The 57,671-nt window shown below is 48.6% G+C and carries 48 protein-coding genes (2 of these 48 only partly in view); 16 read left to right on the plus strand and 32 right to left on the minus strand.

What is annotated here, in order from left to right; all coding sequences use genetic code 11:
* On the plus strand, positions 1-1,159 hold the 3' portion of the coding sequence (gene metE / locus EYR25_RS10035) for a 5-methyltetrahydropteroyltriglutamate--homocysteine S-methyltransferase (RefSeq protein WP_133179801.1). The gene continues 1,112 nt to the left of window position 1, outside the view; 1,159 of the gene's 2,271 nt are visible here — the last part of the coding sequence; the start codon falls outside the window, past its left edge; the stop codon is at positions 1,157-1,159.
* A gap of 134 nt (positions 1,160-1,293) precedes the next feature.
* Here the strand turns inward: metE and EYR25_RS10040 are convergent, their stop codons facing one another.
* Together EYR25_RS10040 and EYR25_RS10045 are read right to left on the minus strand one after the other, a co-directional pair.
* Positions 1,294-1,956: a 3-oxoacid CoA-transferase subunit B gene (locus EYR25_RS10040; protein WP_011718260.1), complete on the minus strand. Its 663-nt coding sequence runs from the start codon at positions 1,954-1,956 to the stop codon at positions 1,294-1,296.
* Positions 1,957-1,965: 9 nt separating this feature from the next.
* Positions 1,966-2,673 carry a CoA transferase subunit A gene (locus EYR25_RS10045; RefSeq protein ID WP_133179804.1) on the minus strand — a complete coding sequence of 236 codons (708 nt, stop codon included), beginning with the start codon at positions 2,671-2,673 and terminating at the stop codon, positions 1,966-1,968.
* A gap of 140 nt (positions 2,674-2,813) precedes the next feature.
* Here EYR25_RS10045 and EYR25_RS10050 point away from each other — a divergent pair, with 140 nt between their 5' ends.
* The 8 genes from EYR25_RS10050 to EYR25_RS10085 all read left to right on the plus strand — a co-directional run bounded on the left by EYR25_RS10050 (position 2,814) and on the right by EYR25_RS10085 (position 14,743).
* Complete coding sequence (locus tag EYR25_RS10050) at positions 2,814-3,692, plus strand: 3-hydroxybutyrate dehydrogenase (RefSeq protein ID WP_133179806.1); 879 nt, start codon at positions 2,814-2,816, stop codon at positions 3,690-3,692.
* Between the two features lie 140 nt (positions 3,693-3,832).
* Positions 3,833-5,884 (plus strand): extracellular catalytic domain type 1 short-chain-length polyhydroxyalkanoate depolymerase, encoded by a 2,052-nt coding sequence (locus EYR25_RS10055; RefSeq protein WP_133179809.1) that lies wholly within the window; start codon positions 3,833-3,835, stop codon positions 5,882-5,884.
* A gap of 386 nt (positions 5,885-6,270) precedes the next feature.
* On the plus strand, positions 6,271-7,383 hold the full coding sequence (gene aguA, locus EYR25_RS10060; protein WP_133179811.1) for an agmatine deiminase: 1,113 nt from the start codon (positions 6,271-6,273) through the stop codon (positions 7,381-7,383).
* 77 nt (positions 7,384-7,460) lie between these two features.
* Positions 7,461-9,167 (plus strand): amidase, encoded by a 1,707-nt coding sequence (locus EYR25_RS10065; RefSeq protein ID WP_133179812.1) that lies wholly within the window; start codon positions 7,461-7,463, stop codon positions 9,165-9,167.
* A gap of 78 nt (positions 9,168-9,245) precedes the next feature.
* Positions 9,246-9,749, plus strand: coding sequence for a hypothetical protein (locus tag EYR25_RS10070; RefSeq protein ID WP_133179814.1), 504 nt, complete (start codon positions 9,246-9,248; stop codon positions 9,747-9,749).
* 371 nt (positions 9,750-10,120) lie between these two features.
* Positions 10,121-11,332 carry an efflux RND transporter periplasmic adaptor subunit gene (locus tag EYR25_RS10075; protein ID WP_133179816.1) on the plus strand — a complete coding sequence of 404 codons (1,212 nt, stop codon included), beginning with the start codon at positions 10,121-10,123 and terminating at the stop codon, positions 11,330-11,332.
* A 2-nt stretch (positions 11,333-11,334) separates the two neighbouring features.
* Positions 11,335-13,305, plus strand: coding sequence for a MacB family efflux pump subunit (locus EYR25_RS10080; RefSeq protein ID WP_133179818.1), 1,971 nt, complete (start codon positions 11,335-11,337; stop codon positions 13,303-13,305).
* Positions 13,306-13,309: 4 nt separating this feature from the next.
* Entirely contained in the window at positions 13,310-14,743 is a 1,434-nt protein-coding gene (locus EYR25_RS10085; protein ID WP_133179820.1) for an efflux transporter outer membrane subunit, read from the plus strand.
* An 83-nt stretch (positions 14,744-14,826) separates the two neighbouring features.
* On the opposite strand, the gene EYR25_RS10090 is transcribed toward EYR25_RS10085, so the two are convergent.
* The 7 genes from EYR25_RS10090 to EYR25_RS10120 form a co-directional block, all read right to left on the minus strand.
* The gene (locus EYR25_RS10090) at positions 14,827-15,951 is read right to left on the minus strand and encodes a site-2 protease family protein (RefSeq protein WP_133179822.1); all 1,125 of its coding nucleotides are present in this window, start codon (positions 15,949-15,951) and stop codon (positions 14,827-14,829) included.
* A 200-nt stretch (positions 15,952-16,151) separates the two neighbouring features.
* A complete protein-coding gene (locus tag EYR25_RS10095) occupies positions 16,152-16,529 on the minus strand; it encodes a DUF4144 domain-containing protein (protein WP_133179825.1) in 378 nt (125 codons plus the stop codon).
* Between the two features lie 224 nt (positions 16,530-16,753).
* Entirely contained in the window at positions 16,754-18,445 is a 1,692-nt protein-coding gene (locus EYR25_RS10100) for a DUF342 domain-containing protein (protein WP_133179827.1), read from the minus strand.
* 581 nt (positions 18,446-19,026) lie between these two features.
* On the minus strand, positions 19,027-19,425 hold the full coding sequence (locus tag EYR25_RS10105; protein ID WP_133179829.1) for a hypothetical protein: 399 nt from the start codon (positions 19,423-19,425) through the stop codon (positions 19,027-19,029).
* A gap of 94 nt (positions 19,426-19,519) precedes the next feature.
* The gene (locus tag EYR25_RS10110; RefSeq protein WP_133179831.1) at positions 19,520-20,002 is read right to left on the minus strand and encodes a hypothetical protein; all 483 of its coding nucleotides are present in this window, start codon (positions 20,000-20,002) and stop codon (positions 19,520-19,522) included.
* Between the two features lie 66 nt (positions 20,003-20,068).
* Positions 20,069-20,662 (minus strand): Shedu anti-phage system protein SduA domain-containing protein, encoded by a 594-nt coding sequence (locus EYR25_RS10115; RefSeq protein ID WP_133179833.1) that lies wholly within the window; start codon positions 20,660-20,662, stop codon positions 20,069-20,071.
* A 19-nt stretch (positions 20,663-20,681) separates the two neighbouring features.
* Complete coding sequence (locus EYR25_RS10120; protein WP_133179835.1) at positions 20,682-21,347, minus strand: hypothetical protein; 666 nt, start codon at positions 21,345-21,347, stop codon at positions 20,682-20,684.
* A 79-nt stretch (positions 21,348-21,426) separates the two neighbouring features.
* On the opposite strand from EYR25_RS10120, the gene EYR25_RS21560 reads away from it, so the two are divergent.
* Together EYR25_RS21560 and EYR25_RS10125 are read left to right on the plus strand one after the other, a co-directional pair.
* A complete protein-coding gene (locus tag EYR25_RS21560; protein WP_023267953.1) occupies positions 21,427-21,819 on the plus strand; it encodes a transposase in 393 nt (130 codons plus the stop codon).
* A 3-nt stretch (positions 21,820-21,822) separates the two neighbouring features.
* Positions 21,823-22,644: an IS3 family transposase gene (locus EYR25_RS10125; RefSeq protein ID WP_425057223.1), complete on the plus strand. Its 822-nt coding sequence runs from the start codon at positions 21,823-21,825 to the stop codon at positions 22,642-22,644.
* 206 nt (positions 22,645-22,850) lie between these two features.
* Here the strand turns inward: EYR25_RS10125 and EYR25_RS10130 are convergent, their stop codons facing one another.
* The 9 genes from EYR25_RS10130 to EYR25_RS10170 form a co-directional block, all read right to left on the minus strand.
* Complete coding sequence (locus EYR25_RS10130; RefSeq protein ID WP_095457998.1) at positions 22,851-23,294, minus strand: hypothetical protein; 444 nt, start codon at positions 23,292-23,294, stop codon at positions 22,851-22,853.
* Entirely contained in the window at positions 23,291-24,142 is an 852-nt protein-coding gene (locus tag EYR25_RS10135; RefSeq protein WP_133179838.1) for a hypothetical protein, read from the minus strand. Before EYR25_RS10135 ends, EYR25_RS10130 begins: the two co-directional genes overlap by 4 nt.
* 640 nt (positions 24,143-24,782) lie before the next feature.
* Positions 24,783-25,811, minus strand: a complete 1,029-nt coding sequence (locus EYR25_RS10140) for a methyltransferase (protein WP_133182815.1) — start codon at positions 25,809-25,811, stop codon at positions 24,783-24,785.
* A 232-nt stretch (positions 25,812-26,043) separates the two neighbouring features.
* Positions 26,044-27,432: an alkaline phosphatase gene (locus EYR25_RS10145; protein WP_133179840.1), complete on the minus strand. Its 1,389-nt coding sequence runs from the start codon at positions 27,430-27,432 to the stop codon at positions 26,044-26,046.
* 73 nt (positions 27,433-27,505) lie between these two features.
* Positions 27,506-28,453, minus strand: coding sequence for a glutathione synthase (gene gshB, locus EYR25_RS10150; RefSeq protein ID WP_023266854.1), 948 nt, complete (start codon positions 28,451-28,453; stop codon positions 27,506-27,508).
* 84 nt (positions 28,454-28,537) lie between these two features.
* Entirely contained in the window at positions 28,538-29,269 is a 732-nt protein-coding gene (rsmE, locus tag EYR25_RS10155; RefSeq protein WP_133179843.1) for a 16S rRNA (uracil(1498)-N(3))-methyltransferase, read from the minus strand.
* 8 nt (positions 29,270-29,277) lie between these two features.
* Positions 29,278-30,054: an endonuclease EndA gene (endA, locus tag EYR25_RS10160; RefSeq protein ID WP_133179845.1), complete on the minus strand. Its 777-nt coding sequence runs from the start codon at positions 30,052-30,054 to the stop codon at positions 29,278-29,280.
* Between the two features lie 126 nt (positions 30,055-30,180).
* A complete protein-coding gene (locus tag EYR25_RS10165; protein WP_133179847.1) occupies positions 30,181-30,792 on the minus strand; it encodes a SprT family zinc-dependent metalloprotease in 612 nt (203 codons plus the stop codon).
* A 166-nt stretch (positions 30,793-30,958) separates the two neighbouring features.
* Positions 30,959-32,116, minus strand: a complete 1,158-nt coding sequence (locus EYR25_RS10170) for a periplasmic peptidase c15 superfamily (RefSeq protein WP_023266850.1) — start codon at positions 32,114-32,116, stop codon at positions 30,959-30,961.
* Between the two features lie 370 nt (positions 32,117-32,486).
* Between EYR25_RS10170 and EYR25_RS10175 the strand changes: the two genes are divergently transcribed.
* Complete coding sequence (locus tag EYR25_RS10175; RefSeq protein WP_133179849.1) at positions 32,487-33,284, plus strand: OXA-48 family class D beta-lactamase OXA-1435; 798 nt, start codon at positions 32,487-32,489, stop codon at positions 33,282-33,284.
* Between the two features lie 299 nt (positions 33,285-33,583).
* On the opposite strand, the gene EYR25_RS10180 is transcribed toward EYR25_RS10175, so the two are convergent.
* Positions 33,584-34,495 (minus strand): LysR family transcriptional regulator, encoded by a 912-nt coding sequence (locus EYR25_RS10180; protein WP_133179851.1) that lies wholly within the window; start codon positions 34,493-34,495, stop codon positions 33,584-33,586.
* A 122-nt stretch (positions 34,496-34,617) separates the two neighbouring features.
* Here EYR25_RS10180 and EYR25_RS10185 point away from each other — a divergent pair, with 122 nt between their 5' ends.
* The 3 genes from EYR25_RS10185 to fusA all read left to right on the plus strand — a co-directional run bounded on the left by EYR25_RS10185 (position 34,618) and on the right by fusA (position 43,351).
* Positions 34,618-39,171 carry an ATP-binding protein gene (locus EYR25_RS10185; RefSeq protein WP_133179853.1) on the plus strand — a complete coding sequence of 1,518 codons (4,554 nt, stop codon included), beginning with the start codon at positions 34,618-34,620 and terminating at the stop codon, positions 39,169-39,171.
* A 187-nt stretch (positions 39,172-39,358) separates the two neighbouring features.
* Positions 39,359-40,807: a diguanylate cyclase gene (locus EYR25_RS10190; protein WP_133179856.1), complete on the plus strand. Its 1,449-nt coding sequence runs from the start codon at positions 39,359-39,361 to the stop codon at positions 40,805-40,807.
* Between the two features lie 450 nt (positions 40,808-41,257).
* Positions 41,258-43,351, plus strand: coding sequence for an elongation factor G (gene fusA, locus EYR25_RS10195; protein WP_133179858.1), 2,094 nt, complete (start codon positions 41,258-41,260; stop codon positions 43,349-43,351).
* Positions 43,352-43,564: 213 nt separating this feature from the next.
* Here fusA and EYR25_RS10205 read toward each other — a convergent pair whose 3' ends face one another.
* Positions 43,565-44,446, minus strand: a complete 882-nt coding sequence (locus EYR25_RS10205) for a LysR family transcriptional regulator (protein WP_133179860.1) — start codon at positions 44,444-44,446, stop codon at positions 43,565-43,567.
* 94 nt (positions 44,447-44,540) lie between these two features.
* Between EYR25_RS10205 and EYR25_RS10210 the strand changes: the two genes are divergently transcribed.
* Positions 44,541-44,693 carry a hypothetical protein gene (locus EYR25_RS10210; protein ID WP_011621497.1) on the plus strand — a complete coding sequence of 51 codons (153 nt, stop codon included), beginning with the start codon at positions 44,541-44,543 and terminating at the stop codon, positions 44,691-44,693.
* A 254-nt stretch (positions 44,694-44,947) separates the two neighbouring features.
* Here the strand turns inward: EYR25_RS10210 and napB are convergent, their stop codons facing one another.
* The 12 genes from napB to EYR25_RS10270 all read right to left on the minus strand — a co-directional run.
* On the minus strand, positions 44,948-45,379 hold the full coding sequence (napB, locus tag EYR25_RS10215) for a nitrate reductase cytochrome c-type subunit NapB (RefSeq protein WP_133179862.1): 432 nt from the start codon (positions 45,377-45,379) through the stop codon (positions 44,948-44,950).
* Complete coding sequence (gene napH, locus EYR25_RS10220; RefSeq protein ID WP_133179864.1) at positions 45,376-46,365, minus strand: quinol dehydrogenase ferredoxin subunit NapH; 990 nt, start codon at positions 46,363-46,365, stop codon at positions 45,376-45,378. The genes napB and napH overlap by 4 nt, the downstream gene beginning before the upstream one ends.
* On the minus strand, positions 46,362-47,096 hold the full coding sequence (napG, locus tag EYR25_RS10225) for a ferredoxin-type protein NapG (protein ID WP_088210212.1): 735 nt from the start codon (positions 47,094-47,096) through the stop codon (positions 46,362-46,364). Before napG ends, napH begins: the two co-directional genes overlap by 4 nt.
* 50 nt (positions 47,097-47,146) lie before the next feature.
* On the minus strand, positions 47,147-49,627 hold the full coding sequence (napA, locus tag EYR25_RS10230; RefSeq protein ID WP_133179866.1) for a nitrate reductase catalytic subunit NapA: 2,481 nt from the start codon (positions 49,625-49,627) through the stop codon (positions 47,147-47,149).
* On the minus strand, positions 49,624-49,908 hold the full coding sequence (locus tag EYR25_RS10235) for a chaperone NapD (protein ID WP_023266838.1): 285 nt from the start codon (positions 49,906-49,908) through the stop codon (positions 49,624-49,626). Before EYR25_RS10235 ends, napA begins: the two co-directional genes overlap by 4 nt.
* 242 nt (positions 49,909-50,150) lie before the next feature.
* Positions 50,151-51,776 (minus strand): DUF7305 domain-containing protein, encoded by a 1,626-nt coding sequence (locus EYR25_RS10240; RefSeq protein ID WP_133179868.1) that lies wholly within the window; start codon positions 51,774-51,776, stop codon positions 50,151-50,153.
* A gap of 15 nt (positions 51,777-51,791) precedes the next feature.
* Positions 51,792-52,334, minus strand: a complete 543-nt coding sequence (locus EYR25_RS10245; RefSeq protein ID WP_133179870.1) for a PilW family protein — start codon at positions 52,332-52,334, stop codon at positions 51,792-51,794.
* Positions 52,335-52,336: 2 nt separating this feature from the next.
* Positions 52,337-52,744 (minus strand): type IV pilus modification PilV family protein, encoded by a 408-nt coding sequence (locus EYR25_RS10250; protein ID WP_133179872.1) that lies wholly within the window; start codon positions 52,742-52,744, stop codon positions 52,337-52,339.
* Positions 52,735-53,166: a GspH/FimT family pseudopilin gene (locus EYR25_RS10255; protein ID WP_133179874.1), complete on the minus strand. Its 432-nt coding sequence runs from the start codon at positions 53,164-53,166 to the stop codon at positions 52,735-52,737. The genes EYR25_RS10250 and EYR25_RS10255 overlap by 10 nt, the downstream gene beginning before the upstream one ends.
* 1 nt (position 53,167) lies before the next feature.
* A complete protein-coding gene (locus EYR25_RS10260) occupies positions 53,168-53,539 on the minus strand; it encodes a type IV pilin protein (RefSeq protein WP_133179876.1) in 372 nt (123 codons plus the stop codon).
* Between the two features lie 221 nt (positions 53,540-53,760).
* Entirely contained in the window at positions 53,761-55,017 is a 1,257-nt protein-coding gene (locus EYR25_RS10265) for a lipocalin-like domain-containing protein (protein WP_133179878.1), read from the minus strand.
* Positions 55,014-57,671, minus strand: the 3' portion of a protein-coding gene (locus EYR25_RS10270; protein WP_243729967.1) for an ABC transporter permease. It continues 9 nt past the right edge of the window; 2,658 of the gene's 2,667 nt are visible here — the last part of the coding sequence; its start codon lies beyond the right edge, outside the window — the gene reads right to left on this strand; its stop codon occupies positions 55,014-55,016. The genes EYR25_RS10265 and EYR25_RS10270 overlap by 4 nt, the downstream gene beginning before the upstream one ends.

Raw genomic sequence — 57,671 nt, forward strand, 5'->3', positions numbered from 1 at the left:
CAAAGAGATCGTTAACACCTGTTTGGCACGCCGTGAGGCTAAAGCACAGGCGGCGGATGCTAAAGTGATCGCCCGTGTGGCTGCGCTGACCCAAGCCGACTATGAACGTGTGAGCGAATTTACTGAGCGACAAGCGGTGCAGCAGCGCAAGTATCGTTTGCCATTACTGCCCACGACCACAATTGGCTCATTCCCACAAACGCCTGCCATTCGAGGTTTACGTAGCCGCTGGCGCAAAGGGGAACTAAGCGATGCCCAATATACTGAGCAGTTGCAGCAAGTAATCCGCGATACCATAGACCGTCAACTTAAACTCGGTATCGATGTGCTAGTACATGGTGAGGCCGAGCGTAACGACATGGTGGAATACTTCGGCGAGCAGCTCGAAGGCGTGGGCTTTACCAAAAATGGTTGGGTACAGAGTTATGGTTCTCGCTGTGTTAAGCCGCCCTTGATTTATGGTGATGTGAGCCGCCCGAAAGCCATGACGGTTGATTGGGCTGTATTTGCCCAAAGCCTGACGGACAAACCGGTCAAAGGCATGTTAACGGGCCCGGTGACGATTCTACATTGGTCGTTTGCCCGTGAAGATATCAGCCGCGATACCATTGCTACCCAATTGGCGCTGGCTATCCGTGATGAAGTGGTGGATTTACAAAATGCAGGTATTGGCATTATTCAAATTGATGAGCCAGCCTTCCGCGAAGGTCTGCCATTAAAGCAAAGCGAGTGGCAAGCTTACTTAGATTGGGCGGTTAATGCCTTTAAACTGAGTGCCGCGGGTGTTGTGGATGAAACCCAAATCCACACCCATATGTGCTACAGCGAGTTTAACGACACGATTGCCGCCATTGCCGCCATGGATGCGGACGTCATCACCATCGAGACCTCGCGATCACGTATGGAACTGCTCAACGCCTTTGAAGATTTTGAATATCCAAATGAAATAGGCCCAGGCGTTTACGATATCCATTCGCCAAATACGCCAAGTGTTGAGGCCATGGTGCACCTTATCGAAAAAGCGGCGCAAAAAGTGCCAGTACGCCAACTCTGGGTTAACCCCGATTGCGGCCTGAAGACCCGCACTTGGGATGAGGTAGAACCTGCACTGAAGAACATGGTCGATGCGACCCGCGAACTGCGTCGCCGACTCGGCTAAGGGCTGTAATATCCGCAATAAATGCCTCTTTGGCATAGCGTCAAAAAATAGGGATACCTAAGGTATCCCTATTTTTATTGGTGATTTGCAAAGGCATATTGGAATGCCCGCTTGAACCTACTGTTTAATGGTGCTTATTCGTTAAACATCATCTCGGGGACATGCTCAGGTACCACCAATTCGCCTGCGGTGAGCTTAATAATCTCCTCTACACTCACACCGGGCGCACGTTCGAGTAGATGAAATTTGCCTTCTTTGATTTCTATAAAGGCCAAGTCGGTCAGTACTTTTTTGATGCAGCCCTTGCCCGTTAGCGGCAGGGTGCACTCGGTTAATAGCTTAGATTCACCGTGTTTTGAGGCGTGGGTCATGGTCACAATGATATTGTCGGCGCCGGCGACAAGATCCATGGCGCCGCCCATGCCCTTAATCAGTTTTCCAGGGATCATATAGGAGGCGATATTACCCTGAGTGTCGACCTCAAAGGCACCTAATACGGTGAGATCTACATGGCCGCCACGGATCATCGCAAAGGACTCGGCCGAGTCGAAGAGGGCGGCGCCCCTTGCCATAGTCACGGTTTGTTTGCCGGCATTGATTAAGTCGGCATCGACCTCTTCCATCGTCGGAAAAGGCCCCATCCCTAACAGGCCATTTTCGGATTGCAGCATCACTTCAATGCCTTCGGGAATATAGTTGGCCACCAGTGTGGGGATACCAATACCGAGATTCACGTAATAGCCATCTTTGAGTTCTTGGGCGACGCGCTGGGCTAGTTGTTCTCTTGAAAGTGCCATAACTAAATCCTATTTGCTGGAGGAGCGGGTAGTCAGTTGTTCGATACGTTTCTCGAAGCTGCCTTGGATAAGTCGGTCGACATAGATGCCGGGCGTATGGATTTCATCGGGATCTAATTGACCCGGCTCGACAATTTCCTCCACCTCCACCACGGTTATCTTGCCCGCTGTGGCGGCAAGGGGATTGAAGTTACGGGCGGTTCTGCGAAAGACTAAATTGCCGAAGGTGTCGGCCTTCCAGGCTTTGACTATGGCAAAGTCGCCTGTAATGGACTTTTCAAGAATATAATGGCGACCATTGAATTCTTTGACTTCTTTACCTATTGCCACGTCAGTGCCATAGCCTGTTGCGGTATAAAAAGCCGGAATGCCCGCGCCCGCCGCCCGCATTTTTTCCGCCAGCGTGCCCTGCGGTGTGAGTTCGACTTCCAGTTCGCCAGACATCATCTGCGCCTCGAAGTTGGCATTTTCACCCACATAGGAGGCGATCATTTTTTTGATCTGTTTATCGAGCAGTAAGATTCCAAGTCCGTATTCCGTGGTACCGCAGTTATTGGATACGACAGTCAGGTTTTTGGTGCCCTTGTGTTTGATTTCTTTGATGAGATTTTCAGGAATACCGCAAAGGCCAAAGCCGCCCGCAATCACCGTCATCCCATCTTCGAGTCCCGCTAACGCATCGGTGTAGCTGGTAACCACCTTATTCAATCCAGACATGGAGTGCTCTCTTACGCTTGCTGAAAGTGTGGCGCTTACTATTACCCAATTTTTCGGGCGCTCCTATGGTACTAAGGTGCCAAATAAAACCGCGGCCAATTGCCATATTCTAGTGACATTGAGTCTGGGGCATTGAGGATGTGCGCCCCGCCATGCCTGTGTTCAAGGCATGGGTACAGGACTGTGACTGGATTTTAAAGCATCGGGAGACAAGCAATATGGCGGTTGAACACTCAAGCTTAAAGGGCAAGGTAGGGCTGATCACCGGCTCCACCAGTGGTATTGGTTTAGCAACGGCCCATGTGCTGGCGGAGCAAGGTTGTCATCTGATCCTGCACGGATTAATGCCTGAGGCCGAGGGGCGGCGCCTCGCGGCGGAGTTTGCCGAGCAATATCATATTCACACTTTCTTCAGTAACGCCGATCTGCGGGATCCAGAGAGCATCCATGCCTTTATGGACGCAGGCGTTAAGGCGTTGGGCAGTATTGATATTTTGGTGAATAATGCCGGTATTCAACACACTGAAAATGTTGCTCATTTCCCGATTGATAAATGGAACGACATTATCGCCATTAACCTGTCCTCGGCCTTTCATACCATTCAACAAGCCGTGCCTGCGATGGCCGAAAAGCGTTGGGGCCGCATTATCAATATCGCCTCGGTGCATGGCTTAGTGGCCTCGGTCAACAAAGCGGCCTATTGTGCGGCTAAACACGGGATTGTCGGCTTAACCAAAGTCGTGGCTATCGAGTGCGCTGAGCAGGGAATTACCGTCAATGCGATTTGCCCTGGCTGGGTGGATACGCCGCTGATCAACAAGCAGATTGAGGCCATCGCCAGCAATAAGGGCTTAAGTTACGACGAGGCTAAGTACCAGCTCGTCACGGCAAAACAACCCCTGCCAGAGATGCTAGACCCGCGTCAGATTGGCGAGTTTGTGCTGTTTTTATGTAGCAATGCGGCGCGGGGAATTTCGGGCGCCTCGCTGGCCATGGACGGCGCCTGGACCGCGCAATAGGTTAGCACAATCGTTTTTAGCTCAACAGGTTAGTATTACTTTAGCGTCTACTTCTAAAGACCCATATCCGTTTTAAGGCGATTCACCTAGGTTTAGTTTGATGTCTATTTTCAAACAAAAATAACCTTAAGGTGATAACAATGAAATGGAACAAATCGTGTCTCGTCGCCCAATTTCTACTCCTTGTAATTGGGCTTTTTTCATCTCTGACGTACGCCGGAAGTTGGCAACAGAATGTGGCCATTGGTGGTTTTAACAAAGTACATATCTACACTCCGGATACTGACGCTAAGGTGGGCGACGGTAAGGCCTTGATGTTAGTGCTGCATGGCTGCGTGCAACCCATCAACAACTATCTCACGGCCAACCTTGAGCAGGCCGCAGAGGCTCACGGTATGGTCATTGCCGTACCCGATGCGATGAATAAGGCGGGCTACAGCTGTTGGTCCTATTGGCAGGGCAGCATTAATCGGACATCGGGGGATTATAAAAATCTGATTAATTTGGCCAATGCCCTGTCGGGTGATGTAAACCGTCATATCGACCCGACTCAGGTGTATATTGCAGGACTCTCCTCGGGCGCGGCGATGGCAATGCAAACTGCTTGCGTGGCACCCGATGTGTTTGCAGGGGTAGCCTCAAGCGCGGGGCCAAGTATAGGGACGAGTTCGAATGGGGCGATCTCTACCTGTGAAACCGTATCGACATCTACCTTTAAATCACGCTGCGAATCCTACGCGGGTAGCTATAAGAGTTATTTGGGGACTCAGTTAGCCGTGATTGGCCATGGTAAGGCCGACACTACGGTCAACACTTGCTATAACCAGCAGAATGCCGATGGTTTTGCCACTGTTTATGGCGTGACTAAGTTAAGCGGAACCAATGCGTTATCTGAGGGCGCTGGACATACGGCATCTGAAACCCTGTGGAGCAACAAACGGGTGGCAATGTTGTGGTTCGATGGCTTAGACCATTCATGGTCTGGTGGGGCGGGCGCATCGGGGGATTATGTGGCCGACGACAGCATTAACTTTGCCACCTATTTAGGAAAATTTTTTGCCGACAATAACCAAAGGGTAAACCGTAATGCCTTGCCTACCCTTGCCAATGTCACAGGTGCAGATAACGCGGGCGTGCTGACTGTTTCTGGCATGGCTAATGATAGCGATGGGTATGTTGCGCAGGTAACTATGGGCATTTATTTGCTCGACGGTGCGGGCCAAAGCCTGATCGGCAATGTGAGTACCACAAGCCTTGGTAGCGACGGCAGTTTTCAGCTATCTAGCCAGAGCTTAAGTGATGGTCTGTACAAGCTGGTGGTACAAGCAAGTGATGATGTGTCTGCGCTTAGCGCGCCAGTGGAGTTAACCGTACGTGTTGGGCCTGAGCCTGCGAATGCTGCGCCAGTACTGAGTAATATTCAGGTGAGTGTTTCAGGACAATGCGCATCGGTGACGGGCTCGGTTATCGATGCAAACCAAAATTTAGCCTCGGTGACCGTTGGTTTTAGTTCTGGTCAGCAAGTCAGCGCGAGCATTAATGGCACTCAATATAGCGCTCAAGGCTGTAATTTACCGGGCGGTGCGAATCTTGCGACCGTGATTGCGATGGATAGCACGCAACTCTCTAGCCAAGACAGCATTAACTTTACTATCGATGCGGGCGTGACGGGGGATTACAACACCCATATTAATCTTGGTCATATCACTTGGGGTGTAGGTTATTCCGCTTGTTATCTTGCCTTCGGCACTGGGCAATTTACCATGCGCGAATACGCGGTGGGCAGCTGGCAATGTCAGTGGGTTGCCGATGGCAATACTAGCTGCGCGGGGCCTTCGCAGGCATGTACAGGTAGCACTGGTGGCACCACTGAGCCTACAGATAGCGACAACGATGGTATTAGTGACAGCATAGATAACTGCCCCAATGTCGCCAATGCGGATCAGGCGGATAACGATGGTGATGGTATCGGCAATGCCTGTGATACCACGCCCAATGGCGATACTTATCAATGTACCCAAGTCACGACGAGCAATTATGCCCATGTTACGGCGGGCCGCGCGACCAGCAGTGGCGGTTATGCCTACGCTAAGGGTTCGGGTCAATTAATGGGGCTTTATAACACCTTCTATAGCAGTACTTTGGCCAATACTGCCGCCAATTACTATGTGGTTGGTAGCTGTCCTAACTAAGTAAAAAGGTTGATTAGGTGAAAGCCCTAACTGGGTGATCTAGGTCTGATAACAAAGGCGAACCTTATGGTCCGCCTTTTTGCGTTGGCTTGGGTGGATGGCGGGGGCGGCTACTGGCAGTAAATAGCGCATTATCCTGTAAATTCTCAGCAATGCCCTGCATAGCACTATTCAGCGAAAGCCGTCTTAAATGATAAGATAGGCGCCAGAATTTTTATCAGGTGAAAACTCACCTAGTGAAGACGTGGCAATTTTGACCTAACGCGCCGCGTGATGAATGCGGTTATTCGATTTATTTATTTGATTATGTTAGGTGTATTTCTATTCTGTCGTCCTAAATGGGGCGTACACCCTTATAGATTTGAGCATTACTGGAGACAAAACTCATGACAAACGCGAATGTGGATGCCACGCAGTTAACGACTAAGCCATCACAAGATGGTTTTTATATGCCCGCCGAATGGGCGGCGCAGCAAGCCGTATGGATGATTTGGCCATATCGTCCTGATAACTGGCGTTCTGCAGGTGCTTATGCTCAAGCGACCTTTGCTAAGGTGGCCGATGCCATTGGTAGGGCAACTCCCGTTTATATGGGTGTACCTCAGGCCTTTTTAGCACAAGCTCAAAAAGTGATGCCTTCCCACGTGACTCTGGTCGAAATCGACAGCAACGACTGCTGGGCTCGCGACACTGGACCTACTGTGGTGGTTAATGCCGAGGGCGAATGCCGTGGTGTGGATTGGGGCTTCAATGCTTGGGGGGGGCACAATGGCGGTCTGTATTTCCCATGGGATAAGGACGAACAGGTTGCCGCACAAATGCTCAAGCAACATGGTTTTGCCCGTTACAGTGCACCGCTGATCCTCGAAGGTGGCTCCATCCATGTTGATGGTGAAGGCACCTGTATGACCACGGCCGAATGTTTACTGAATGCCAACCGTAACCCAGACCTGACGAAAGAGCAGATCGAAGCTTTACTGCGTGACTATTTGAATGTTAAGCAGTTTATCTGGTTGGAAGAGGGCGTTTATATGGACGAAACCGACGGCCATATCGACAACATGTGTTGTTTCGCGCGCCCAGGCGAAGTAATCCTGCACTGGACCGACGATGAAACCGATCCACAATACCCACGCTCAAAAGCCGCGTTGGACGTGTTGCAAAACACAGTTGACGCCCAAGGTCGCAAGTTAAAAATTCACCTGCTGCCTCAACCGGGTCCCCTGTATTGTACCGAAGAAGAATCAAAAGGCGTGACAGAAGGCACTGGCGTACCGCGCACTGCGGGCGAGCGCTTAGCGGGTTCTTATGTGAACTTTTTAATCACCAACGATCGTATCGTCTTCCCACTGCTTGACCCTGCCACCGACGATATCGCTGCGCAAAAACTGCAGGAAATTTTCCCTGAGCACAAGATTGTGGGTGTGCCTGCGCGGGAGATTTTATTAGGTGGCGGCAATATCCATTGTATTACCCAGCAGATCCCTTCTGGAAAGTAAGTACACCAAGGAGAACAGTATGACGCTTGATGTCACTGTTATTGCACCACAATTGGCTTTCTGCGGGAGGGCGTAAAATGTTTGAAGTGACTGAAGTTTCCATTGCCGAGCTGCGTGAAGCGCTCGAATCTGGCCGCACAACTGCGGTTGAGTTGGTGAAATCCTATTTGGCTCGAGTGGCGGCTTACGATGGTCCTGCCACTGAGACAAAGCTGAATGCGTTAGTGGTGCACAATCCGGATGCGCTCAAAGAAGCCGAGGCTTCCGATGCGCGCCGTGCCCGTGGCGAAACCTTAAGCCCGCTCGATGGTATTCCTTACACCGCTAAGGACAGTTATTTAGTGAAGGGACTGACGGCGGCGTCTGGCAGCCCAGCATTTAAAGATTTAGTGGCCCAGTACGATGCCTTTGCCGTCGAGCGCCTACGCGCCGCGGGTGCTATTTGCTTAGGCAAAACCAATATGCCACCGATGGCGAATGGCGGCATGCAGCGTGGTCACTATGGCCGCGCCGAAAGCCCCTACAATGCGAACTATCTGACGGCGCCCTTTGCCTCGGGCTCATCCAACGGAGCGGGCACAGGAACGGCGGCAAGCTACTCGGCGTTCGGTCTTGCCGAAGAGACTTGGTCGAGTGGCCGTGGCCCCGCGTCCAACAACGGTTTGTGTGCCTATACGCCGTCTCGCGGCGTGATTTCGGTGCGCGGCAACTGGCCATTAACCCCAACCATGGACGTGGTCGTGCCTTATACCCGCACTATGGCGGATATGCTCGAAGTGCTCGATGTGATTGTGGCCGATGACCCTATCACCCGTGGCGACCTCTGGCGCCTGCAACCTTGGGTTCAAATTCCTAAAGCGTCTAGCGTTCGCCCAGAATCCTATCTGGCGCTCGCCGCCAGCGCCGACACCCTTAAGGGGAAGCGTTTTGGCGTACCACGCATGTACATCAACAAAGATGAACTCGCGGGTACCAGCGAAAACCCAGGTATCGGTGGGCCAACGGGACAACGCATCCATACTCGCCAATCGGTGATCGATTTGTGGGAAGCGGCGCGTAAAGCCCTAGAAGCCGCTGGTGCGGAAGTGATTGAAGTCGATTTTCCGCTGGTGTCTAACTGTGAAGGCGACCGCCCCGGCGCGCCGACCGTGTTTAACCGTGGCATAGTCACGCCTCAATTCCTCCATGATGAATTATGGGAGCTTTCGGGTTGGGCGTTCGATGAATTCCTGCGGGCGAACAACGACCCTAAACTCAACAAGCTTGAAGATGTTAACGGTTATTTGATTTTCCCACATGATTTAGGCACCTTGCCAAACCGTGAGGGTGACTTAGCGGCGGGCATGGAAGAGTATGTCAACATGGCCAAACGCGGCCTGAAATCCTATGACCAGATCGACAGTATTCCCGATGGACTACGTGGTTTAGAGAAGACCCGTAAGCTAGATCTCGAAGACTGGATGGACGGACTTAAGCTTGATGCCGTGCTGTTCCCGACTGTGGCCGATGTCGGCCCCGCCGATGCCCATGTGAATCCGGCCTCAGCCGATATCGCTTGGAGCAACGGGGTTTGGGTGGCAAACGGCAACCTTGCGATTCGCCATTTAGGCGTGCCGACTGTGACTGTGCCTATGGGGGTAATGGCCGATATTGGCATGCCTGTAGGATTAACCTTTGCGGGCCGAGCCTACGATGATAACAATCTGCTGAAGTTTGCTAGCGCGTTCGAGTCGACGGGCAATAAGCGTATGATTCCGCCGCGCACACCGCCGCTGAGTCAATAAGCTCTAAGCCGTAAGACTGAGAAATACAAAACGGGATGGGTAACAATACCCATCCCGTTTTTTTCGCGTTAATCTCGCATGCGTTATTTATCAAACCTATTCCAGCGTCAGGATTCTACTTTTACCATGTACCGCACTATCGAACTCATGCCTCTTGGTGTACTCAGAGCTAAAGGAAGGTCCAAAGTTTGGCAAACCTCATTGTCGATTCCCTACCTCGGTGGAGACTTTCAGCTGGTTATTCATGGTGATGCTAATGGGCCTTCGGCCAGTCAACGCACGGCCCTTACATTACTCATCGAGCCAAGCGAGGCGCTGCGCGATGAAATAGCGACTAAAGTGGTCGAGTTTATTCATGCTTGTAATATCGTGCCTGTTGAGTTCAAGGTTGATGTTGCCACTGTATGGTCATTGCTCACACCTGAGCTGATTGAGGTTCACACTAGTCACGAATACGCCTATGGTGAGGGTGAATTGGGAACTAATGCTATATCAATTGGTTACCTTACACCTTGGACGAATGAACAATTAATCCAAGTGCCATTCTTAAATGGGAAAATTGGCGTGATTTATAGCGAGTAATTTGGGGCATAGTTGTATTTTTTAATGATTTCCGCAAATTTATATTAAAAAATAAGCATCTACGAGCCGATGCCTGACAATGGCACTTTAGTTCCAGAGCATGATGCCCTGCGCTCTTTGGTGCTTTTTGATAGATGCCAATAAAGCTAGGGGCAATTACCCATCACAAACGACTTAAGCTCATTTGCGGGAATTGTTACGGCCGTGTTTTCTGTTTCAAACTTCTACACAGATATTTGCAAATCTTTACCTGATATCGACATTTCCTTCGTCTACTGCGCTGAGCTAACTCTATATACTGACTGCACTATTTTTCCTCCCGCAAGATGCACGCTTGCGCCCAATTGGCATTGATGGACACCTAGATTCAGATGAAAAAATCCTCAAAGCGTAAACTGATATTGATCTTAAGCGGCTTAGTCCTCCTCGGGGGCGGCTCTTATTTTCTGCTGCATAAACCCGAGGCGGCTCCAAGTTATGTGACTGAACCCGTTAGGCGCGGCGACATTGAAAACTCGGTGCTCGCTAATGGCATGTTGCAGGCCTCCAAGTTGGTGAGTGTGGGCGCGCAGGTCTCGGGGCAAATTCAGAGTTTGCCTGTGGATCTTGGCCAAGAGGTGAAGAAGGGCGACCTTATCGCGCAAATCGACAGCCTTGCCCAGCAAAATAACCTGCAAAATGCACTGGCTTCCCTTAAAAGTATCAATGCCCAGTATCGCGCTAAGCAGGCACAAATACGTCAGGCAAAACTCGAATATACCCGTCAGCAGGAAATGCTCGCCGATAAGGCCAGCTCCCGCGCAGACTTTGAAGCCGCCGAAGCCACTCTGACGGTTTATCAGGCCGAGCTTGAGCAGTTACAGGCGCAAAAACAACAGGCTGAGATCAATGTCGATAGCGCCAGAATCGATTTAGGTTATACCAAGATCACCGCGCCCATGGATGGCACGGTCGTTTACTCTGCAGTTGAAGTGGGTCAAACCGTTAACGCCAATCAAACTACGCCAACCATAGTCGAGATGGCGCAGCTCGATACCATGACGGTTAAGGCACAGATCTCCGAGGCCGATATCGTCAATGTGCATCCGGGGCAGGCGGTGTACTTTACGATTCTCGGTCGTCCCAACCATCCGTACCGCGGCACCCTAAGGGCAATTGAACCCGGTCCCACCTCCATGGATGGTGACGATAGCAATATGAGTTCCAGCGATTCGGACGCTATCTATTACCACGGCTTATTCGATGTCGAAAACCCCGACCGTACCCTACGCATTGGCATGACGGCGCAGATCTCGATTGTGCTCGCCAAGGCCGATGATGCGCTGTTAGTGCCATCGCAGGTGCTGCGAGCCAAGCCGCGGGATAAAGCGGCATCGGCAAGCGATCGCAAATCTCGTGGGCCACAGTATCAAGTGCCTGTGCTGGTGAATAACCAAGTGCAATATGTGGATGTGACTGTTGGTATTAATAACAAAATCAATGCCGAAATCTTGTCTGGCCTGAACGAAGGCGACCAAGTGGTGCTCGGAATGCCCGCCGACGGTTCGACCATGAAGTTCCGTGGCCCACCAATGAGGTTTTAAGCGTGATTAAGCCATTACTGGAAGTCTCAGCTTGCTACCGCAGTTTTCAGGCGGGTGAGCAACAACTGACTGTACTCAAAGATATTAATCTTTCCATCGCCCGTGGTGAGATGGTGGCGATTGTCGGCGCCTCGGGTTCGGGTAAGTCGACCCTGATGAATATCTTGGGCTGTTTAGATAAACCCTCAAAGGGCTCGTACTTTATCGATGGCCAAGATACCTCGCAGATGGATGTGGATGAACTGGCAAAGCTGAGGCGCGAGCATTTTGGCTTTATTTTCCAGCGATATCATTTGCTTGGCGATCTTAATGCCGTGGGTAACGTCGAAGTGCCCGCCGTGTATGCGGGTAAAGATCGCTTAGAGCGTCGGGAGCGGGCGGAAAGCTTATTATCACGTTTGGGTTTAGGTGAGCGCCTCGACCATAAGCCGAATCAGCTCAGTGGCGGCCAGCAACAAAGGGTGAGTGTGGCGCGGGCGCTGATGAATGGTGGCGATGTGATCCTCGCCGACGAACCGACGGGCGCCTTAGATAGTCACAGCGGCGAAGGAATGATGCGTCTGCTGCAGGAGCTGCACCGCGAGGGCCAGACCATCATTATCGTGACCCACGATATGCATGTGGCCCAGCATGCTGACCGTATTATCGAGATTAAGGACGGGGTGATTATCAGCGATGAGCCTAATCCCGCCTCAAATATTGCGGCTGCGCCTAAGACCGAAGTGATCCCCGCCAAGACTAAGACGCGCGCCCGTGTGGCGGCCTGGGATAGATATGCCGAAGCCCTGAAAATGGCGCTGCTAGCGATGTCGACCCACAGATTGCGCACCTTTTTAACTATGCTGGGGATTATTATCGGTATCGCCTCCGTGGTGTCTGTGGTGGCGCTGGGTGAAGGATCGCAGCGGGAGATCCTAAAGAGTATTAGCTCAATGGGCACCAATACCATAGATATTCGCCCCGGCTCAGGCTTTGGTGATAGGCGCTCGGCAAGGGTGCGAACTCTGACCGCAAGCGATGCCAACGCACTGAAAAACTTACCCTATGTCGATAGCGTCACCCCGAGTATTGGCTCGAGTGCGACTGTCCGTTATGGCAATAAGGCAGTCACGGCGACTGTGAATGGCGTGGGGCCCGAGTTCTTCCGGGTTCGAGGCTATGAGCTCGCCCAAGGACAGTTTTGGGACGATGACAGTGTTAATGCGTTAGCCCAAGATGCGGTGATTGACGAGAACACCCGTAAACAGCTGTTCCCAAATAGTAGCGGCGCCATGGGTTCTGCCATCGGTGAAGTCATCTTCCTCGGGGATTTACCTGTGCGGATTATCGGCGTCACTCAGCCTAAGGAAAGCGCCTTTGGTAACAGCGATGCCCTCAATGTGTGGGTGCCATACACTACGGTCTCTGGCCGTATGGTAGGCAAAAAATACTTAGATGGGATTACCGTGCGGCTGGATGAGTCGGTGCCGAGCAATGCGGCGGAGCAGGGCATTATTAGCCTGCTGAAGATGCGCCACGGCACGCAGGATTTCTTCACCATTAACACGGATACCATACGCCAGAATATCGAGAAAACTACCGCGACCATGACGCTATTAATCTCGGCTATTGCGGTGATTTCGCTTGTGGTGGGCGGCATTGGGGTAATGAATATCATGTTAGTGTCGGTGACCGAACGCACCCGCGAGATTGGCGTTCGCATGGCGGTCGGGGCGCGCCAGAGCGATATTCTGCGGCAGTTTTTAATTGAGGCCGTGTTGGTTTGTCTGTGCGGCGGCGCGCTTGGGGTGGCCTTGGCCTATTTGATTGGCGTGGTGTTTGCCCAAGCGGGAGGCAGTTTCCAGATGATTTATTCGACGACTTCTATTATTGCCGCCTTCGCCTGCTCTACCTTAATCGGGGTGTTGTTTGGCTTCCTGCCCGCTCGTAATGCGGCGCGTTTAGACCCTGTTGATGCCCTAGCGAGAGAGTAACTGAATGAATAATCGAGTTTTAACGCATCAAAACGAATTAAGCCGCCGTGTCGGTTCAACACTCAAGCTCAGCGTGATTGCCATCAGCATTGCGCTGCTGTCAGGTTGTGGCGCGCTGATGCGCTCCGACTTTGAGCCGCCTGCTTTACAGGTGCCTGAGCAGTGGCAGCACACCCAAGTGAATGGTCAAGTCAGCCTAGACCCTTGGTGGCAGAAGTTTAATCAACCCGAATTGAATCAGCTGATTAGCCAAGTGCTCAGCAGCAATAATGATTTAACTCTTGCGACCTTAACCTTGCAAAAGGCGCGTTTACAGGCGGGGTTAGCGCGGGATGATTTGTATCCACAGCTCAGCTCCAGTAATACGGCGTCTGTGAATAAACCGCTGGAGGGCGGCAGTTCGAGCAAGGCATTTCAGGCGAACCTGTCGGTAAGCTATGAGGTGGATTTGTGGGGTAAAGTGTCGGCCAATATCGACCAAGCTCAATGGACGGCGCTGGCAAGTCAAGAAGATAGGGAGAGCACGGCGCAGAGTCTCGTCGCGACGACGGCGTCGCTCTATTGGCAGATTGGCTATCTGCATCAACGGATTGAACTGAGCAATAAGAGTATTGAACACAGTCGGCAAACGCAGGCGTTAACCCAGCGCCAATATGCCTCGGGTGCCGTGACAGAGCTGAATGTGCTCGAATCCCAACGCAGTTTAGCGGGGCAAGAGGCCTCCCACAGCCAACTGCTGCAACAGTTGGTTGAAGCCGAAAATGCGCTGGCGATCTTACTCAATCGCGCTCCGGGGCAGGTGGCGGTTGAGATCAAGCAATTGCCGGATAGCGCGATACCTGAGATTGCTGTCGGTATTCCCGCCGACTTGGTCGGCCGTCGCCCCGATGTGAAGGCGGCCCTATATCAATTGCGCTCGACGCTGGCCAGTAAGGATGCGACCTACGCTAGTTACTTCCCAAGTTTGAGTTTGACTGGCAGCGTGGGGGAGTCGACCTCAGAGCTAAAAGAGTTATTGCGCAATCCCGTGGGGAGTTTAGGCGCGGGCTTAGTGCTGCCTTTTTTGCAGTGGAATCAAATGCAAATTAACAATGATATTGCCGATATCGACTATCAATCGGCGATTGTGAATTACCGTAAAACCCTCTACAGCGCCTTCGAGGATGTAGATAACGCCATTTCGGCCAAGCAGCAATACGCCTACCAAGGTGAGAAGCTTGAGCAGCAATTTAGCGCCGCCGCCCAGGCCGAAGCCATTTATGAGAGCCAATATCGCCATGGCGCTATCGGCATTCAAAATTGGATTGATGCACAGGAAAATCGCCGAAGCGCCGAGGCCGCATTGCTGGAGAACCGCTATAACCAATTAACGGCTCAAGCGACTCTCTACCAAGCCCTAGGTGGGAGTGATATCGCGCCGCCGATACCGGATAACTAATTGAATCATTAGTAAATAAAAACCGCGATGCCTTAGGCTATCGCGGTTTTTTTATCTCGCTTTTATCTGAATGCGAGTCGTGATTAGCTGCGTAGAATATGCAGTGGCAGGCTTAACATATCATCGCCCGTGCCCGCTAAGTGCCAGATTATGCCGACTAGGGCGGCAACGGTCACCAGATACCAAATGGTTGAGAAAATCTGCCCATATCTGTCCAGCGGTAACAGGTGGCTTTGATGGCGGGTACGCCATTCAAATACAATTTCTAAGCTGCCGATAAGTAAAAGGAAACCCAGCAGGGCAAGGCCTAAGGTATAGCTGATATACACCCCAAAGGCGGCGCCAATCACGCAAGCGATTAAGCCCATGATGCTGTTCATCGAGAAGCTAATGCTCTTTAAAATATGGCCGCCATCGAGGGGTAAAATCGGCAATAAATTAAACAGGTTAAGTAGCGCATTAAAGGCTGCTAGCCCTGCAAAGAAGATATTGTCCGTCAGGTGGTAAGCGATAAGTGAGCCTACAGACATCAACAAGCCAAAGGTTGGGCCCATAATGGAGATCACCACATCCTGCCAGCGGGTGTTAATCTTTTCATCGCTCAGCGCAAGTCCACCCATAAAGGGGATGAGATATATCCCTTTGGTTTTCATCCCAAAATACTTCATTGCGCGGATATGGCCGTATTCGTGGAAGACCAAACAGGCGATAAGCGCCAAGGCAAATTGGAAGGAAAACAGCCAAGAATAGGCCGCCACACTCGCGCCCGCGAGCACCACTTTAATCACTTTGGCACTCTTGAGCAGCTTAAAGCCGAGGGAGGCTAGGCCAACAAAACTGATTTTTTGTGGGTTAGTCACTGGGACTTCAGGGGTTTGGCGCTCGATATCTTTTTCGGTGCGAGTGCCTTGGGCCATCACTTCCTCATCGACCAGCAGGCGGTAATCGAATCGAAAGGGCTGCCAAACGACATCGGTTTCGAGCCGTACTTGGATTTTGTGTTCTAAAACCTGTGTTTCACCGGTATCGCTGGCCAATTGGCTACGCTGTTGAGTGAGTTCAAACTCATGGACTTTAAGGCCGCCATTGTCCATTGATGCGGCTTTTTGTGAGACTAAGGTATTGTCCCAAAAGAGTTGTTGCCAACCTGCGAGTGAGCCTTCCAAACGCAGTGATTTGCCTAAGCAGTCAATCTTAAGTAGTTCCAATTTAGGGTCCGTTTGTATGTGTATCCGAATAATGCCCAGCCAACATCGAGTATTATGGCAAAGTATGAAGATAAATTGCCTTGGGCATACGGCTAAGCCGTGCACGGCAAATTATGCCTGCGAAATAGGGCTGATGATATTAGCTTTTTGGATCATCTTGCTTTTATGCTGTGATTTTTATCGATTTTCTGGTGGTCGCTTCAATCATCTAGGCTGCGGACAATTTCCATCCCTTGGGCCAACGTGGTGAAAGCTAACTTGGCGACGCAGCACTGGCCTATGGCATTGGCGTGCTTTTGTACCCATTTGATAAAGTCGGTAAGTGGCAACTTTTGCTCTTGTTTGAGTAGCTTAGGTAGTTCGCCAATGGGATCTTCATGAATAGTGCTTGGGGTAGCGCGGATCAAGTATTGGTTGCCACTGCTGTCGAGTAACAGATCCGTGTCGACAAATTGGTGCTGGTACAGGCAGGCGAGTTCTAGCCAATCCCGCTGATGGGCCAGGTAAAGGAGTTCGTCATTTTGAGTGAGTTTGACTACCGCAGGCCATTCAATATCGACCATCTTTACTAGAGTCATGCGTAATCCTGTGGACATAGATTCATTTGGTCAACCTCTCATCCTAATTAGCGTTTAGGAGAGAACCCATGGATGGGAGTATGCCACCGACGTGGGCGAAGAAGGAAGGCGTCTAGCGGCATACTCTAAGATTTAGTGTATAACCACTTGATATGAATTATTTTATTATTTTACAGTGACACGCCTTGGATAAAGCCACACTGAGTAGTATGGCTTAAGTTGGATTAATGGCTTGCCGCCGGCGCTTTAGGTTTGGCATTGTAATCGAAATTAATCTCTTGATTAAGATTGGTTATTGAGCAAGTGCCATGTTCTCGGGTCGTTCTATGATTGGCTTGACCAATATGGAACTCGACGTTGAGGAACACATGCTTAATCACATCGATTCGGTACTTATCATAATAGCTTTCGACTTCTTGCTTTAGGCCGTCAAACTCTAATTCTTCGCGACTGCGCTCGTTTAAGATGCGATTTTTTTCATCGATCATCATCTTGATTTGTTCAATCATCACGGGATCGTTTTGCCACTCGGATTTAGGGGGAAGTCTTTTTAGGCGAGCTTCAATATCCAGGGTTGCAACGACCATAGTTTGGACGCTTTCTTCAATTTGCTTAAGATTTTGCTTGAGTTCGCCCTGTTCCATAGCGACAAACACTTCAGTTTTTGTACCCGCTGTGGCGCCAATCGCTACGGCAATGAGTCCCTTTTCAGCATGGGCTACACCACCAATTAAGTCCCCGCGCCGTCCGCTGGTATCGCTCACCGTCAACGTACCCGCAGTTTTGGTATTGCTGTGCAGCAGTTGCTTGGTGATCAGAATATTACCCTTGGCATTTAATTGAGAATATTGCACAAACTGGGCGCTGATTTGGCCTTGGGCCGTAAGATTAGTGGAAAACTCATTTACGCGGATCTGTCTACCAATCACTCCTTTACTGACGGTGATGTCTCCCTCCGCCTCAAGGGTTGCAGAATCGACAAAGCCCATAACGGTAATATCACCCGAGCTTTTCACTATCATGCCCTCGTGAACATCTCCGGTGATTAAAATACTGCCTTTAAAGGTGACATGGCCAGTACTGATGTCCACATCCTTAAGCTGTAACACATCGTCGACATTCATGCCTGTGCGGGTTTCTACGGGTTGACCCGCAACAATTGCAATGAGTTTATTGGGATCCTTTGGATGGAAGTCGGTACCTGTACCAGCTTGCAAAGCGAGATCCTTACCAGGTTTTTGCTTTAGGACTTCGCCCTTAATGTTATAGCCTGGCGTACCTTCCGTAGCCGGATGCCGGATCATTAGGATGTCGTTGGGCTTGACCATAATCATAGAGCCAAGATTACGCATATCGACTGTGCCATCCTCCCGCTCCTGCGGTTGGAGTAAGCGTTCACGGGCTAGGGAGACTTTACGTTCAAGTACGGCATTTTGCCCATTTACAGGTTGCTTACCTTGAGCAATTTCACTCTTACAGCTATCGCCGGGTTTGAGCTTGGTTATTTTTTGCAGCAAGGTTTGAATTTTAAGTTTGCTTAACCCCATGCAAACATTATTTTTTTTAAGCTCAGTAAGAATTTCAGGTAAGTCGACCGCTTTACCGCCACAGGGTGCGGTTAGGGTCATAGTCGCGAGCATTTTGTCGGGGCTGATTTCGATTTTAACGCTACCATCACGGCGCTCAGCCAGTACGGCAAACAACTCAAATTTGCCATCTTCTTGATTGCATAGCGTGTTTGTTTGAGTGACGACTTTATCGATAGCCTGTTCAAGCGGATACAAAGCGCAAAACTCAGGAAGAGATAATAGCCGCATCACATCATCACGGGTGATGGGGCCATGATCTTTAGGGATCAGACGTAATTCCGCCTGGCTTTTGTCACTGCTTAACTCAAGGAGTTCAGGGGCCAACATAGAGCGCTTCCTTACTCGTTTGTTTTATTTTTGTTTTATCGGCTAACGCGAGTATAACAGTAGAAACTTTACGCAAAGAAGCCTTTTCGGCGCGAAAAAATGTAAATGTTGTGATTTTGTTGTCGTGGTCTATTGGTTGATTTATCAATAGATTTTTATTTGATTAACGATAGTTAATCTAGTGTTATCTCTGGTTTTTTAGCCAAAGATCAGCACGAGTATTAATCGGCTTGGTTATGATGTTAACAAAAAAATAAACTTTACAACGCCCTTGGATATGTTAGGGATGAAGCCGATGTGGCAAAACCCTTAATAATTTAGTGCTTACTGCATTTGATAGCGTTCACAAAACCATGAAAATCTTATCTAGGTAGTGGCATATGATTGGCTGCGAATCACTACTCTTCGAGGCGTTCGTAAGGGGATAAGGTTTCTATCCAGATGGGGGCGACACGTAAAAGCTTCGAGTCATCTAAGTTTGGGCAAAGTAAGCTAGGTGCTTTGCTTCAATTCGTGGGGTTAGGACTAAACCGCGGAATTAGGATTTAAAATTTTATGACTTAACATTTGATAACCCTTTATTACTCGTAGATTACACCCCCATGAGTCAGTTCAAATCTGGGTTCTTTATTGCTTGGCCATGTTGGTTTTTCTATGGGGGATTCAAAAGTCGTCAGCCAAATTTCAAGCTCACCGGAGCCTGATAAACATCCCATGTAGGAGAAACACATGCCGCTATCTATCATGTTATTGGCAAATTGAATTGCCTCTTCAAGAGAGCCTTCTTCCTTGTTATGGGTGAAGGTTTCATCGTCCCACACCCAGTTAATAGGCGCCCCATCTTCATCACAAGCAAGGTATCTTACGTTCTTATAACCGTCGCTTGCTGCTGTTAATGAATCCAGAAAGGTTTCTCTGATTTCTGAGGATCTCTTTTTAAATTCTTCAATGCCGATACTTTTACTAATAATGTGCTGCATACTTGCCTTAGAGGTTAACTATGCGCGCATGCACGCGAACTTGTGAGCGTCGCTGCAGCCGCAGGCCCCGAATGACGCGGTTTGTTAACTGTGCCTACCACAATTGCCACCAAGGCTTTTTCACACCATTGTGAGTTACTTTTAAATATTGTGGCTCGCTTCGGCCTCCGTCTTTGGAAACTGCGACTATTTTAACGGTTATGTCTATAGGCTCTTGCTTGGTAGTACGGCCATCATTCCACATAAAAAAGTATTCATCCGATCCGGTGTGGCCGCTCTCTAAAATCATCGGTTCAGGATAAAAAAGTTGGTCTTCAAATTGGCCTTCTTCAATGGCAAATATAAAGCCAGTGTCTTTCTCGGCAGAGGTTGTAACTAAAGTAAGCACTCCTGCATCAGCACAGGAACCGGCACTACCGCTCTCTCCACGTGAAATAGACTTCACTGAGAACGATGGTGTTTTGGGAATAGTATTGCCTTCATTGGTGTGTTCAAAATCAATAAACGGTCTGTCAAACGAACAAGCAAACGCATTCCCATAAAATAAAACCGCTGAAATAGTTACAAAAAACTTCATGGAGTTTCCTAGTACAGTTAACGCCCAGCGCAGGCGTAGCGTTGGCTGTCGCTCTGCCGCTGTTTGTTAGGAGAGTTGTGGCACCGGGGTAACCTTACGGAGCCAGCTGTCCCAAGACTCAAAATTAATTTTTAGAGAATCCTCTTCCAGCTGGTTCCTCAAGTTACTTTCCTCGTGGTCATTTCTTGTTCTACCACCTATAACTAACCCACGAACTTTAATATCCTTTTCGGGATCTACATTTAGGTAGCCATTAGGTCCAAGAAAAGAATTATATAACGTGTTGCCTTCTTCAACTGAACGCCTAATTGCATGAAACTCTCTCCGGTACGTTTCATACGATTTTTGAATCTGAGATATACGATCTCGAATCTGCTGTGCTGCGGCGCTAATCTCATTGGCAATACGCCGATTATTATTCACAAAACTAAAGTTTGCGCCCTTAATCTCTACCAAAAATACATACATTCGAGAGCGGTCAGTAAAAACGACGAAATCCGCCTTACCCCTCCCAATAGGAAACTCTGAAAATGCGATATATTCATCACTTATCACTTTCGGGGCACAAGTACTACCGATAAGTGAAAGATCTTCTTTAAAAACCTTTTGAATTTCTCTTTCTGAAGCATTCTTCAAAACTAAATCTGAAATCCGTTTCATGCCATTTTCTCCTAATGCCTCAAAAACCGGCGCTGCTTGCAGCGTCCGAGTTGCTTGACTTGTTAGCCGTTTTCTTTTCAGGTGATTTTTTTACAGATTTATTGCTTTTATTTTTATGTTCTTTTTTGTCTAAATATGCAAAAAACTCAATACCTTTCTTGGTGATTGCGTATCTGCGATATTGAACACCCGCAACGTTTTCGTTTGCAACAAGGTCAAATGTTTGTAAATAAGGGCAGAGCCTAAAAAATACAAAGCTTTCTAACTCCCCTATACCATATTTATTAGTAACTCCCCTCATAAGCATCTCTCTGAATGCAACAGATAAACTTAGAGAATCCACTTCTACAGGAAGTTCAGCGCCATTTCCAATCTCGCTTTTTATACCTGTAATATCAATCATTTTTTCTTTCAAAATATCAAATATTTGATCAAGCTCTTCTTCAGTTTTAGGTTTTGTTGTTAGCTTCGTTTGGCTTTCAATTTTTTTCAATAAAGACGAATTCTCCACACGAAGGGCTTTATTTTCTTTATGCAGTTCTGTGAGCTCTTCAACTATAGATTGCACATCTTGCGTTGATTCAGCTCTTATCCAACCTTGCAGATTATACTCAGCTTGAAGTTGTGGCAGTGATTCTAAAACTGATAGCTTAATATCTTTACTGTCAGAAAAAAATGTAGACATTTTACTTAAGGCTTTTTCTCGAAATTCTGACCCGTCCTAAATAGCGTTGACACTTTTCAAACTCATTTTGGAGAGTGTAATGACTTCAACAATTAAACGAACTCAACGCGATTATTCCCTCGCTTTTAAATTGGCGGTTGTCGACCAAGTGGAAAAAGGCGAGCTGACCTATAAGCAGGCTCAAGACAAGTACGGTATTCAAGGTTGTTCTACCGTGCTAGTGTGGTTACGCAAGCATGGCAAACTGGATTGGTCCCAAGGGACACCCTCTACATCAAGGCGAGGACAGTTGATGACTGAACCCACCACGCTCACTCCCGAGCAAAAGATAAAAGCCCTCGAAGCCGAACTCGAAGATACTCGTATGAAGGCTGCGTTCTTCGAAGCCATTGTCGAGAAACTCAGAACAGACTACGGGATATCCGTCGTAAAAAAGCCACGTGCAAAACGCTCCAGGAAAAAACGACCGTAGGTTATCGCGTCACTCAATGCTGCCGCTACCTTGGTATCAGCCGCCAGGCGTATTATCAGCAAGGTCAGCGGCAAAAAAGCATGGGAGCAAAGGGAGCAACAGGTGTTGCAAACGGTACAATATGAACGGTTGTTTCAACCACGAAAAGGTACACGCAAGCTACAGTATTTACTCAAGAAATCGCATCAAATACTGATTGGGAGAGACCGGTTATTTCGCTGTCTCAGAGCGCATCGTTTGTTGGTTACGCCTAAGCGGGCGTACCACAAAACGACCAACAGCCACCATCGATTTAGGTGTCATCCCAACTTGCTTAAACCCAGTGAGAAACAAGTGAACATCACTCGCTCAGAACAAGTCTGGGTGGCGGATATTACCTATCTGCCACTACAAGATAATGAAGCTTATTTAAGCTTGGTGACCGATGCTTGGTCACGAAAAGTTGTGGGCTATCATGTTGATGATAATCTCAAAACAGATGCTGTGCTAACCGCCTACAAACGGGCGCTGAGACAGCGACAAGATAAAAGTAAACCGCTGATACACCACTCAGACCGAGGGATACAGTACTGCTCCAAAGCGTATCAAGCGGTTCACGCACAACATGGTGTAACATGCTCAATGACAGACGGATATGACTGCTACCAAAATGCGTTAGCAGAGCGAGTAAACGGCATATTGAAGCAGGAGTTTTTAACCCATAAACCCGCAACGCTGGAGGATGCACGACAGATGGTGACAGAAGCTGTTGCCATTTATAATCAACGACGGCCCCATTTGGCCTTAAAATACAAAACGCCCGATGAGGTTCATCAGGCGTTTTAGGTGGAAATAAGTGTCAACTTATTTCAGGACGGGACAACTTCAATGCCTAAATCTTTACTAATAATGTGCTTCATACTTCCTTAGAGGTTATCGCCCGTCTAAGGGGCTGACAACGCATACCACTAAACTCAAATACAACAGCCGAAACCACTGCGATTCATTGAGACTGGAAATGCCACGCGTTGACAGTCCCTTTGAGGCGTTTGTTAACCGTCAAAGTCGATGATTATAAGTACACTTTTCGCCGTATCGTATAAAACTAAAAGCGAGTAAGAAAAAACACCGATAGTCAGCACATTTAACAACAATTCTGCATTTTCTATGGCAATGACATGCGCAGAACCTTTGATACTAAACAGCACTACAGCAATTACAATTAATGCAATCTGCTCTTTAATTGATAGTAGCATCTGCTCTCTCGTACGCTTGAAGCAGCTTGCTCCTCCCTTAGAATCGACCATTTCTCTTACTTTAGTCAGGACAATTCCCATAGTTGTTGCATTAATCGCCAGAAGAGCTATCAAAATAGTAACGAGATTTTGAGAAAGAAATTTGTGTAAAAACTCGGATCCCAACCATGAGTTAGTTAGTTCAGCAACAAAACCAATCCCCAAAGCAACAAATATAGTTTTTACAACATGTCCTATCATTTTAGTAACTCTTTCAATACCGCTACGATTTGTTCTGCATTGCCAGTAAGTTCCATGTCGCCCAAAGTAACTTCCTTCACAGTCCTCGAAGTCTGATGATGTTTTTTAATACCATCAATCTTAATTGAAATATTACCACCACCCTCACTACTATAGTCCACCAAACCACGTAGAGCTGGGTTATCTTCTTCTAAATGCAAGGCTGAATCCGGCTCTGACTCAATTTTTAAATGGTTCCGAGTTGAATTTGTACATTTTGCAAACAATTTAAGATCATCTGGCAATGTACCGGAAATATTAGCCATATTTGGTGTAATGATCTCGAAATCAACTGACTTAACTTTACCACGGTACTTTTTCAATAATGTCCAAAATTGCTGCTTTTCAAATAGAGGTTCATAAATGGCACGCAAATGAAAATGTGTCAGTTGAGGTTCTATTTTCTCTAGGATTAATCGAGCAACAGTTTCACATTTGGCGAATGCGGTAGTACGTTTTTGAACAGCGATATATTGTTTTTCAGGGTGATTCCACACCGCTACCAAGATAGAAGGCCAACTATCAATTGCTTCATCTTTAAAATCTCTTGTTTCTCGGTGCAGAGTCTTGTTATGCGCAATACGGTATAAGAAGAAATCATCCTGCTGAAGCAATGGCTTTACCACTGTTTTATGGCGATTGTTAGAAAAATCATTTTGGCCCTGTAGGGCTTCTGCAAACAAAGCATTTTTTTGTGCAATTAGCTCTTCGACATCTTGAACCCCACTAAAAAAGTCACCTTGGAAATACCGATCAACAGGTAGAATCTGATACCTGAAAAGCTCAAATGTATTTGTTTTACTATTCATAACACTCATATACCTCGATTTGACGGTTAACATTTTATTCATGCGCGTTTATCTTGTTGGGTCAGAGAAAATGCGCACGGTTAACTATCTGTATGCAAAGAACTTATCAGCTTTCTGCCGCTTTTCATATAAGTAATCCATCTGGAAAAATGCGCATGCGCGTTTTTGAAACCTATTAACTAAAAGCCAGCCACTATAGTTAATTGATTTTATAGCGTTTTATTTGTTACAGATGGAGTTGGTGCGCACTGATATTGTCTTCAAATCATTCAAAAATACCTAAATTTAAATATGACTGTATACCGTTATATTGTTAGTCGATTTATAGCAGGGCCAAACATAGGTAAATAGATAAGAATTGTATGGCAGCAGGAGTGGGAATTTTCGATTGAGCTAACGAGCCAAAGCGCGGAATGGAGCATTAGCTTTTTAGTCAGATGAAAAGTTCAATGGCAATAAATGCTATTTAAGAGATGGCAGCGTTAACTTGTTTGTTGGGGAATTTTTTGATTTCAAAATGGGCGTATTCGATAGGGGCGGCGTTATTATCTTAATTCTTAACGAGCCTTTATTCCTTGGTGCAGCATAGTGTAGTGGTCAAATTAAGTTAGCCCCACTCGCCATTGAGCGGGGCGAAAGATTAGGCCTGTTGGAAATAATAGAGTTTGTATTTGTTATTCTCCGCCGGCACGGTTAATTGGCCAAACTCGGCGGCGATGGTGTCCGAATAGGGCAGGTGGCGGTTCGCGACGATTTGCCAAATCCCTTTAGATTGCAATTGCTTGGCGCTATCGGCCACAAAACCTTGGGCAATGCTGGTGGTGCTGGCAAGGCCATCGTGGAACGGTGGGTTGGAGATAATACCGTCGAATTTTCCACTGGTTTGCGCCAGTCCATCGGAGGGATAGACCTTGGCCGTCATACCGTTTGCCGCCAGCGTAAGTTCGCAGGAGGCCAGCGCCATGGCATTGATATCAATACATTCTAACGACAATGTCGGTTGTGCCTTTAACAGTGCAGCGGCAATGACGCCTGCGCCGCAGCCAAAATCCAGTACTCGGCCAGAGAGCGTTGGCAGATGCGATAGCAATAGCTCTGTGCCTTGGTCTAAATGCTTTTCACTGAACACGCCGACTAAGTTGCAGATGGTGATATTGCCCTGCGGGGTGGCGAGTTGATACTGGCTGGTCCAATCGCTGAGTTTAATCTCGGGCGCGGTATCGATTAGGCTGCTGCCAAAGAGTAGGCAATGGCGCGCGTTATCGAGTTTGACGCCGGTGGCAAAGTATTTCGGCAGCAGTTTGACTAAGGATTTAACCCCACCTTTGTTCTCTCCCACGACTAAGAGTTGACCATCGGCCACTAAATGCTGAGCCGCCAGATTAAACAAATAGGGTGCTAATGGCTTCGCCTTAGGAAAGTACACAATCACAGTGTCGTACTTATCCTGGTGGGGCAGTTGATGGCCAAAATAGCAGCGCAGTTTGGCATTGGCCTGTGGCGCTAAATGTAGGTAATGGTGGTAATCCAAGGCGAGGGCATCGACGGACTGGGCGACATCGAGCAGTGCTTTGGGCAGGGAGTCTGCCTCATGGTTTAGCACTAAGACTTTATGTTGGCTCAGAGTTTCCTGATTGCGGATAATGACTTGCGATGGATTCGTTAACACTGCATGGCTACCGTAAAAAATAAGTGCGGGCATTATACCCCTTATTCGGCTGCGAGCCAGCCTGCAAGCCGCCGACTTAAGGGATGCTGCAACACTGCGCTCACTCTAACGGTGCTGGAAGAAAGTCAATAAAAAAGGCAACAGTGTTAACACGGTTGCCTTTTATCTGTTAGCCAGTGCGATATTCGCGTGGGCTATCTCTTATCCCTTATCCCTAGCCAATAGCAGTAAATTAGCCTTGAGGTTGCGCAGGTGTAGGTGCTGGTGCTGGAGTTGATACCTGTGCGGGGGCTTTTGGCTTTTTAGGCTTAGGTAACAGGCTAAAAATCTTATTGGCGATATCTGTGTTGTCTTGATGACCGTTAAATAACTCAGAGGCTGGGCCTGCGGCAAAGACTTGCACGTCGGTCCCCGTATGGCCGCCGGTCGTCCAACCCGTATCGGTACGTTTATCAATCACATGGCGAATCGCAACGGCCATGGTTTCTAAACCCTGCATTCTGGCAACATTTAACTTAGCCACTTCTTCTTCGGTCAATTCAAAGCCTAACCCACGGGATAAGTCGGCTTGCCAAGTATCACCGCCAAGGGCGGCTTGAGCTAAGGTGTCGGAGCTGGCCGAGATATTACGTAGGATCTCTGGATTCCAGTTGTAATTGCCATCGGCGCCAATCGATAACCCACCGGTGTTATGGTCGGCGGTGATCACCATTAAGGTATCGGGATTTTGGCGTACGAATTGCTCGACGACTTCAATCGTATTGGCAAATTCATCCATTTCGCCCATGGCGGCGGCGATATCATTGTTGTGTCCCGCCCAATCGATAAGGCTACCCTCGACCAGTAGCACAAAGCCTTGCTCATTTTGCGACAGTAAACTGAGGGCTTTTTGAGTCAAGGTGCTGAGTTTTTTAGCATCTTTCTCATCTATAGCCCAAGGCAGTTGCACTTCGGCAAACAAACCTAAGACCTTAGGCTGGGTAATGCTGGCCAGATCGTCAAAGCGGGTAATGTGTTGATAACCCTTGGCGGTGAACTGGGCTAACAGCTCTGGGGGAAAGTATTTTTGTCCGCCACCTAAAAACACATCGGCGTTGGTTTCAAGATAACTTAATGCCAGTGCATCGTAATTTTTACGGCTCTCGTTATGGGATAAGAAAGCCGCTGGTGTGGCATGGTTGATTTGTGATGTGACCGCTACACCCGTGCTCAAGCCTAAGGTTTTGGCCTTTTCGAGTATGGTGGGCAATGGCTGTTTTTGCGTATCGACCGAGATAGCGCCATTATAGGATTTAACTCCAGTCGCGAGGGCTGTTGCAGCGGCCGCAGAGTCGGTCACATAACCACTCACGTTAGCGGGATAAGTGCTCGCCATGCCAACCAATAAACGGTCGAACACGGTTTGTTCGACTTCTTCGGTATCTGGATTGTCTTTGTAATAACGATAAGCACTGGTGTAGGAAGGCCCCATGCCGTCGCCAATCATGATCACAATATTTTTGGGGCGTGAGGGGGCTTTAACTGGGCCAGTCTCATTCGCTCCTGCTTCAACTGCCAATGCAGAGGTGGAGAGCCATACACTCATACCAAGCAATAACAGTGGCGCTTTGGTGAAACTCATATCAGATCCCTAGAAGTCGTAGGCGCTCTGTGGGCGCCTTCAATGAATAATATTATCTTGTAGGTGTAAAAGCTTACTGGGCAAGACGGGCTTCGATGGCATCGAACAGCATGCCAGTAATGTCCACATCGAATGCTGCTTGGATTTCACGGATACAGGTTGGGCTAGTGACGTTAATCTCGGTCAGCTTGTCGCCAATCACATCCAGACCCACAAAAATTAGGCCGCGTTTTTTCAGCTCTGGGCCAATGGCGCGGGCGATTTTCCAATCTGAGTCAGATAACGGCTGGGCAACACCGCTGCCGCCTGCGGCCAAGTTACCGCGGGTTTCGCCTTTTTTCGGAATACGCGCCAAGGCGTAGGGCACGGGCTCACCGTCAACCACCAGAATGCGCTTATCGCCCTTGGTAATTTCAGGAATAAAGGCCTGCGCCATGGCGTATTGGTTGCCGTATTGGGTCAAGGTTTCGATGATCACCCCAAGGTTAGGGTCGTCCTGCTTCACGCGGAAAATCGAGGTGCCACCCATGCCATCTAATGGCTTGAGGATAATGTCGCCCTTGGCTTGGTGGAACGCGCGAATGCGATTGGCATCGCGGGTTACTATGGTCTCTGGCGTAAATTCGCTAAACCATGCGGTGAATAGCTTCTCGTTGGCATCGCGCAGGCTTTGCGGCTTATTCACAATTAACACGCCTTGCTCTTCGGCACGCTCTAGCATGTAAGTGGCGTAGATAAATTCGGTATCGAACGGCGGGTCTTTACGCATTAACACTACGTTAAGCTCGCTCAGCGGCGTATCTTGGGCGTCTCCCAGTTCGAACCATTTATTGGCATCGTTGATGACTTTTAATGGACGCATATTACCCATGGCAACGCCGTTGACCATGGCGAGGTCGGCCATTTCCATATAAAACAGTTGGTAACCCCTTTCTTGCGCCGCCATTAGCATGGCAAAACTGGAGTCTTTCTTAATGTTGATCTCACTGATGGGGTCCATCACTATGCCGAGTTTTATCATTAATCTGTTCCTTATTGATTGCCGTTGCAGGCAAAAACATTTATGGATTAGCCAGTAATCGATTCGCTAGTTAGCGGTTAACCTTTACCCTAAGTCACCAAATCTAAGTTGCAGCGCGGTAATCGCCGTGAGTGAGGCGGTTTCGGTGCGCAGCACTCGGGGGCCGAGTAACACATCGGTAAACTGGTAGGTTTCCGTCATGGCGATTTCTTCCGCCGATAATCCCCCTTCGGGGCCGATCAGCAGGCGTACACGGGTATGGGATAAGTCTAAGCCATTGATACCGTGCGCCGCCCTTGGGTGCAAGTTGAGTTTGAGTGCGCTAGTCGGTTCGCTACACCATTCCTGTAATTCCATGGCGGGGCGAACGATAGGCACTTGGCTACGACCAGATTGCTCACAGGCGCTGATCACAATCTTTTGCCATTGCTGAATTTTCTTTTCGAGACGCTCACCTGTGAGCTTGACGCCGCAGCGGTCAGAAAACAGTGGCGTAATAGTATTCACCCCTAGCTCAACGGATTTTTGAATGGTGAACTCCATCCGATCGCCGCGGGAAATCACTTGGCCTAAATGCAGGTTGAGGGGCGACTCCGAGGGATTGGCCTCGCAGGACAGCACTTTTACCGTGACCGACTTTTTACCCGAATCGACAATTTCGGCAAGATAATCATGACCATCGCCATTAAACAGGCTAATGTGTTCGCCACTGCCCATGCGTAGCACTTTGCCAATATGGGCTGCGCCATCCTCATCTAAATTCAGCTGTTGATTTACGGCTAATGGTTGAGTTTGATAAATTCTTGGAACTCTCATTGTCGACCTTATTCGGCTAATTGTTGGCGCAGTGGCGGCGCATTACAGGCATTCTGCACAAAGGGATTATGATTACCTTGGATCTGCGCTATGGCGTTATCGCGTTTGCATTCAATAGTATCAACTGGATAGCTTTTATCCCATGCTTTGAACAATTTTAATTGCTGCGAGGCGATTTTAAGGCCATAGGTTTGCTGCATATACAGGTAAGTGCGGGCTATTTTGCCTCGGGCATTGGCGGGCGGCTGGGCTTGGCGATTCTTAAAGTCGATGACCATAGTGCATTGGCCATATTGGTCGGCCTTACCGTTCCATTGGCTAAAACGGAAGTTGCTGCGATCGCCGTTCACCTCACCAATCGCGGGCACCAGATTGTGCATGTCCGCTTCCATTTTATTGAATTCCTTACTGTTATCGGCGCAGTTTTTACGGCCGCCCTTTTGCCAGCATTGTAATTGGTGACCAAACTCCCACGCCGGGACTATATGCTCCCACTCGATACGGTTGGCGCGGGTCTCTTGTTTACGCACTTGATAGCCGCAGCTGTTGAGATCGGGCTTCCAGGATTTGCCCTTTATTTGGATATCACAGCCACAATAAAAACTGACCGCGGGTAACGTGCCCTGACGGCTGCCTTGATATAAGGATTGGGACAATACCTTGGCTTGACTAAAACTACTGGGGTGCGAAGGAGAGGCATGGACCGAGGCCGAAACCGCCAGCCAACTGAATAGGCACAGCAAGGCTTGCCGAGACCTTAAGGCTATCTTGGTGTTGTTCAATATTTATCCCAAAAAGTGATCTGTACTACGCGAGCCTGTGGCTCGTCTCTTATGCCTGAATGGTAAGGGAAATACCGCGCCTTATGCAAATCGCTCGTACTTTTGGCCGAGGATTTTGTGTTTTGCGGATTATTCGGCTGCTTGGGTAAAGGTGAGGTGGGTATGGCAGCGTTTACACAGATAACGGGTTTCGCCACGCAGCACTTTATTATGACGACGGATACTCAACCGAACCGGGCCGCAGGCGCAGCGGTACTCAAAGTCTTTCCCTTTAACCGACTGAGTATCGAAACTGTGGGTGGTATTGGGGCTCACTTTAAACAGCTTGAGCATGATGGATTGCCACTCGCGGCCATGGGGTTTGGTTTTGCCAAAGAGTTGGAAGCAGAGTAAATGGCTGATTTCGTGGGGTACCACTTCGGCTAAAAAGGCTTCGCTGTTTTCCCTGAGTAATACGGGGTTAAAGCGCAGGCGATTCTGTTGCAAATGCGCCGTGCCAGCACTACGTCCACGTAGGGTAAATTGGGTCTGCGGCCGCGCAAATGTGCGCTTAAAGTAGATTTCCGCCTGCTGGTAACAGTCTTCGATGCGTACCAGGATTTGTTGCTGCAGCGGTGTCAGTGGCTTTGGCTGGCGTTGGGGCGTGTTGGCTTTCGCCGTATTGGCCACAGTCGGTGTGATACTCGCGGGTGAGATGGCTTTACGGCGCAGGCTATTGAGTATGGATCTCGGGTTAAACATAGACTTAGGCGTTAACTCTTATTCTGCAAAGCATCAAGTAAACAATATATCTCGCTATTTCAAGGCATCTATTCGGATTTCACGAGTCCAAAGCCCTTATTCTAGATGGCTCGACAAGCGTTTGCATCATAACTAACGCTTGCCGACAATGCCAGTATTGCGCTTGTTACAGGCTCGCTGCGGCCTGCATCACCATAATGCGTACTTGCTCGACAATCGCTTGTTCGGTGGCGTTGTCGTAGCCCTTCACCCTCGGGGTGTGGATATGGCCAACCTTGGCAGGGCTGTTGAACTTTTGCTGTAACACAATGGCGCGGTAGGAAATCTCATTAGAGAGATAACCACCGCCAGAACCTTCGACCGAGGTTTCATTTTGCAGCTCGCTTAGGGAGCTGGCATTAAATTCGCCGCGCGCTAGGGTCGTCACTGTATGGTTGTCGTTGACTTTCCATTGGCCGTCTTTGACCTGCATGGCGGCGACGGGCAGTGAAAATTCAACAAATTCTGGGCCGATAAAGTCTTTACCGTTGAGTTTGGGGGCGACAGGTGCGGTTTTGCTCCCACCTGTATACAGATTTTGGTTATCCGGTGCGGCGGCGCTACGGTTACGGCCGGGGAAGCGTTCAATATCAAAGTCACTTCGGCCCATGCTAACGGTAAAGACAAACTGGGTTTTAGGATCGCGATAAATCGGGCTGAGTAGCGACTCGATAATGCCTTGGTCAAAATCCTCGAAGCGTACCGGGATCATCGCGGTTTCGATTTGGGCTTTTTTGCCGTTGATATCAAACCTAAAACCATCGAGGGCGAGAGCAACCAAACCCGAAGGATTACTCTGGCTGATGTCTTTATCGAGGAAGAAAGGGTCGAATCCCGTTAGGAAGATTTTTATCTGCACATCGTCATCGTATTGGATATCGCTAAAACCGCGAGATGCCTTTTCGACGGCGCTGGCTAAAATCTGCTGTTGCCAATCGGCCATTTTGAAACTAGCACTGTTGTTTTTCAGGCTATTTAACATTGCAAGTCGTGCCCAATAGAGGGATCTGTCGTCAAAGTGCCCTGACTGCACATCACGCACCGCCTGTTGCCACAGTCTGTGTCCCTGGCGCGCGGCAAGTTGGGTTGCATCGCGCTCATTCTTCTGTGCAGATAATTGATTAGCCAAGCCTTCATCCAAGGCTTGATAGCGATTGACCACCTCTGCCATGGCTTTTTCAGCGGTGGGAATGCGGGAAACTTCCACATCTCCTAGGAGTTGTACGGCAGCTGCGGTTTGCACCACTGTGCTGGCGAGGATAAAAGCGAGACTGGGCTTTAACATTGGCGTTTCCTTTTTATTTTAATCACTTATTTTGCTGGAAAAGGGCGATGTTCCTAAGGCGTTCTGGTTTGCTTCATCCTAGAGCGGATGCAACTTATGCCAAAAAGTCACAATGATTGCTTTGAGTATAAGAGTTTACCTAAAGTGATTCGAGGATCTTATTCCTGTTTTGTATATAGATGTTATCTAAGTGGCGTTTTTAGGTTGTGAGTTCGTTTCGTTGACTGCAAGCATTGGCAATCTCTCGCTTTAGCTGCGTGCCTTTTTTCTGCCACAATTGGTCAGCAGTTTGCTAGGGAAAGCGGGCCGAGACAGTGGTAACCTTAACGCCTTATTTTTATGGATTTATTGCCTTGAGCAAGGGGACCTTATGCGTGCATTAGCCTTATCGGCTGTGTTGTTAGTGGCATCGATTATCGGAATGCCTGCGGAAGCAAAAGAGTGGCAAGAAACTCAGAGTTGGAATACTCACTTTACAGAACATAAAACCCAAGGCGTGGTTGTACTCTGGAACGAGAATAAACAGCAGGGATATACCAACGATCTTAAACGGGCGAACCAAGCATTTTTACCCGCATCGACCTTTAAAATTCCCAATAGCCTGATTGCACTCGATTTAGGTGTGGTGAAGGATGAGCACCAAGTCTTTAAATGGGATGGACAGACGCGGGATATCGCCGCTTGGAACCGCGACCATGACTTAATTACCGCGATGAAATATTCGGTTGTGCCTGTGTATCAAGAATTTGCCCGCCAAATTGGCGAGGCGCGTATGAGTAAAATGCTGCAGGCCTTCGATTATGGCAATGAGGATATTTCGGGCAATTTAGATACTTTTTGGCTCGATGGTGGTATTCGGATTTCGGCCATCCAGCAAATCGAATTTTTACGCAAGCTGTACCACAACAAGTTGCATGTCTCGGAGCGGAGTCAGCGCATCGTTAAACAAGCCATGCTGACCGAGGCGAATGCCGATTATATTATTCGGGCTAAAACCGGTTATTCGGTCAGAATTGAGCCCAAAATCGGTTGGTGGGTGGGTTGGGTCGAACTCGATGATAATGTATGGTTCTTCGCGACTAACATGGATATGCCAACTTCAGATGGTTTAGGACTGCGTCAAACCATCACTAAAGAAGTGCTGAAGCAGGAAAAAATTATTCCCTAGAAGTGGTTATTGCATATTTGAGTGAAATAGCCGTCATATAAGCTGTAAAGTTATATGGACAAAATACTTATAGTCGATGTGCTTATCGCTAATGGCTCATGTTTAATTCGGTCAGGCACAATCGACTTAAGCTCCCCGCGTTAACTTTCAGCCTGAGCATTAGCATCACATTCCTAAACGCAAAAAGCCTAGCAAATTCGCTAGGCTTTTGTAATCCCAGAAAAATAGGTGTTCACAATGGTGGTGTGAGTAAAGGCGTGGCGACGTAAGGAAAGGAGAAGACCGCCGTGCTAAAGCGTTTAGCCCATCAAGGATTGCAGGCTTTCTTGGCTACTAAAGCGTTTAACGAAAAAGTCCAAAAAAGCACTGATATTGGTGGCTAATTGGCGACGGCTCGAATACACCCCATACACCTTAAAAGGTTCAATTGGCCATTCTTGTAGTATGGGAACCAGTTGTCCATTCGCCAATTCTGTCTTGCAGGCGGAATTGGACAGCATGGCAATGCCAAAGTCATCTAGGGCTAACTGCTTGACCATTATAGGGCTATTAACCCTAACCTTACGTTGAAAATTTACCATGGTCTTACGCGCGCCTTTACCTAGGGGCCAAATAGGCGCTGAGCGTGACGTACCCAGTAAAATGCCACTGTGCTCACTGAGTTCTTTTGGCGTTGCAGGCGTGCCACGCATTTTTAAATAGGCTGGGCTTGCCACGAGAATCGGTTGGCGCTCGAACAGTAATCTTGCAACAAGATCAGAGGATTGCAGTGGTCCATATTTGATAGCTATGTCATATCCTTCACCCACTAAACCGATATCGTTGTCGGTAAACTGGACATCCAATTCCACATTGGGATATAAACGCATGAATCCGCTACAGAGGTTAGCGATTAATTCTTGGCTAAAAGAGACTGGAATAGCTATCCGTAATGATCCTGACACATCATCATGGGTACTCTCGATAACCGCCTTGGCCGCTTCCACCTCATTGCGAATGGAATCACAGTGTTGATAAAAGAGGGCCCCGACTTGAGTCAGGCTTAAGTTGCGGGTGTCGCGTTGTAATAATCGCACGCCAAGTTCTTCTTCGAGCTGCGCGATTTTGCGACTTATGGTGGATTTTGGGTGGCCTGTTTCACGTGCAGCTTGGGAGAATCCCTTCGCTCTAACTACGGCTGCAAATAGCATCATACCGTTTAAATCTGGCATGTTTTTCCCACTGTCTCATATTTGGAACATAGCGTCTTATGCAGTTTAATGGCATTTGGCGGGATAACAAAGTTATATTTATTGGCTAAAAATTTTCAGAGGCTAAAGCAGAGGATCTTTTGATGACCAGCAATAATCAGCCCACACACATGACTCAAGCCCAAACGCCCGATCCGCTTTTTTTACAAGCCGAGCATTTGGCAAAAGATTTTTCTCTGTTTCCTAAACACAGTAAACAGAGCTTATCAGAAGAAATTAAAGGTCTTTTAAACGATGATGCCATTCAGGCAAATTTAAAAGACTTGGCATCGTTAGATGTCGATGGTTACGTCGCAAAAGTGATCCAGCCGACCCAAGATAAAGGTCGTCCTGGTGCGAAACGTATCATTGCTGACCTGAAAGGTCGCTTGGTTACCGAAACTCACTTGGGCTCTTTCTACAGCGCTGAGGTCGAGCTGAATTTCGGTTCACGTACTCGTCGTATCGGTTTTATTGCCCAAGAGCGTACCACGGCTAACGGCGCTTGGATGCCTGAGCATCACTACGCGGCCTGTAAAGCGATTCGTCACTTTGCCGAATTGTCTATGCCTATCGTTTACCTTATCGACACCCCAGGGGCCGATGCGGGCGAAGTGGCCAACAGCCAAAACCAAGCTCATTCTATTTCTAAGGCGATCGCTGAGAGTGCCAACGTTGACGTGCCGACAGTCGGTATCGTTATCGGTGCGGGTTACTCGGGCGGTGCGATTCCATTAGCGGCGGCCAACATCCTGTTATCGCTGCGCGATGGTATTTTCAACACCATTCAGCCACAAGGTCTGCAGAGTATTGCACGTAAGTACAACCTGTCATGGCAGGAATGTGCTAAGTCTGTGGGCGTGTCTCCAGAAGAGCTTTACACCGCGGGTTGTATCGATGGCATCATCGATTTCTCTCCAGGTGACCGTGACGAGCGTCAGCACAATTTACGCCGCGCTATCATCAGCAGTATCGAAGCGGTTGAACGTGCAGCCATCAACTTTGTGCGTGAATCTAAAGATTTACGTGAGCACTATGACCGCAGTTTAGCGCGTTTCCTCAACCCATCTAAAAATCTGATGGCGTTAGAGTTAAACGCGGAATTGGCTGTAGCAACTAGCCCAACTAACCATCACAACCTGTTTGGTAGTGCTTACCGTTACCTGCGTTATTTAACGCTGCGTAGCCGCATTCATTCAATCTCTCAGGAGCAATACGGACGTTTGTCACGTGTTAGCGTGCCTGAAGGTGACTTGTTAGCACGTATCCAGCAAGAGCAAGACCGTGTATTCCAAGCTTGGTTATCAAGCCCTGATAAGCTGGTTTACGATGAAGATCTAAACAAGCTGTGGGCGAACTTTATTGCCAAGCGCGATGAAGTGTCTACCGAGCGTAACATGCTGACGCGTTTGATTTTGGGTGAACCAAAAGAGAACTACAAAAAAGCACGTAAGGCGCTGTTATTTAACATCGGTTGGTCTCTATATCACCGCTGGAAGAGCAACGCGGCAAACAACTTCAAGGGCTTAATCCAGCACCTTGAAAATCTGCCAAAGTCAGTGACTCAAGCCAAGTGGCCTGAACTGAATCAACTGACTGTGCTCGATGTGGTTGTGAACGACGAACTGCGTGAAGACTTCATTTGGCAATGTCATAACATCCTGATCTTTAACTCACTGTACGACAACGTTGTGGGCAGCTTAGCGTCTATCGCGAAAGAAGCCATGATGTCTAAGAGCTTGTCGCGCAATTCAGTGAACAACCTGCTGCACAAGTCAATTGACCATGCGCTGTCGACTCAGGATACCGCTAACGATAAAGCGAAATTCTACAAGTGGCTTAAATATTTTATGAGCCAATCTAACCGTGCCGACTTGCTGGTGCGTGTAGAGCAGTGGAAGAGTGTGGGCTTCCCACAACTTAACGACAGTTTATTCGTTATCCTGACTTACTTCTTCGAGCGTTTACTGCCTGAATACTTCGACAGTGAAAGCGATACCAGCAAGTATACTGGTGCGATTAACCCTGTGCGTATCGGTCGTCGTAAGGACTTCTGGAACCGCTTGACCATGGGTTATCAGGACTTACTGATCCAAAAAGTATTACGTGATGAAAAACGTGCCGGCAAGATGACATGGGAAAATGTGATTAAGCAATTCTTCACTCATTTTGAAGAAATCAATGGCGACAAAATGTCAGCCAACTTACTCAACTTCCCTGGTTTCCGTCTCTCAATCGAAGATGCGTTAGATAAAGGTATTCGTCCTTGCGGTCTGATCACCGGTATTGCTGACTTTAAAGAGAAAGGTCAAAAAGTTCGTGTGGGTGTAGCTGTGTCTAACACTGCATTCCAAGCGGGTGCCTTCGATATGGCGAGTGCTGAGAAATTCTCTGCGCTGCTGATCGAGTGTGCTAAGCGTAAGCTACCTGTTGTTTGCTTTATCAGCTCTGGCGGTATGCAAACCAAAGAAGGTGCGGCGGCACTGTTCTCAATGGCTGTTGTGAACGACCGTATCACTCGTTTTATCCGTGACAACGAATTGCCAGTACTGATGTTTGGTTTTGGTGACTGTACCGGTGGTGCACAGGCGAGTTTCGTGACTCACCCATTAGTGCAAACCTACTACCTGTCTGGTACTAACATGCCATTCGCGGGTCAAATGGTGGTTCCTGCTTACTTGCCTTCGACTTCGACACTGTCTAACTACTTGTCGAAAGTACCAGGTGCAATGGCGGGCTTAGTCCACAACCCATTTAGCGAAACCTTAGATAATCAATTGGCGAGTATCGATCCTCTGATGCCAATGCCAACGGCGAAGATCAATGACGTGATCATCAACGCCCTATCAACACTGGTTGTTGAAGCGCCTGTTGAAGAAGAAGTGATTGTCCAAAACGACCCACGCAAGTTAATGAAACCAATTAACAAAGTATTGGTTCATGCCCGTGGTTGTACCGCTGTTAAGTTGATCCGTAAGGCTCACGATAACAATATCAACGTGGTATTAGTGGCGTCAGATCCTGACATGACCGCCGTACCTGCGGATATGCTGAAGGACTCAGACAAGTTAGTCTGCTTAGGGGGTAACACCTCTGACGAAAGTTATCTGAACGCTTACTCAGTGTTGAAAGTGGCCGAATACGAGCAAGTTGACGCTCTGCACCCAGGTATCGGCTTCCTGTCTGAAAGCCCACAATTTGCGGCATTGTGTGTGAACAATGGGGTTAACTTCGTTGGTCCTAGCGTGCATTCAATGACGACTATGGGTAACAAGTCGAACGCGATTAAGACTTCACAAAGCCAAAACGTACCAGTAGTACCAGGTTCACACGGTATTCTGACGAACGCAGAGCAAGCGGTGAACGTGGCTAATGAAATTGGTTACCCAGTGCTGCTTAAAGCGGTACAAGGCGGTGGCGGTAAAGGTATCCAGGTCGTTAAACGTCCTGAGGATATGATTGGTTTATTCCAAAAAACCTCTACCGAAGCGGCTGCGGCCTTTGGTAACGGCGACCTGTACTTAGAGAAATATGTAACCTCACTGCGTCATATCGAAGTGCAGTTACTGCGTGACAAGTTCGGCAACGCTAAGGTGCTGGGTTTACGTGACTGTTCAGTACAACGTAACAACCAGAAAGTGGTTGAAGAATCTGGCTCAACTATGCTGCCAGAAGAACTGAAGAAACAAGTGCTGGATTACACCCGTGCTTTAGGTGATGCGACCGATTACATGGGCGCAGGTACCGTTGAGTTCATCTATAACTTAGATGCGAACGAAGTGTACTTCATGGAAATGAACACCCGTCTGCAGGTTGAGCATCCAGTAACGGAAGCGACTTCTGGTATCGATATCGTAAGCGCGCAGTTTGATATCGCGGCTGGCCGTTCTATCGAGAACCTCGAGCCGAAAGAAATCGGTTATGCGATGGAAGTGCGTGTGACTGCAGAAAAAGCAGCATTGGACAGCCATGGTGTACTGCAACTGATCCCAAATCCTGGCAAGATCACCGAATGTGTATTCCCAGATCATCCAGATGTGGAAATCATCTCGATTGCCGCCCCAGGTAAAGAAGTATCGCCATACTACGACAGCTTAATCGCTCAGGTGATTATGCGCGGTGAAAACCGTGAAGACGTTATCGCGAAACTGCACGCTTACTTAGATAGCGTAGTACTCAAAGGTATCGCGACTAACATTCCATTGCTGAAACTAATCCTAAGCGATGGCACCTTCAAAGAAGGCGTATACGACACTAACTACCTGCCACGCTTTATGGCTGAGCTCGACATTCCAGCGCTGATCGCTGAAATGGAAGCGGCTGCCGAAACCGTGGGTGTAGACACTGAGTCACTGCGTGTTGGTGAAAGTAACGAGCTGAAAGTATTAGCCCAAGGCGCAGGTATTTTCTATACCTCTCCTGCTCCAGGCGAACCTGATTTCGTGAAAGAAGGTGATATTGTGACTGCAGATCAGACGCTTGCGTTAACTGAAGCGATGAAGATGTTCTCACAAGTGAACTTAGCCGGCTTCAACCGTCAAGGCGCTGTACTGTACCCAGAAGATAAGAAGTACCGTATTGAGCGTATTCTGAACAGCAATGGTCAGCAAGTATCGCAAGGTGACTTACTCTTCGTGGTATCGCCCGTAGAAGACTAATCTGTCAAGCAGTCTGCTTAAACGTAATACCCGCCAATTGGCGGGTATTTTTTTGCGCCCTAGAGCCAAAGTTCGAGTCTTGGATTATTTACACGCATAAGTTTGGTGTATTGGTATTATCTTAATATCACGTATACAATTTTTTTACCTTAACTAGGCAAATGACTGCGGGTCTTTGAGACGTTACATGGGTTACAGATTCTGGATTATTTTCCTCTGTATATGCTCACCTTTATCTGTGAGTGCAAATCGTTTGGCTGCAAGTAATTTAAAAGCCGATGATTCACTTAATAGTACTCAATTAGTTCGCTATTGCGTCGATCCCAATTGGCTACCCTATGAAGCCATTCGTGAAGGGAAGCATGTTGGGATTTCATCGGACTATATTCGTTATCTTGAATCGCATTCATCACTAAAATTCAGTTTGGTTCCTACCTCCTCATGGACCGAAACCCTAAGTTTTTTGCAATCAGGGCGTTGTGATTTAACTCCATTACTGAATAAAACGGTTTCCCGGGAGCAGTTCCTGCATTTTAGTCATGTATATTTTCGCTCTCCCAATGTACTCGTTTCCCTTAAGGATCAACCCTTTTTACAAGGATTTGAAAATATAGGCTCGCGCACACTCGCTGTGCCTAAGGGGTATCGTTTGGCAGAATATATTCAGCATTACTACCCCAGCGTCCGCACCATAACGGTTGCGAGTGAGCCTGCAGGACTTGAAGCCGTTTTAGATAAAAGAGTCGATCTTTTTGTTGGGTCAATGTTTTCGGTAAACGCCTATATTCAGCAAACGGGATTTAACCATCTTAAAATTGCGGGATGGGGCGGGCCAGAAGATGAACTGCGTGTGGGGGTGGGCTTAGGTCATGAGGGGCTGCTGCCGATTATTAATCAAGTCCTAGATAATGTTGACGAGCTTGAGCGGATTAGGATTTATCAAAAATGGAATAATATTGCGATCATAGATGAGACAAATTATTTACTTATTTATCAAGTGATTGCTGCAACCTTGTTGGTGATCTTCTTACTTGCAATCCGTACTTATACTATCAGTCGTTACAACCGCCGTTTAACCGATAAAAACCAGCAACTTGAGGTTTTACGTTTGCAATTAGAGCAGAGTAATGCCGAGCTTGAGTTTTTATCCACCCATGATCCGCTGACTAAACTTTATAATCGACATTATTTTAACCGCCAGTTTGTGCACGACAATCGGTTAACTCTTTCCCCTGAAAGTTCCATTTGCTTAGTGATGATAGATATCGATTTTTTCAAAGAGATCAATGACACTTTAGGGCATTCGATTGGCGATAGTATTTTAAAGGAATTATCAGAAGTCTTACAGCACTGTGTGCGCGAAAGTGATGTGGTTGCACGCTGGGGCGGGGAAGAGTTTGTGATCCTCTGTCACCAAACATCTGTCGATGCCGTTAAATCATTGTGTCAGCGAATAGCCTTTGCTATCAAAGAATATCAATTTAGTGGTGATGTGCAGCTTACCTGTAGTTTTGGTATTGCCAAATTAGCCGCAAATGAACCTATGCAGTCGTGTTTTGAACGGGCAGACAAAGCCTTGTATCAGGCTAAAGCTCTGGGGCGAAATCAGGTTTGCGTTGATGAGACCCACCTCTAGCAGGTGTTGAGCGTGATGAATAAACCGGATTTTTAATGCTCATGGTGAATTTTATTCGGAAATCGAGGTTTTTATCCTACAAACCCTGCTCATCTAACCTATTTTCACGGGAATATAGCCAATAGGCGCATCGTCTGAGGGCTAGTTTTTTGCGATTAATGCACCGTTAAAGCACGGAAAAACATCAATATCAGTAAAAACACACTTATTTTTAAGGTTTTTATTAATTGTTTGAATATTGAGCTAAATTTTTTTATTTAATTGTTTTCAAATATTTTTCTGATTTTTTTTTAATTTTTTCCGCGACTTTATCGTGAAAAATTGCAAGAGCCATTTGCGCGCAGCGGGGTTCCAATTTACAATATGCGCCTAAAATAATCTGATGTGCGGTGTGTCGGTGGTTTGTCGCATACTCCGTCTACTTCTTAAACTAATCATTAAAGTTGAATCATGACCGAATTATCCAAATACAGAAACATTGGTATCTTCGCTCACGTTGACGCGGGTAAAACCACGACCACCGAGCGTATTCTTAAGCTAACCGGTAAAATCCATAAGATCGGTGAAGTTCACGATGGTGAATCAACAACTGACTTCATGGTTCAGGAAGCTGAGCGCGGTATTACCATTCAATCAGCTGCAGTAAGCTGCTTCTGGAAAGAACACCGTTTCAACGTTATTGACACCCCTGGGCACGTTGACTTCACCGTTGAAGTTTACCGTTCTCTGAAGGTTCTTGACGGCGGTATCGCTGTATTCTGTGGTTCTGGTGGTGTTGAGCCTCAATCAGAAACTAACTGGCGCTATGCTAACGAATCTGAAGTTGCTCGTATCATTTTCGTAAATAAGTTAGACCGTATGGGTGCTGACTTCTTACGTGTTGTTAAGCAAACTAAAGACGTTTTAGCTGCTAACCCACTGGTTATGGTTCTGCCAATCGGTATTGAAGACGAGTTCTGCGGTGTAGTTGACCTGTTAACTCGCAAAGCTTACGTATGGGATGATTCTGGTGTTCCAGAAAACTTCGAAGTGAAAGATGTTCCTGCGGACATGGTTGACTTAGTTGAAGAATACCGTGAAATGCTGATCGAAACTGCCGTTGAGCAAGATGACGAGCTGTTAGAAGCATACATGGAAGGCGAAGAGCCATCTATTGAAGATCTGAAGCGTTGTATCCGTAAGGGTACTCGTACTATGGCATTCTTCCCAACATTCTGCGGTTCTGCATTCAAGAACAAAGGTATGCAACTGGTTCTTGACGCGGTTGTTGACTATCTGCCAGCGCCAAACGAAGTTGATCCACAACCTTTAACTGACGAAGAAGGTAACGAAACTGGCGAATACGCTATCGTTTCTGCTGACGAGTCATTAAAAGCATTAGCGTTCAAGATCATGGACGACCGTTTCGGTGCCCTGACCTTCGTACGTATTTACTCTGGCCGCCTGAAGAAAGGTGACACCATTCTTAACAGTGCAACTGGTAAGACTGAGCGTATCGGCCGTATGTGCGAAATGTATGCAAACGATCGTATCGAAATTGAATCAGCTGAAGCTGGTGACATTATCGCTATCGTGGGTATGAAGAACGTTCAAACTGGTCACACTCTGTGTGATGTTAAGCACCCATGTACTCTGGAAGCCATGGTGTTCCCAGAGCCAGTTATCTCTATCGCAGTAGCGCCAAAAGATAAAGGCGGCAGCGAGAAGATGGCTATCGCTATCGGTAAGATGATCGCTGAAGATCCATCATTCCGCGTAGAAACTGACGAAGATTCAGGTGAAACCATCCTTAAAGGTATGGGTGAACTGCACTTAGACATTAAAGTGGACATCCTGAAGCGTACTTACGGTGTTGAGCTGATCGTGGGTGAACCACAAGTAGCATACCGTGAAACCATTACTCAAATGGTTGAAGACCAATACACCCACAAGAAACAATCTGGTGGTTCTGGTCAATTCGGTAAGATCGAATACATCATCCGCCCAGGTGAGCCAAACTCTGGCTTCGTGTTCAAGTCTTCAGTTGTTGGTGGTAACGTTCCTAAGGAATACTGGCCAGCAGTTGAGAAAGGCTTCGCGAGCATGATGAACACAGGTACTATCGCTGGCTTCCCAGTGTTAGACGTTGAGTTCGAACTGACTGACGGTGCTTACCACGCAGTTGACTCTTCAGCAATCGCGTTCGAAATCGCTGCTAAAGCGGCATTCCGTCAATCTATTGCTAAAGCTAAACCACAACTGCTTGAGCCAATCATGAAAGTTGACGTGTTCAGCCCAGAAGACAACGTTGGTGACGTAATCGGTGACTTAAACCGTCGTCGTGGCATGATCAAAGACCAAGTTGCTGGTGTAACTGGTGTTCGCGTTAAGGCTGACGTTCCGTTATCAGAAATGTTCGGTTACATCGGTTCTCTACGTACTATGACTTCAGGCCGTGGTCAGTTCTCTATGGAGTTCTCTCACTACAGCCCATGTCCAAACAGCGTTGCGGACAAAGTTGTTGAGCAAGTTAAAGAGCGTAAAGCTGCTGAAGCTAAGAAGTAATTCTTAACTTCCTCTAATTAGAAACCGCTGTTAAGCCAAGGCTTACAGCGGTTTTTTTATGGACGATGCTTGTTGACGGTTGACGGTTGACGGTTGACGGTTGACGGTTGACGGTTGACGGTTGACGGTCAAAGATTCAGCATTCAGCATTCAGCATTCAGCATTCAGCATTCAGCATTCAGCATTCAGCATTCAGCATTCAGCATTCAGCATTCAGGCTTTCTGTTTGCTTAATTCCAGTAACGCATTGGCCGCAGGGGTTAAAGGCAGATTTTGCCGCCAAATCAGTGCTAAATCCCAGGTTAATGCGGGTTGCATGGGTCTAAACAACAACTTACTGGTGCTGAGTTTTTGGCAAATGGGTTCGGGTAATATGGCAAGCCCCATATCGGCTTCGACCATGGTCGCCAGAAAATCCCATTGACCACTGCGAAATGCGATATTCAATTGCACTCCAGCCTTGCGACTCAGGCGACTGATTAGCTTAGCCAAGGAGAAATCTTCGTTATAGAGAATAAAGGGATAGGGTTCAAAATCCTGCCAGCTGAGGTGAGATTTAGCAGCAAGCGGATGTCCTTCAGGTAAGCAAGCTAAGAGCGGGTATTTAGTCAGTGGTTGGTTAACCAACTCAGTCTCATGGGTGGTTGGCAGCGCGGTAAAGGCGATGTCTAAGCTGTTATTCAGCAGCGCTTGTTCACAACCAAAGCCGCCGTATTCATACATTTGCAGCTCAACCCCGGGATAGCGTTTCCGGTAACTGGTCAGTAGTCCGATAATTAAACTGCTCATCATAGGGCAGACGCCTAATCTTAATCGTCCCGTTTTTAGTCCGCTTAAGTTACTCATATCCTCCTGCAATCTATGCCATTGACCGAGGATCTCCCGCGCGCTGTGCTCAAAGATTTGACCAGCTTGGGTCAACTCGACCTTTTGATTGTTTCGGATAAGCAGCGTTTCTCCTAAGCTCTCTTCGAGCCTTTGGATGATCTTGCTGAGCGTAGGCTGGGTGATAAAGCATTTTTCCGCGGCTCGGGTGAAGTTTTCCGTTTCGACTAAGGTCAGAAAACATTGCAAGGTCTTGATTGGAATGTTCATGCTTAAATGGAATCCATTGTATGGCGTTAATTCATTTTACTGATGATGGCCTAAGTATTACTTTGAGCTTGTTAACAGAAAAGGGGAATAACCAATGAAATCCACATCGAGTTTATGGGTAGGTGCTTTGTGGCAGGCGGCGATGCCTGAAGCAAAGAATGTGCAAACTGCTAAAGCGGCGCAAACCAGATTAACGGCTCCAGCGGGTGATTTGCATAAAGCAAAACAACAAGTAAACCCAGCCTAGGCTGGGTTTTTACTTTTAGGTCGTTTCTTATTCGCTTCATCTTCAAGCCAGTTTTCTTTCCCTGATTTCCTATCTTATTGCACAGTTGTTTTGTCTCTGCATTTCACTTTCTTCGCCTAACTCTTCAGTTTTAGCTGCGCTCTTAACACTATGCTTTAAACACTGAACGGGCAAAGCTTAGCGCTGAGGTTTTATTACGGAGAATAAAAAGCCACTGGGTTAGCAGTGGCTTTGGTGGGCTGGGAAGTGCTGTGTTATTGATTTGAGAACTTATTCTCGACTAAAGGCGCCTTGTTTTCTGCCTGTGCCACGTGGCACTGGGTGCAGAAATAGTTATGGCCATTGAGCGTGCCTTTATCGTCGATAACGTGGGATTTCGCCACTGGCGTAGCCTTCATCCGTGGGGCTTTATCCCAGTTGTGGCAGGTTAAACAGCCATTCTTATCCATAGTGATTTTGTAATCATCCTTATGGGGAATGAGTGGCGGTTGATCGGTAAAGCTGCGCTCTAACGCCTTGCCACGGCTTGGGTAGATGGGCATGGCATCAGCAGGGCGAATATCGGTCACCGCGCTATCGCCGGCGAGGGATTTAATGTTTACGGGTGTGGCTTGCGTGTCTGCTTGTTGGCCTGAGCAGCCGCCGATGGCTAATACAATCGCAGCTAAGGTGAGTATTTTTTTCATTGGTCATTCTCCGCCTTGGGGGCAATGTGTTGACGAATTGGTGAAGTGGTTAATGGCGACTGACAATCGGTCGAATCGCCTGTACTAAGTTGAGCCTGACAGGCCGTAAAGCGTGTTTGATAGCGAAATACGCGTTGTGCGCAGACATCGATACAGCGACCGCATTGGGTGCAGTCAGGGCTAGTGATCACCGGGTTTTGCCCTTTTAACGCCGGCTTTAATACCTGGCGCTCGGGGCAAACAGCAAAGCAGTCCATGCAGTTATCACAGGCACTGGCTTTGCTGGCGACGATTTTGATGGGGCTCCATTTGCCGATTAAGCCAAACAGGGCGCCTGTTGGACACAGGTGACCACACCACGCGCGCTCGGCGATAAACAGATCCAGCAGAAATATCGCCGCTAAGATCCATAAACCACTGAGACTGCCAAATAACACGGCGCGATAGACTAAGGGGACAGGGTTAATCCATTCCCAAATCAAGTTGCCCGTGAGCAGTGGCAATAACAGCACGAGTGCCAGCAGGTAATAACGTAAATTGCGCGGTAACTCGCTGCTGCGAGGAAGGTTCAATTTACGTCTGAGCCAGCTTGCGGCATCGGTAACCAGATTGACTGGACACACCCAACTGCAAAACACCCGGCCACCAGCGAGGGCATAAAACAGTATGATCAAAGCTGCGCCTATCAGTAGGCTAAGCTCGGGAATATGCCCGCTAATGAGCATTTGTAAGCTCACTAGTGGATCGGCAAAGGGAATAGTATCGAGCAGTAAACTGGCCGATAAATTTCCCTTAAATAGCCAAATTCCCAAAAGTGGCCCCAGTGCAAATAGGCCTAATAAGCCAAATTGCACTGCGCGGCGTAGCAGCAAATATTTGTGTGCGCCAAACCATCCGAGTTCTGCTATGGCTGCGGCATGTTCGCCTGGCATGTGAGCCTTAGCTTTTGAGTTCACCTTCTGGTTATTCATAGACTTGTTGCTCATAACGTCAGCCCCTTATTCAACATCTCTAAGGTGGTTTCCTCAGTGTTGATATAAGTGTCATGCGCCGCCGCTTTACCGAGTGCAAGAGCGGTCGGTAACACCTTAATCGCGGCCGTGTCGAGCACGCAGGCATGCTCGCATTTACCGCAACCCGTGCAGGTATCGCTGTTGACTGTGGGTAAAAACATCGCGTGGTGATCGCTATGTTGATTGCGTTGGCGTTCTAAGGTGATGGCGTTGTCGATTAACGGACAAACCCGATAACAGACGTCACAACGTAATCCCTTAAAGTTAAGGCAGTTTTTCTCATCGATCAGTACCGCAACCCCCATCTTAGCGTCGCTAATTTGCTCAAGTTGAGGGTCAAGCGCGCCCGAAGGGCAGGCTTTGATGCAAGGAATATCTTCACACATTTCGCATGGAATGCGTCTTGCGGTAAAGAATGGTGTGCCAGTGGCTGCACCATCGAACCAACGTGCCAGCGATAGGGTGTCGTAGGGGCAAGCCTCGACACACAAACCGCAACGCACACAGGCTGAGAGAAAATCACTTTCTTCAAGGGCTCCGGGCGGTCTGCAAGCTTGGGGGGCGAGTTGGCCTTGGCTTTTTGCCGTGGCCGTCAAGCCTAATCCCACGAGCCCCATCACGCAGCCAGCCTTAGCCGTCGTGGCCAAAAATTGGCGACGGTTGACTTGCTTGACTGTGAATGGACTCTTCACTTGCTGACTCACCTTAGACTCCTTAATCGCTTTCAAATACGCTTATCGCTATCAAATGAGGCTTAGGCCTTCATCACTTTTACGGGACACTTTTTAAAGTCAGTTTCTTTTGACAGTGGATCGGTCGCATCCAGAATCAGCTTGTTAACTAACTGACGCGCATCGAAGAAGGGCATAAACACCACGCCGCGTGGAGGTTTGTTACGGCCTTTGGTTTCGACACGGGTTTTGACCTCACCACGGGGAGACGCGACTAGCACTTCATCACCACGTTGTAGACCACGGGCCTTAGCGTCTTCAGGATGCATAAAGATTTGTGCATCGGGGTAAGCGCGGTACAGCTCAGGTACACGGGCGGTCATCGAACCTGTATGCCAGTGTTCGAGTACACGGCCGGTAGACATCCACAGATCGTATTCTTCATTTGGCTCTTCTGCCGCAGGTTCGTAGGGCAGGGCGAAAATCACCGCTTTGCCATCGGGTTTGCCGTAGAACTTGTAGCCTTCACCTGCCTTCACATAGGGATCGCTACCTTCCACGAAACGGCGCAGGGTTTCCTTGCCCTCAACCACTGGCCAACGTAGGCCGCGGGTTTCGTGGTAACGGTCAAAGTCGGCTAAGTCATGGCCATGGCCACGACCGAAGGCGGCGTATTCTTCGAAAATGCCTTTTTGTAGATAGAAGCCAAAGTGCGCGCTTTCATCGTTCAAGTCGCCCTTACAATCTGTGGTTGGGAACTTGTTGATGACGCCGTTGGCAAACAGCACTTCATAAAGGGTTTTGTCAGCGTATTCAGGCTGTTTAGCGATAAGCTCAGCAGGCCACACTTCAGACACTTTAAAGCGTTTTGAGAATTCGACTAATTGCCATAGATCCGACTTAGCACCTTCAGGCGCTTTGACCTGTTGATGCCACATATGGGTGCGGCGCTCGGCGTTACCGTAGGCACCTTCTTTCTCAACCCACATGGCGGTGGGCAGAATTAAGTCGGCAGCCATGGCGGTGACGGTTGGGTAAGGATCGGATACCACGATAAAGTTTTCTGGGTTACGGAAACCGGGGTAAATTTCATCGTTGATGTTCGGACCCGCCTGCATATTGTTGGTGCACATGGTCCAATAGCAGTTGAGCTTGCCATCTTTAAGCATGCGGCTTTGCAGCACGGCATGGAAGCCAGGTTTTGGCGGAATTGTGCCTTCTGGTACCTGCCACAGTTTTTCTGTAATGGCGCGGTGTTTATCGTTAGCCACTTCCATATCCGCAGGTAAGCGGTGGGCGAAGGTGCCGACTTCACGGGCGGTACCACAGGCCGAAGGTTGGCCCGTTAAGGAGAATGGGCTGTTGCCTGGGGTGGCGATTTTACCTGTGAGTAAGTGGATGTTGTAGAGCATGTTGTTTGCCCACACGCCACGTACGTGTTGGTTGATCCCCATGGTCCACAGACTCATGACTTTGACCTTAGGATCGGCATAGGCCTTAGCTAAGGTTTCTAATTTTTCAGGCTCTACCCCACTCATTTTCGCCGCATATTCCAGCGTGTAAGTGCTGACGAACTTAGCGTATTCATCGAAGCTGATAGGGCTAGATTTACCATTGCCTGGGTTTTTGGCTTTCTTCTCTAACGGATGATCTGGGCGCAGACCATAACCGATATCATCCACACCAAGGGCAAACTTAGTATGTTTAGTCACAAAGTCGGTATTCACGGCTTTGTGTTGGATGATGTAGTTAGCAATAAAGTTGAGGATCACTAAGTCTGACTGTGGGCGGAACACCATTGGGTTGTCCGCTAAGTCGAAGCTGCGGTTCTCGAAGGTGGATAGCACATGTACGCGGCAGTCTTTGTGGCTTAAGCGGCGGTCGGATAAGCGCGCCCAGAGGATCGGGTGCATCTCGGCCATGTTAGCGCCCCAGAGCACAAATTGGTCGGCGGCTTCTAAGTCATCGTAACAGCCCATCGGCTCGTCGATACCGAAGGTACGCATAAAGCCACCCACGGCCGATGCCATACAGTGACGGGCGTTAGGGTCGATATTATTGGTTAAGAATCCGGCCTTATGTAATTTTGAGGCGGCATAACCTTCCCAGATGGTCCATTGGCCCGAGCCGAACATACCGACTGATGTTGGTCCCTTAGTGGCGATGCTGTGTTTCCACTTAGCGGCCATAGTATCGAAGGCAACATCCCAACTTACAGGGGTAAACTCGCCTTCTTTGTGGTATTTACCATCTTTCATGCGTAGTAATGGTGTGGTTAATCTGTCCTTGCCGTACATGATTTTCGACAGGAAGTAACCCTTAATACAGTTCAAGCCACGGTTTACTGGGCTTTCGGGATCGCCCTTAGTGGCGACGACTTTACCCGCTTTGGTACCGACTAATACGCTACAACCCACACCGCAAAAACGGCAGGGAGCTTTATCCCACTTAATGTTATCTGACTCGGCGGCTTCGACCATTTTAACGGGAAGCGTGACGCCAACGGCCGTGGCAGCGGCAACCGCTGCGTTAGCCTTGAGAAACTCGCGGCGGCTAATGCTCATAGTGTTTCCTCACTCTTTTTTTCTAACAGTTCTTGTTCTAGGGGTTCTACTTGGTGGTAAATCAAACTGGCGGATAACACGCCGGACAGGGCATTGATGGCTTCAACATTGTCTAGAATGGCTTTTTGGCTATTCCCTTCGAGGGTAATAACAAACTTGCCCTCGGGTGAAATGGCGTGGATATCGCAGCCTTTTAACGCAGCAATATCGGTCTCAACCTGTTGCAAGGCATTAGGGGCGGCATGTACCACGAGGCTGGTGACATGGTATTCCTGACTCATAGCGGTAACCTTTATCTTGAGATTCACTCAGTTGTTCCAGCAACAAATCGCTACAACTAAATGTGGATAACTGCGAGTCTAGACCTGATAAAAAATGTGGGTATACCTCACAAGAGGTATTGGAGGGGATAGTCGATCGGGATCAAAGTTTTGCGCGTGATCTAACTCTCAGTTTGAAATTTACACAATTCCTATCCCTTTGGAGAGGGAGACTGCAAGTGAGTTCTGCGGGGGGATTTAGCCTATAAATATTGCCATTGTTTGAGCACTATGACCGCGGGTTTAGCATTGTCCTCACCTAAGTCGGCGGCACCTAATGCGTTGTCATAGTGGATTTTTCCATTACCCGTTGCTGTGATGGATTTGCCCCTAACCGAGCCGAAAATCTCAGGGCCGCCAGGGAGATGGACCTTAGATTTGGGGGCGTAGAGCGCGGCATAAATTGGCACATTACCGCTGACGGTGACATCCTTATCCGAGCCAGAAAAAATAGACAGTGGTGGCTTGTTACTGTCGGTTAGGGTTTGTCCCTTAATATTGTTACCGTTGTTTGTCCCCGCCGTAAAGGCGACTTCACCGCCCACAAACAGCGTAAGGCTGGAACCTGGGGCAATATTCAGCTGATTTGAGCCACTCATCTTAAAGTCACCTTTGACTATCAGGGTGACATCGCCGCCACTGATATTCAGCACCCCATCGCTACTCATGACTAAGCTGTCGAGGTTAAATACCGGGGTGTCATTACCGAAAATATTTTCCGACGTGGGGGTAAGGCTGGGGAAATAATCACCTTTCCAACTAAGTTCGGTCTTACTCGATCCTCTAGGCGTGATAGTAACATTGGCGTTGGAATCAATAATACGGGCACCATTATTGGGCATCTTAAAGCCACCCATCACAGCGCCAATATCCAATGGATCGCAGGATTTTGTCGGCACGGGCGGTACATTGGGGCGGGCGTTGACTAAGTTGCCAATCTGGCTGTCCCGATGAAAGTTACCGTCGCCGCCATATTGCAATGTGCCATTGACTTGGGCACTGGGCGCCGTGGCGGCATTGTTATTGGCTTTGACCGAACCTTCGACCGTGCCACTATTGGCCAAGTTAAAGTTATTGCCCGCCGCAACATTGCCACCGATGGTGCCTGCGCCTAGGGTGACATCATTATTAGCTTGAATGCTGCCGTGGATATCCGACGAGCCGGTAAGGGTGACGCTGCCAGTGGCGCTGACATTGCCGTAAATTAGCGCGTTGCCCGTGAGCGTGATATTGGCATTGGGCTCAATGGTCGTGACGTTACCTTTGCCATGTTGATTAAGCTCACTGCCACCTTGGCCATTACTGATGCTGTCGCCATAGGCGCCTTTGCGGGAATCGTAGCCATCGATGCTACTGCTGCCAGTTAAATTTAAGCTCTCGCAGGACACAATCGCATCATTGAATATGCTATTCCCCTGACCACCTTGCAGTGTGAATTGGGCGTTAAGTTTAGCCTCACCCTCTAAATGATTGCCACGACTGTCGAGGCTAAGATCGGCCCCGGCGATTTGGCCGTTTTCGAGGGCATAGCTGCTGCCTTCGAGGCTGCCATCGGCTTCGGCGGGGAGTTGCTCATATAAGGTTTGCAGGCTTTGGTTGGGTGTTTGTTTGAGCTGGTTTTTGAGCTGATTGTAGCTCTCGTGCATTCCCTGTTCGGCGAGTAGCTGCGCATTGACCTGCTTTTGAAAGTTACCACTCAGTCGCTCTTGCACGAGATTATCCCTGAGCGACGTGACCACCAGCAAACTCGCTAACAGACTGAAGACCAAGACGATAAGCAGTACCGCGCCATGTTCCTTGTTACCTAGAGCTGGTCTTAGATTATCCATTATGGCTTCCTTGCTTTATGGGTTCTGTTGGCTGTTGAGGGCTTGTTGCCATAGGGGCTTACGCAGGGCGATATCGAGCTGGATCCCTTGGCCATATTGCGCGGGGAGTTTTTCTGGCTTGAGTACTACTGTCACCAGTTCGCCATTAAGTGCAAAGCGGGTCGCTTCTAGCCCCGTGAGTAATACCTGGGCGCCATCGCCGTCGTCGCAGCTCAGATTGGGGGCGTCAAAACGGTAGGTTTCGTTGTAATCGCTGGTTTTGCTGGTTCCTAAGCAAGTTAAACTCGGCTGGGCTGGGGATGCTGCAACTGCGAGCACTAGCTCATTAGAGCTGAGGGATACGATACTTGATGCACGTTTAACACTTTTGCTGAGGCTAAGGGTGGCGTACCTCAGCGCATCGGCGGCGTCTTCTAGGCGTTTACTTTCTTCCACTGTGGCTTTGAGCGGGGCGAAAAAATTGACCACGGCCAGCATAATAATCAGCCCAAGCACCATAGCGATCATTAGCTCAGATAAGCTAAAGCCTGCTTGTTGTTTTTTCGCGCTTAAGGACATAACTACACCTGGCATAAGTGCGGAAAACTGGCGTTGAGGCTTACGCTGTTATTGTCCTCAATGCGGCCGTCCTGCCAAGTGACAGTGATGGGCATAGTGTCTTGATAAGTGTTCGGTAGCACTAAGGTGTAGCCGCTGGGCATATCTTGGCTGAGGCTGGCCCTAAAATTGACATCCTCAAAGCGCGCGGGTTGGCGCTGAATATCGCAGATCCTCGGCCAGATCCTTTCAATGGCATTCTGTGCTTGAATGGTGGCGACCGTATACTGGAAGCTGTTGGTCGCATGCTGCAATGAAGATAGCTGCGCTTTGCCTAGCGCCAGTAGCGAAGTGACCGACACCATTAACGAAATCAGTACTTCGGTCATGGTAAAGCCTTGTTGTTTATTGCTTAGTTCTGTTATGCGCATGCCGCCTCCTGTAGATAACTTTGCCCGCTTGGCAAGATGCACAGATTGAGCGTTTCACCTTGGGTGTTTTCGAGGCTCATCTGGGTTTTAGTGGTGTTGCCTGTAGCATTGATATTGAGGGTGTTAAAGCCATCGATACTGACGCCGCGGTTCGATGGGCTAAAGACCTTAAGTTGTTCCTGATTGCTGATGACCAGCCAGCGCCCATCTTCAGTCGCTTCGAGTGTCACCGCCTGATTGCGCTTGATGGCTTCGCCGCGGGCGAATTTGTAACAGGAAATCAATTCATTTGCGGTGGTGGTGAGGCTTTCTCTGGCGATCAGATCCCGATAGGAAGGTAGGGCGAGGCTCGCCAAGATACCTATGATGGCGATAGTGACCAGCAATTCAACTAAGGTGAACCCCGCAGTAGTGCGTGTCATCTTAGTGGGTCCAGCAATGGGTTGCGGGGGTGCGTACGCCTTTGTGGTCGAGGCTTAAGGTGCCGCAGGAGTCAGACTGACGGCTTGTGGGCACGGCCTTGAGGCTAAAACCTAATTTATCCGCCGTGGGACTGTAGCTGAAACTGTAATAGGCACTGTTGGTTAAACTCTGCGAATCGGGATACAGACCGTTGCGGGAATAATGGCGCTCTAGCGCTTGGGCACTACTGACGAGATATTGCTGTGCATCGAAGCGTCGACCTTGTTTTAAGTACTCATTAAACGATGGGATAGCAATGGCGGCAAGAATGCCAATAATGGCGAGGGCGATCATCAGTTCAATCAGGGTAAACCCTTTACCTAAAGCGCTCATCCACCCCTCCCAGTGTTATTGAACTGAATAGAATCGTCCGTGATTATGATGATTATCTTGTTGTTTTAATTGTTTTGACAGCGTTGTCATATTAATTTATTGGGATTTTCATTGAAATGCAATCACTGAGTGAAAATTCAGCAGCATTTGCAATCGATAGTATGAGAATAATGCGTGTTAAGTCGCTGTATTTGATATGGAGATCACATTTCAGCTGGAGATTAATACCCCGTCAGCTCCATATAACCTGTGCCGCTATGGCTACCTTTAAGCTCAATCGGGCCTTCCCAATACTGGGTGGATAACGCCATGGCACTATTGGGATTTAAAGGGGAAATGCGGATATCGATTTGTTCGCTTGGGATTTGCACTTGCCAGCGAATTGGGTATTTACCCGTGCTGGTGGTTTGCCACTCGAGTGGGGTCATTTTTATCCCATCGGGGGTATCGCGGGAATTGATGTTGCGTCCGGTGCCATCGGCAAACATTCGTCTGGCGCTGTAAAAGGCTGACTGTGTTTGCACTTTATCGGAGGATTGTTCCCTGAGCTGAAATAGCATCAGCGCCGAACCATCATCTAACCTAAGGGCAAACCAATCCCAGCCCTGCTGGCTCTTGGTTAAAAACTGCGAGCTCCATTCTCTATCTAGCCAGCCTTGGCCTGTGACTTTCTCGACGCGGTTGTCCATTCGGCCATTGATCTTGATATAGCGGGTGATTTCGCCATGAATCGTGATAAAGGGTTGGCTGTAGTAGTAAGAGGCGACTTTGCCGTCGCGACTCTTAATGCTGTAACCCTTATCCCCTTGATATTGCAGTGGCGCTTGGCTGTTAAGCTCGAGTTGATAACTAAAGTCGTCGGTTGCAACGCTCAAAGTTGCAGGGAATAACTCATTTGACTGACTATGCCATTGCCAATTATCGAGGCGAATTTGGTAGGGATCTGCGCTCACTCCAGCAAGTGATGGATGCGCCCGTGACCATTTCTCATGGGCGAGGTGAGAAGTGCTGGAGGTGAGTGCGCTATGGGCAAAATAAAGCTGCTCAGTCGCCCAAGTGGACTTAGGATTAGGTTCCACGTTTTGCGGTTCAGAGTGCTTAGGTTTTAGCGCTACCCTAAATTGCGTCCATTGGGCACCAAGTTGCTCACCATTCTCTGTGGTTAAATTGGCGGTGAGATACCACCATTCTTGACGAAAATTCTGGTGGGCGAGGTGATCTTGAGGAAATTGAAAGCGGTTTCCTGGCGTCACCTTAGCAAAACTTTGGCTATCTGCGCTTGCTTGCCCAAGCATAGAACCCATGGATTGAGGCTCGGTCGTTGCAGGCGCGTGATCGCAGCCGCTTATTTTCGCAAGCAGTAAGCCACCTATGACACTCTTCAAGATAAAGCCAGCGCTTGTGCTGATCCTAAATCGCGTTGCAGACGCTAATGCATTAACGCGCCAAGCCTTGGTTTGATATACGTATGCGCTCATAGGGTTTCCTGCTGCAAACTGGCGATTAAGGGCCTGCGGGTTTGCCAGTAAAGCGGTAAGAGTACGGCTAAGGTGCAGGTCACTAAGGCAATGAGGATGGCTTTTCCATAGGCAAACCAATCCCAGATCATCTTGATTGTCCAGCCGAAGGCCTGCAGGGTGATTTTATCAATTAATAAATAGCCGAGCAGTGCGCCCGTAGGCATAGCCATCAGGCAGGTGATGACCACGACCAGCAGCATTTGGCTGAACACCATAGTACGCAGCTTACTGCGACTCACCCCGAGGGAATACAGTCTTGCCAATGGCGCTTGTCGAGATTGAGTTAACATCAAGCAGGCGCTAAATAGCCCTATGGCCGCCACCAGCAAAGTTAAGCTATTGAGTACTAAGGTGATTGAGAAGGTGCGTTTAAACATGGCAATGGCCTGAGCCTTGATCTTGGCTTGGCTGTAAATTTGCGCCTGCGCTAAGCCTAATGTAACGGCCAATTGCCCTTGCAGGTCATCTAGCTCTGCCTCGCTGAGTTTGCGCGGAGTCGCTGTGGTTTGAGCTCCCGGCTCGACAGAGTGGAAACTGGCCGCAAGGCTAATGGGTAATAGTGGTAGCTGCGCCTGTTGCCACAGCTTATGGCCGATGATGAGCTCATTGCGGGTATTGCCGTGGTCGTAATAAATCCCCGCGATCACAACGGGATTATTGGCGGTTTTGTCCAACACGTTTAGCACCACAGTATCCCCGAGTTGCAGCTGATACTTAATGGCCATAGGTTCGCTGACTAACACGTAACGTCCGTCGAAGTAGGTTTGCCAGAGATCCGGCAAGCTTTGTTTGAGTGTGCTGGTGTGTTGAATCGATGCATCATCGCGGCTAATCAGGTTGACGGGTATGGTTTGCGCCGCCCCTTGGAGTGATACTTCCGCCTCCACTTGCCATTGCTGATACAGGCCACTAAGGCGAGGATCTTGGCGCAACTTATCGCGCACTTCGGCCATATGGTTGGCGCTGGGGCGCAGGTATAAATCGGCATGCAGACGGGTTTCTAACCAGCTTCTTAAGGTTTGCTCGAAGCTACCGACTAAGGTGTTCATCGACACATTGGCGCTTAGTGCCAGCAGTATTGCCATCATGGCGAGGGACAATGGCGCAATAAGCTCGCGGGTTTCAGCGAGGAGATATTGTTTAAGCCCGGGGCGAGTTAATGGCAGCAGCAAGCTCACGCCCCAGTGCAATACTTGCGGTAATAGCAATGGAATCGCGACGGCGACCATGCCCAACAATACCAAACTGGTGTTATAGCTTTGGCTGAAGGGCATGAGTATTGCGGCGAGCGTGAGCAGGCCGCAGGCTAAGATAAACTGCCTGCCATGGGTTTTGTTGTGGGCCTGCGTTTGTTGATAACGATTAGCGCCTTGGGCAAGGGATTGGCGGGTTAAGTCAAAATACAAGGGCAAACAGGCGGCTAGGGCGGCAACTAAAGTGAGGGCTATCGCCTCGGCCAACCAACGCCATTGCCAAATCCCCGGCAACAAGTGGGCACCGTAGAGCTGCTCTAAGGTCATCGCGACCATAGGTTGCAACCAGTGACTCAGCTGTAATCCTAAGATAAATCCCATTAACGAGCCCAACACCACCAATAGCAGTAATTCGCCAAGTAGGGCAAGCATGACTTCGCGCCGCGCTAGGCCCTGTTGCAGCAATTGGATTAATAGACGTTGGCGTTTCATCAGGCTGTAACGCACGCCGTTATAGGCAATAAACAGCCCGACCACAAAGGCTAACATGCTCATCGCATTGAGGTTTAAATGAAAACTGCGGGTAAGCGCCATCAAGGCTTGGCCTTGATCCTGTTGACTGTAACTGGCGCGAAGCGGCGTAATCCCTAGGGTATCGAGCCGCTGCTTTAAGGCAGGGAGCTTATCCCTGTCACTGAATAGGGCGATATAGCTGAGTTTGCCTTGCATCCCGAGTAAGCTTTGGGCGAGGGAAATATCGGTCAGAATCGCACTGCCCAGCCCCCAGCTATCATCGATACTGATGACTTTAAGTTTGTCTGGCGCAAAAGACGCGGGCGCGAGGGCGAGTTGGCTATTGGGGGCGATTTTATTGGCAAGGCTCTGGCTCATGACCACTATCGGCTCGCCACTCATTAAATCGGCGAGCGGCAACTCTCCCATCGACATCCTTGGATTGGCTTCTTGCTTTGTGCTGGTATCGTGCTTTTGTCCTTCTTTTGGGCTTAGGCTCGCCGTCAGCGCGGCGACGATATCGCTGCCTTCAATTTGCCAAAACTGACCATTCAGCCCCGCCACTCTGCCACTGACAACCGCAAGGCTTTGGCTGATGCCCGCTTGGCGTAGGCTGAAATACACGGATTCGTCGAGGGTTTCTTGGCCAATGGGCGCGCTTAAGAGCACATCTGCTCGCTGGCTCAACAGCTCCGTGGCCTCACTGTAGCTGCGAATAGCATTATCATTGGTGGCTTTAACCCCGATAAGTAAAGTCACGGCGAGGGCAAGCCCGAGTAAAATCGCGCCCGCTTGCAATGGCGCGTGGCGATAATGGGCGAGAAAGATCTTTAATACCCAATAGATCCGCAGCCATGGGCAGTTTCTGTTTGGGGTTTTGTTGTGATTGGCCTTAGGGGTTAATGC

The sequence above is a fragment of the Shewanella decolorationis genome, from assembly GCF_004354305.1.
In the GTDB taxonomy this organism is placed as follows: Bacteria; Pseudomonadota; Gammaproteobacteria; order Enterobacterales; family Shewanellaceae; genus Shewanella; species Shewanella decolorationis.

Bases quoted from the DNA above. Each gene is read 5' to 3' on its own strand.
- EYR25_RS10075 (WP_133179816.1), top strand. From the start codon at position 10,121: ATGAAAAAATCCTCAAAGCGTAAACTGATATTGATCTTAAGCGGCTTA.
- napH (WP_133179864.1), bottom strand. From the start codon at position 46,365: ATGAGCAACAAGTCTATGAATAACCAGAAGGTGAACTCAAAAGCTAAG.
- EYR25_RS10180 (WP_133179851.1), bottom strand. From the start codon at position 34,495: ATGCCAGATTTAAACGGTATGATGCTATTTGCAGCCGTAGTTAGAGCG.
- EYR25_RS10070 (WP_133179814.1), top strand. From the start codon at position 9,246: ATGCGTTATTTATCAAACCTATTCCAGCGTCAGGATTCTACTTTTACC.
- EYR25_RS10245 (WP_133179870.1), bottom strand. From the start codon at position 52,334: ATGTCCTTAAGCGCGAAAAAACAACAAGCAGGCTTTAGCTTATCTGAG.
- napA (WP_133179866.1), bottom strand. From the start codon at position 49,627: ATGAGCATTAGCCGCCGCGAGTTTCTCAAGGCTAACGCAGCGGTTGCC.
- EYR25_RS10260 (WP_133179876.1), bottom strand. From the start codon at position 53,539: ATGAGCGCTTTAGGTAAAGGGTTTACCCTGATTGAACTGATGATCGCC.
- EYR25_RS10175 (WP_133179849.1), top strand. From the start codon at position 32,487: ATGCGTGCATTAGCCTTATCGGCTGTGTTGTTAGTGGCATCGATTATC.
- EYR25_RS10250 (WP_133179872.1), bottom strand. From the start codon at position 52,744: ATGCGCATAACAGAACTAAGCAATAAACAACAAGGCTTTACCATGACC.
- aguA (WP_133179811.1), top strand. From the start codon at position 6,271: ATGACAAACGCGAATGTGGATGCCACGCAGTTAACGACTAAGCCATCA.
- EYR25_RS10055 (WP_133179809.1), top strand. From the start codon at position 3,833: ATGAAATGGAACAAATCGTGTCTCGTCGCCCAATTTCTACTCCTTGTA.
- gshB (WP_023266854.1), bottom strand. From the start codon at position 28,453: ATGATAAAACTCGGCATAGTGATGGACCCCATCAGTGAGATCAACATT.
- EYR25_RS10255 (WP_133179874.1), bottom strand. From the start codon at position 53,166: ATGACACGCACTACTGCGGGGTTCACCTTAGTTGAATTGCTGGTCACT.
- EYR25_RS10045 (WP_133179804.1), bottom strand. From the start codon at position 2,673: ATGTCTGGATTGAATAAGGTGGTTACCAGCTACACCGATGCGTTAGCG.
- EYR25_RS10120 (WP_133179835.1), bottom strand. From the start codon at position 21,347: ATGTCTACATTTTTTTCTGACAGTAAAGATATTAAGCTATCAGTTTTA.
- EYR25_RS10205 (WP_133179860.1), bottom strand. From the start codon at position 44,446: ATGAACATTCCAATCAAGACCTTGCAATGTTTTCTGACCTTAGTCGAA.
- EYR25_RS10065 (WP_133179812.1), top strand. From the start codon at position 7,461: ATGTTTGAAGTGACTGAAGTTTCCATTGCCGAGCTGCGTGAAGCGCTC.
- EYR25_RS10040 (WP_011718260.1), bottom strand. From the start codon at position 1,956: ATGGCACTTTCAAGAGAACAACTAGCCCAGCGCGTCGCCCAAGAACTC.
- EYR25_RS10115 (WP_133179833.1), bottom strand. From the start codon at position 20,662: ATGAAACGGATTTCAGATTTAGTTTTGAAGAATGCTTCAGAAAGAGAA.
- EYR25_RS10095 (WP_133179825.1), bottom strand. From the start codon at position 16,529: ATGACTCTAGTAAAGATGGTCGATATTGAATGGCCTGCGGTAGTCAAA.
- EYR25_RS10185 (WP_133179853.1), top strand. From the start codon at position 34,618: ATGACCAGCAATAATCAGCCCACACACATGACTCAAGCCCAAACGCCC.
- EYR25_RS10265 (WP_133179878.1), bottom strand. From the start codon at position 55,017: ATGAGCGCATACGTATATCAAACCAAGGCTTGGCGCGTTAATGCATTA.
- napB (WP_133179862.1), bottom strand. From the start codon at position 45,379: ATGAAAAAAATACTCACCTTAGCTGCGATTGTATTAGCCATCGGCGGC.
- EYR25_RS10085 (WP_133179820.1), top strand. From the start codon at position 13,310: ATGAATAATCGAGTTTTAACGCATCAAAACGAATTAAGCCGCCGTGTC.
- EYR25_RS10170 (WP_023266850.1), bottom strand. From the start codon at position 32,116: ATGTTAAAGCCCAGTCTCGCTTTTATCCTCGCCAGCACAGTGGTGCAA.
- EYR25_RS21560 (WP_023267953.1), top strand. From the start codon at position 21,427: ATGACTTCAACAATTAAACGAACTCAACGCGATTATTCCCTCGCTTTT.
- EYR25_RS10145 (WP_133179840.1), bottom strand. From the start codon at position 27,432: ATGAGTTTCACCAAAGCGCCACTGTTATTGCTTGGTATGAGTGTATGG.
- EYR25_RS10130 (WP_095457998.1), bottom strand. From the start codon at position 23,294: ATGATAGGACATGTTGTAAAAACTATATTTGTTGCTTTGGGGATTGGT.
- EYR25_RS10240 (WP_133179868.1), bottom strand. From the start codon at position 51,776: ATGGATAATCTAAGACCAGCTCTAGGTAACAAGGAACATGGCGCGGTA.
- EYR25_RS10165 (WP_133179847.1), bottom strand. From the start codon at position 30,792: ATGTTTAACCCGAGATCCATACTCAATAGCCTGCGCCGTAAAGCCATC.
- EYR25_RS10235 (WP_023266838.1), bottom strand. From the start codon at position 49,908: ATGAGTCAGGAATACCATGTCACCAGCCTCGTGGTACATGCCGCCCCT.
- EYR25_RS10100 (WP_133179827.1), bottom strand. From the start codon at position 18,445: ATGTTGGCCCCTGAACTCCTTGAGTTAAGCAGTGACAAAAGCCAGGCG.
- fusA (WP_133179858.1), top strand. From the start codon at position 41,258: ATGACCGAATTATCCAAATACAGAAACATTGGTATCTTCGCTCACGTT.
- EYR25_RS10110 (WP_133179831.1), bottom strand. From the start codon at position 20,002: ATGAAGTTTTTTGTAACTATTTCAGCGGTTTTATTTTATGGGAATGCG.
- EYR25_RS10190 (WP_133179856.1), top strand. From the start codon at position 39,359: ATGGGTTACAGATTCTGGATTATTTTCCTCTGTATATGCTCACCTTTA.
- EYR25_RS10135 (WP_133179838.1), bottom strand. From the start codon at position 24,142: ATGAATAGTAAAACAAATACATTTGAGCTTTTCAGGTATCAGATTCTA.
- EYR25_RS10105 (WP_133179829.1), bottom strand. From the start codon at position 19,425: ATGCAGCACATTATTAGTAAAAGTATCGGCATTGAAGAATTTAAAAAG.
- rsmE (WP_133179843.1), bottom strand. From the start codon at position 29,269: ATGAGAGTTCCAAGAATTTATCAAACTCAACCATTAGCCGTAAATCAA.
- EYR25_RS10210 (WP_011621497.1), top strand. From the start codon at position 44,541: ATGAAATCCACATCGAGTTTATGGGTAGGTGCTTTGTGGCAGGCGGCG.